Consider the following 56023-nt stretch of genomic DNA (forward strand, 5'->3'; position numbering starts at 1 on the left):
GCCGACTTGCTGAACGTCAGCGCCACACAGCAGAGGCCGAAGCAGCTGCCGCAGTCCGCGCGAAGATCAGATCTGCTCAGCAACCGTCAGTTCTGCTCTGCGACTGTCTGGCCGGTGCGGCGCCAGCGGATGCCGGCCTCGATGAAGTCATCGATCTCACCGTCGAACACACCGGACGTGTTACCGGACTCGTACTGCGTGCGCAGGTCCTTCACCATCTGGTACGGGTGCAGCACGTAGGACCGCATCTGGTCACCCCACGACCCCTGCACGTCACCGCGCAGCGCGTCCAGCTGGGCCCGCTCCTCGGCCTTCTTCAGCGCGAGCAGCTTCGCCTTCAGGATGACCATCGCGCTGGCCTTGTTCTGCAGCTGGGACTTCTCGTTCTGGCAGGAGACCACGGTGCCGGTCGGGATGTGCGTGATCCGGACCGCGGAGTCGGTCGTGTTGACGCTCTGGCCACCCGGCCCGGACGACCGGTACACGTCGATCCGCAACTCCTCCTCGGGCACGTCGATCTCGTCGGTCTGCTCGAGCACCGGGACCACCTCGACCGCGGCGAACGAGGTCTGCCGGCGGCCCTGGTTGTCGAACGGCGAGATCCGGACCAGCCGGTGCGTCCCCGACTCCACACTCAGCGTGCCATAGGCGTACGGCGCCTTGACCGCGAACGTGGTCGACTTGAGCCCGGCCTCCTCGGCGTACGACGTGTCGTACACCTCGGTGCCGTAACCGTGCCGCTCGGCCCAGCGCAGGTACATCCGCTGCAGCATCTCGGCGAAGTCCGCGGCGTCGACACCGCCCGCGCCGGACCGGATCGTGACCAGGGCCTCGCGCTCGTCGTACTCACCGGACAGCAGGGTGCGGACCTCGAGGGACTGGATCGCCTTGGCGAGCGAGCCGATCTCCTTCTCCGACTCCGCGATGCTGTCCGCGTCGTTCTCCTCCCGGCCGAGCTCGATCATGACGGCGAGATCGTCGAGGCGGCCGCGCAAGGCAGTGACCCGCTCCACGTCGGCCTGCAGGCTGGACAGCCGCGACGTGACCTTCTGCGCGTTCGCCTGGTCGTCCCACAGGTCGGGCGCGGCGACCTTCTCGCCGAGGTCGGCGATCTCTTTGCGCAGGGCGTCGAGATCGAGCACCTTCTCGATCGAGGTCAACGTCGCGTCGAGCTGCTTGAGCTCCGCGTCAAAATCCAGTCCAGCCACAACCAAACAGACTACCCGCTAGACACGGTCTGCCGTTAAAAGGCCGTGACGTAGCAGGCCGAACACCTCCGCGACCGCCTGCTCCCACTCGGCCGGCCGGATCTCCGCCGCTGCGCCGTGCAGGAGCCGCATCAGTTCTTCCTCCAGCACCTTCTGGGCGGCCGCGAACTGCGCGGCGATCATCCGGCTCCTCAGTCGGGCATGCCCCCGCTCCTCGAGCGCCTCGGTCAGCAGCGCCTCCATCTCGGCCGCATTCTGCCGCCGACGCGCCAGCAACGCCGGGCTGTCCTCGATCGTCCGGACGAACTGCTGCCAGGTGGCCAGGTGCCCGGCCTGCTGCCGCGTGCGGAGCTCGGCCAGGCAGTACGCCTCGAGCACGTCCAGCGGATGCGTCCCGGCGTCCGCTTCCCGGACCGCCCGCGCCGGACCCCGCCACCAACCGTCCTGGTCGAAGAACAGGTCCTCCTTGGCCGGAAAGTGGTTGAACACCGTCTGTACGGCGACATCCGCCGCCCGCGCGACCTCCGCGACCGTCACCGCGTCGAATCCGCGCTCCAGGAACAGCGCGGTCGCCACGTCCGAGATCGCCTGCCGCGTCTGCTGCTTCTTCCGCTCCCGCCGGCCTTCCATTCGACAGAGCATAGACCAGATGCTTTACTTCATCCAATCTTGTAGTCACTACATCTTTGGAGTTTAGTCCAGTGCCAGTTCTCGTCACCGGCGCTCGCGGCAAGATCGCCCGCGCCGTCGTCGCCGCCCTCACCACCGCCGGCCACCCGGTGCGCGTCGCCACCCGGGTTGCCGCTGCCGACGTACCGGACGCGGTCACCTACGACCCGAGCGACCCCGGCCCGGTCCTGCGCGACATCAGCCAGGTCTTCCTGTACGCCGACCCGGCATCAGCGCCGGCCTTCGTCGCGGCGGCCGAGGCAGCCGGCGTCAAGCAGGTCGTGCTGCTCTCGTCGATGGCGGCGCAGGGCGACGATCCCGGCGACCCGCACCGCGAAGCCGAACGCATCATCGGCACCGGTGCGTACGCCACGACCTTCCTGCAGCCGGGCGCTTTCATGAGCAACGTGGCCTTCTGGGCACACCAGATCCGCGCTACCGGTGAGGTCCGGCTGCCCTACCTCGACGCCGAAGAAGCGCCGATCCACGAACAGGACATCGCCGACGTCGCCGTCCGCGTCCTCCTCGACGGGCCCGGCAACGGCCACGACGGCCGCGCCTACGCCCTCACCGGCCCCGAGTCGATGACCCGCACCCGTCAGATCCAACTCATCACCGAAGTCACCGGGGTCCCCATCACCCCGGTCGACCTAACCCCCGCCGAGGCCCGCACCGAACTGGCTCCCACCATGCGCAACCCTGCCCAGCTGGAGCACCTCATGTCCTACTGGTCCTCCCGCGTAGGCCAGCCGCAACCCATCGAACCCGCCGTCGAGTTGCTGACCGCCCACACCCCTCGCACCTTCACCACCTGGCTGAAAGACAATCCCACCGTCTTCGCCTGACCCGTCGCGCGGATTCCGCCATACAGCAGGGTGCCCGACCGACCAGACACCAATCGGAGGGCCGCCGGGCTCAGCGGATCGGGACGATGGCGGCGGCTTCGGAGGCGATGTCGGCGGAGCCTTGCCAGCCGGGCGGCTCGAAGGGGAGGTCGACGGACGACGTCAGCCGTACGGTCACCGTCGTACCGGTGACGTCCGCCGACCAGTCCAGCCCGTCGAATCTGTTGCTAGCGGCAACCTGGTCGAGATACTCGGCGGTCAGCCGGCGGGCCTGCTCCGGATCGATCTCGGCGTTCCCGTCGGCCGCGGGCTGCGCGTAGATCGCGGCCAGCCCGTTCGCCGCGGCAAGCACCGCGCCATCCGCGGTCGCGTCCAGATCCCGCCGCACCAGGAACACCTTCGAGATGTCCGTCACCACGACGATCATCAACAACACGATCGCCATGAACCCGATGATCAGCACGGTCAGCTGCCCTTGCTCGCCGGCACGCCTCCGCGGTGCGTTCATCGGGTGCCCTTGGCTTCGCGGTAGTCGCCGTACGGCTCGGTGTGGGCGGCGCTGACATGGATGGCCGGGGGCTCGCCGCCGAGTGCGTCGGGGATGAGCGGCAGCGGTACGTCGGTGTCGAGGGTGACGGTGACGGTGGATCCCGGCTCCAGGCAGACGGGAGTGCAACTGATGGTCAGTTGGCCGGGGTTGAGCTCCAGGCCTTGGTCCTTCATCGCCAGCCGCGCCGCCTCGAACGCCCGCGTCCGCGCCTCATCCTCCGACAGTCCGTCCGGCACGATGATGAACGCCCGCCCGGCCGCACGAGTCGCCGCGGTCGCGCCGTACGACGCCCGCTGTACGTCGAACACGCCCAACATCACGTAGACCAACGGCACCATCAACAACAACGCCAGCCAGGAGAACTCCACCACCGCGCTCCCCCGCTCACCCCGCGACCGGCGGGTGACGAACCTCATTCGCCGGTCTCCTTCACCGCATGGCCTTCGACCCTGAACTCGACACCAGGACCCCACAGACCCAGCGGAGGCATGTGCGCCGTGACAACGACCCGCACGCCCGGCTGCCCGGCGACGTCGGTCTCCTCAGCCATCACCGAGTCGATCAACTGGTCGTTCACCACGCCGTCCACCAGCTCCCGGGTGCGTGCTTCGCCGTCCGCGGGTTCCCGGTTGAGCACCGCGGCGTAGTGCGCTCCTTCCGAGGCCGCGGCCGCCACGGTGTTCCGCACGTACAGGTACAGCCCGAGCTGCAGGATTCCCAGGAACAACGGCACCACGAGCATCGAGACCAGCACGAACTCCACCACCGCCGACCCGTGCTCCCCGCGGCCGCTACGCCGGTGGGTCACTTGTTGGAGACTGAGCTCAGCGCGTCTTGGAGCATCTTGGACAGTTGCGGACCGGCGATGCCCCAGATGAGTACGACGAGGCCGGCGGTCATCACGGTGATGAGGACCCAGCCGGGGACGTCGCCGCGTTCCTTACGGGCCGGGCGTGGCGTCAGGACCAGCGCCACGAACAGTTTCGTCAGCAGTAACGGCATGAACTCTCCTCAGTTCATCCGGCGATCAGCCGGATTCCGACAGCGCCCGGATAGAAGGCGAAGGCAATGGTCACCGGCAACACGAGAAACACCACCGGGATCATCATGGCGACTTCCCGGCGCGCGCCGGACTCGATCAACTCGCGCCGCCCGGCCTCACGAATGTCACCCGCTTGAGCCCGCAGTACGTCGGCCAGCGGGGTACCGCGTTCGAGGGCGACCGCGAGCCCGTCCGCGAACCGCGACAGCGCCAGCAGGCCGGTCCGGTCCGCCAGCCCGTCGAGCGCGCGGACGAGCGTCTCACCCGCGCGGGTCTCACCCAGCACCCGCTTCAGTTCCTCGGCGAGCTCACCCCGGCAGGACCGCGCCACCCGGTCGAGCGCCGCCGCCGGACCCTCACCGGCCGCCACCGACAACGCCAGCAACTCCGCCACGGTCGGCAGCTCGGCGAGCAGCCGCCGCTCGCGACGTCGTACCTGGGTGGTCAGATAGGTGTCTCGGGCAAGCACTCCGAGGACGCCGAGCAGGCCGCAGAACAGCAGCATGCCGATCGGGTTCCCGGCGCCGAACGACAACGCGACGACCGAGACGACCAGCCCGAACCCGAAGGCCGCCGTACCCCACAGCAACTGCTCGATCCGGAACTCCTCGACCGTGCGCTCGACGCCGGCCCGCGCCAGCCGCCGGCGGATCGACCCGGCCCCGCCGAGCAGCCGCTCCAGCCGGGTCGCACCGGACCGCAACGTCGGCCCGAACAGCCGCAAGATCGCGGCGAACGGCGAGCCCGAGTCGACCACCCCGAGGAACACCTCCCCGCCCTCGAGATCCCGCAGGTACGGCGCCACCCGCTCATCCACCGACGGCTTCCGCCAGAACGGCAACCGCCGCCCCACCACCAGCAGCCCCGCCCCGAACACCCCACCCAGCACAGCCCCCACCACCACCGGACTCATCGCAGGACCCTTTCGGGTTCGGGGAGGCGGGCTATCCGGAGCATGAGGCGGTAGGCGATGAGGCAGGTGAGGGCGCCGGCGGCGATGACGAGGGCGCCCATCGGGGAGTTGTAACGCTGGATGACGTCGTCCTGGAACGAGAGCAAGGCGAGGACGAGCCAGGGGGCGGCGACGGCTACCCGGGCGCCGTTGACGGACCAGGATTGACGGGACTCGAGCTCGGACCTGGTCCGGGCGTCGTCGCGGAGGAACGTCGACAGGGAACGCAGCAACCGGCCGAGGTCCCCACCGCCGACCTCGCGGGCGATGCGCAACGCCTCGACCACCCGGTCGCCGACGGGATCCGCGAGCCGGGCCTTCAACCGGTCGAGCGATTCCGCGAACCGCCCGGTCGACGCGTAGTCCGCCCCGAACCGCCGGAACGGTTCACGCAACGGCAACGGCCCCCGCTCACCTACCTGCGCCAATGCCTCGGACAACGACAACCCGGCGCGAACCGCCGACGCGATGTTGTCCACCACGTCCGGCCACAACTCCCGGAACTCCGCGAGCCTCCGCCGCGCCCGGCTGCGCAACAGCGCGACCGGCAACCCACCGGCCATCAGCCCGAACACCGCACCGACCGGCCAAGCCCCCGACACCACGAACATCAGCGCGAACCCGACCACCCCCGTGATCACACACGCACCGACGAATGCACCCGGCGTCACACCTTCGACTCCAGCGCTGGCCAGCAACTCACGGCTGCGCGACAGCAGCCGTCCCTCACCGGCCGACGACTCGTCAACAGGTGCCACGAACGTCCAGATGATCAACAACATGCCGATCCCGAAGAACAACCCCAGGAGGAGTCCCATCAGCCCACCCCTCGCGGCAACTCGGTGAGCAGACCGGCCACGTTGTACCCGGCGTGCTGGAACCGCTCCGGATGCGGCAAATGCCCCTCGGCCCGTCGCAGTTGCCCGTCGTACGTGCCGAACACGGTCTCGGTCTCGATCGCCTGCTCCTCGATCCGCCCGCTGACCGCCACGATCTCCCGCACCCGCCGCTGCCCATCGGCCCCGATGCCCAGATGTACGACGAGATCCACGCACCCGGCCACCGTCGGCAGCACGAAGCGGGAGCCGATGTTCTCCCCCGCCAGCAACGGCAACGTGCACATCTTCGTCAGCGCCTCGCGGGCCGAGTTCGCATGGATCGTGCACATGCCGGGAAGCCCACTGTTCAACGCCAGCAGGAGGTCCAGGCACTCTTCGCCGCGCACCTCGCCGACGATCACCCGGGACGGCCGCATCCGCAGCGACTCCTTGACCAGGTCGCGCAGCCGGATCTCGCCGGTGCCCTCCAAGCCGGCTTGCCGCGTCTGCATCGACACCCAGTCGGGGATCGGCAGCTTGATCTCGAAGACCTCCTCACAACTGATCACGCGCTCGCTGCCGGGGATCGAGCCGGCCAAGGCGTTCAGCATCGTGGTCTTGCCGGCCTGCGTCCCGCCGGAAACCAGGATGTTCAGGCCGACCGCGACCGCGGCGTCGAGGACGGCAGCCGCGTGCGGGGTCAGCGATCCCAGCGCGACAAGGTCGGCCAACCTGGTCGCGCGCACGGTGAACTTCCGGATGTTGATCGCCGCATGGCGTTGGGTGATCCCGCCCAGCACGATGTGCACCCGGCTCCCGTCCGGGAGCCGGGCGTCCGTGAACGGCTGTGACACGTCGATCCGCCGGCCGGTCGACTTCAGCATCCGCTCGACCAGGTCGCTGACCTCCTCCTCGGTCAGCACGGTCGTGGTCAGCTCGTGCCGGCCGTCGCGAGCGATGAACACGCGGCTCGGCTCGTTGATCCAGATCTCCTCGACCGCCGGATCGTCGAGGTAGCGCTGCAGCGGCCCGAAGCCGGCGACCCTGTCGTGCACCTCCCGGCTGACCGCCTCGAGATCGCCGATCGGTGGCACCACGCCGGTCAGGCTGCGTTCGTCGTACTCCCGGACGACGGTGGCGACGATCGCGTTGACCGCGGCCGGGTCACGGAGCGGATCGATCCCCTCGCGGCGGACGACGTCGCGAACCTGGGCGTCGATCACTTCGACGGCACCGTCCCAGGCCGGCCGACGCGCGGCAAGTCTGTCGGCTGTCATCGGTCTCCCCCGTGTCTGTCCCGTCTGGCGACCACTCGGTCACCATGCGCGACCATCCTTCCAACCGCGGAGCCGGCCGCGCCACCCGCCTCGCCCGCAGCTGTGGATAACCGTGACATGCCAAAGGATCACTGAGGGTACTCGCGCCCTCACCAGCGGATGAACGAGCTCGGGGGTCAGCGGTGGACGAGCGTGTGCTCGAACGCGTAGCGGCTCGCGCGGAACAGGTGAGAGCCGTACTCGACCGGCTGCCCGTGGTCGTCGTACGTGATCCGGGTGGTCGCCAGCAGCGGGACACCTGGCTCCTCGGAGAGCAGCTGAGCCTGCTCGGGTGTGGCGGGCAGTGCGGAGATGGTCTGGTGTGCGACCTTCAACCGCACGCCCTCCGCACGCAGCAGTGAGTACAGCCCACGCTCGGCCAGGGTGGTCGGGTCTGTCTCCAGGAGTTCCGGGGGCAGCCAGTTGCGCATCAGCGCGAGCGGCTCGCCGTCCGCACGCCGCAGCCGCTCCAGCCTGAGGACTCGGTCCCCCTGCTCGATCTGCAGGGCAGTAGCGACCTCCGCGCTCGCTGGAGTGATTCCGAACCGCAGTACGTCGGTCTGCGGCTTGCGATGCGCCGCGGCCAGGTCGTCGTACAGGCTGGTCAGTTCGAGTGAGCGCCGTACCTGGCCCGAGTTCCCCACCACCTGCGTGCCGACGCCGCGCTTGCGCACGAGCAGTCCCTGGTCGACCAGTCGCGCGATCGCCTGCCGCACCGTCGGCCGGCTCAACCCGTACGCCTCCGCCAGGTCCACCTCATTGCTCAGCCGCGACCCGACCGGCAGTTCCCCGCCCTGAATCGCCGCCTCCAGTTGCTGCGCCAACTGCACGTGCAACGGCGTACGGCTGTTCCGATCAACCCGGACCTGCACGGTACTCATGCGCACATCCTGAAGCCTCCGCCTTGATCCGTCGACCCGCCGCAGTGATTTGATCAGATCTCTGCCTTTGTGAAGGCTCCCGGGAAACGCCGCTCGTTTTTCCTGAGTTCGCGCGGCGGTCTGTTCCGCGATTTCCAGCAGCCGGTCCTGATCAGGTGAATCCGGCCGCAGGAATGCGTTTCACCCGGACGCACCGACCGGTAGCAGATCGGTGAACCTTCGGTGAACGAGGTCCGGATCACGGGCAGGTGGTGTCGCCGGCAGCTCATCGTCAGGCAGGATGGCGCGTTCGCCGGTCACGCCGAGGACTACGCTGCCCGGAACGCGCCCCTCGGACGACCTGCGGTACGCCGCCGTACGACCGCCCATCGAAGGAGAAGGCATGGAACCGCTGCGCATCGGGATTCTCGGGGCCGCCCGGATCGCCGGCAACGCGATCGTCGAGCCGGCCCGGCTGACCGGCGCCCGGCTGGTCGCGGTGGCGGCCCGGGACACCGAACGGGCCGAGGCCTTCGCGGCGGAACACCAGGTCGAACGGGTGCACGCGTCGTACCAGGACGTGCTGGACGACCCCGAGATCGAGGCGATCTACAACCCGCTCGCCAACGGGCTGCACGGTCCGTGGAATCTGCGGGCGATTGCCGCTGGCAAGCATGTGCTGACCGAGAAGCCCTCGGCCAGCAACGCGGTGGAAGCGATCCAGGTCCGCGACGCTGCCCTCGAGCGGGGCGTGGTCTTCATGGAGGGATTCCACTACGCGTACCACCCGGTGATGCGCCGGCTGCAAGAGTTGCTCGCCAAGGGTGAGCTCGGCGACCTGCAGCACGTCGAGGCGACCATGGTGATGCCACCGCCGCCGGACACCGACCCGCGATGGTCGTTGCCGCTGGCCGGTGGCGCCGTGATGGACGTCGGCTGCTACGCGATCCACGCACAGCGGATGCTGGCGCCGTACGCCGGTGGTGTGCCGAAGCTGATCAGCGCACGGGCCGGCGAGCGCAAGCGGCTGCCCGGGGTGGACGAGTGGCTGAACGCCGACCTCGAGTTCCCGAGCGGTGCCACCGGTGCGATCCGGACCAGCATGGCCGCTGAGAACGTCGATTTCAGCCTCAAGGTGGTCGGCACGCGCGGCGAGGCGTTCGCGCCGTTCTTCGTGCTGCCGCACAACGACGACCGGGTGATCGTGACGACCAAGGAGGACACCTGGGTCGAGCACCTCGGCACGCGTACGTCGTACACGTATCAGCTGGAGGCCTTCGCCGGAGCGATCCGCAACGGTGCGCCGGTGCTCACCGACGCCGAGGACGCGCTGGCGACGATGGAGCTGATCGACGCGTGCTACGTCGAGGCCGGGATGACTCCGCGCCCGGTCTCCACCATCTGAGCTCGCCCAGCGGCGGCGTGCGCGAACGCCTGGATGAACGGGTGTGGCCGCGTGCCGTCCCCGGACAACTCCGGCTGGAACAGCGTCACCAGGAAGAACGGGTGCTCGGGTAGCTCGGCGACCCGTGGCGCGCCGTCGGCGTCGTACGCGCTGAACACCAGACCGTGGTCCTCGAGCAAACTCTGCCGCGCGGGATCGAGCCCGTACGAGCAGTGATAGCGCTCGGTGGACCGCTCCGCGCCGAGCAGCCGGCCGGCCAGCGTGCCGGGCCGCACCTCGACCGTGGCCTCGTGACCGTCGAGTGAGCAGGCCAGCGGCACGATCAGCAGGTCGTCGGCGTCGGGAGCGTTCTCGGCGTGCTGTACGCCGGTGGCACCGCAGACGTTGCGCGCATACTCGAGCATCGCGTGCTGGAAACCGCCACACGTCCCGAGGAACGGGATCCCCCGCTCTCGCGCCGTGCGGATCGCACTGAGCGCGCCTGCCTCGCTTCGGTACGGGCTCCCGGGCAGGACCCAGATCCCGTCGAAGGCCTCCATCGCGTCCACCTCGTCGGTGCGGACCCAGTACACGTCCAGGTCGAGCCCTTCCCGCTCGCGCAAGCGGTCGAGCACCCGCGGCACCTGGTGGTGTGAACGGACGTGCGGCGAGCGATCGCCGACCAGGGCGATCCGGGCAGAGTATGCGTGCGTCATGTCCTCATCCTGCGCCGGAAAGCTCGATCAACACCAACGATGATCTCTGCATTGACGATAAGCGATACTGATCGGCGTGGATCCGCATCTGCTCCGCACATTCATCGCGGTGGCGACGACTGGCTCCTTCTCGGCCGCGGCAGCCGAGCTCGGCTATACCCAGTCGGCGGTCTCGCAGCACATCGCCGCACTCGAGAACTCCCTCGGCACCGCGCTCCTGACCCGCCGCCCGGTGGCCCCGACCCCGGCCGGTGACCGGCTGCTCGAACACGCCGGGGCGATCCTGTTGCGCATCGAGGCCGCCCAGGCCGACGTACGACGGGTGCTCGGCGAGCCAGCCGGTTCGATCGTGTTCGCCTCGACTCCCCTGGCCGGTGCGGCTCGGGTCGCGCGGGCACTGACCCGGCTCAGGCAGGAGCGGGCCGGACTTGCCGTCACCTTCGAGGTGGCGCGCCGCGACGAGGTGGTTCGGGGTGTTGCGTCCGGCACCTACCACCTCGGCCTGATCGACGGCATCGCCGCGCCGAGCGATCCCCTGAGGCTGCCGGACGTCGGCACGGTCCGCACCTCGGGGGTCGCCCAGGAGCAACTCGCCGTCGTACTACCGGACGATCACCCGCTCGCTGGCCGCAAGCGTCTCGGCCTGCCGGCTCTGGTCGACGCACGATGGATCGACGCACCCGCCGTGAGCGCGCCACTGGACGATCTGCGCGCCGCGGTCGAAACCGACAGCCTGCGCCCAGCCCTCGTCTACACCGGCGCCGACCTCCTCACCCTCCTGGAACTGGTCGCCGCAGGCCATGGCCTGGCCGTCCTCCCCAGCTCGGTGCCGACGCCGGCCGGCGTACGGAAGATCCCCGTCAACGCACCCCGGCTCGTGCACCGGGTCGAACTCCTGCACGGCCACCTCGACTCGACCACCGCCACAGCCCTCGCCGAGTTGCTCGGCGAGGACTGAGCCCGGCTACTTCCGCGCCTGTTTGGTGGGCGGAATGATGGCGCTGTCGCTGGGGACGGCCTTCGGCTTCTTGGGTTGCTTGGGCTTGCGGACCTCACGTCCGCCCTTGTTCTTGGCCATGACGTACTCCTGGGCTGATGGCTGGCTCGCTGACCAGCTCAATGACTGCGGACAGGCCAACGGCCTTCGTACGCCGCGGTACTCCTCATGCCCCGGGGGTTGTCTTCGACGCTACACCCAAGCGGTTCCGATGACCCGTGCTAGTCGTGGGTGGGAAAGCCCAGGTTGAGGCCGCCGTGGGAGGGGTCCAGCCAGCGGGAGGTGACGACTTTGCCCCGGGTGAAGAAGTGCACGCCTTCGGTGCCGTGGGCGTGGGTGTCACCGAAGAGCGAGTTCTTCCAGCCGCCGAAGGAGTAGTACGCCATCGGCACCGGGATCGGGACGTTGACGCCGACCATGCCGACCTCGACCTCGGTCTGGTACCGGCGGGCCGCGCCACCGTCGTTGGTGAAGATCGCGGTGCCGTTGCCGTACGGGTTCGAGTTCACCAGCTCGAGGGCGGCGTCGTACGTCGGGACGCGGACGACCGACAGCACCGGGCCGAAGATCTCGTCGGTGTAGATCGACATGTCCGGCGTGACCTTGTCGAACAGCGTCGGACCGAGCCAGAAGCCGTCGTCAGCGCCGTCGAACGGGCCCTCGCGGCCGTCGACCGCCAGCTCCGCACCCGCCTTCACGCCGGCCTCGACGTACCCGACGACCTTGTCGCGGTGCTCGCCGGTCACGAGCGGGCCCATGTCGCAGCCGCGGGTGCCGTCACCCGTGCGCAACCCGCCCATCCGCTCCTTGATCTTGCCGATCAGGTCGTCGGCGACCGGCTCGACCGCGATCAGCGCCGAGATCGCCATACACCGCTCACCCGCCGAGCCGAAGCCGGCGTTGACCGCGGCGTCGGCGGCCAGGTCGAGGTCGGCGTCGGGCAGCACGACCATGTGGTTCTTCGCGCCGCCGAGCGCCTGCACCCGCTTGCCGTTCGCGGTGCCGTGCTGGTAGACGTACCGGGCGATCGGGGTCGACCCGACGAACGAGACCGCCTTGATGTCCGGGTGCTCGAGCAGCCGGTCGACCGCCTCCTTGTCGCCGTGGACGACGTTCATCACGCCGTCGGGCAGGCCGGCCTCCTTCCACAGCGCGGCGACCGCGTTGACCGCGGACGGGTCCTTCTCGGACGGCTTGATCACCACACTGTTGCCACAGGCAACCGCGATCGGGACGAACCAGAGCGGCACCATGGCCGGGAAGTTGAACGGCGAGATCACCGCGACCGCGCCGAGCGGCTGGCGGATCGAGTACACGTCGACGTTCGTCGACACGTTCTCGCTGAAGCCACCCTTCAGCAGGTGCGGGATGCCGCAGGCGAACTCGACCACCTCCTGACCGCGGGTCACCTCGCCGAGCGCGTCCGACAGCACCTTGCCGTGCTCGGCGGTGATCAGCGCGGCGATCTTCTCCTTGTTCGCGTTCAGCAGCTCACGGAACGCGAACAGCACCTGGGCCCGCCTGGTCAGCGAGGTCCGGCCCCAGACCTTGGACGCGTCGTGGGCGACCTTGACCACCTCGTCGACCGTCGCCGCCGAGGCCAGGTCCAGCTCACCGGTGACCTCACCCGTCGCCGGGTTGTAGACCTTGCTGGTGCGCTCCGAGACCCCGGTCCACGGGGCCCCGCCGATCAGATGAGTGATTCGCTTGATGTCAGTACTCACGATTTCCTCGCTGCATTGGTTGGCAGGTGGTCAGGGTTCATCCGAGGACCTTCCGGCGGTCGGCGAGGTCGACGTCGACCGGGCGGCCGGAGCCGAGGGACGCGATGCCGGCCTCGCAGACGGCGGCTGCCGCGTAGCCGTCCCAGGCACTCGGACCGTCGATCTCCCCACGTCGGGTGGCGTCGACCCAGCGCTGCACCTCGATGTCGTACGCGGCCTCGAAGCGGACGCGGTAGTCGGCCGGCATCGCGCCACCCCACTGACTGCCCGCCCGGGTAAAGACGCCCGAGCCGAGCCCGATGGTAGCGCTGCCGCGCTCGGCGACGGCCTCACACCGCACCTCGTACCCCACCTGGAAGTTGACGAACACCTCGACATCCGCGATCGCCCCGTTCGCCAGCTCGAACACGGCCAGTTGCGGGTCCAGCACCCCTTCGCCGCCCAGGCTGGTCGGCTTCGGCGCGTGCACGGTGATCCGGGTGATCTCGGCGTCGAACAGCCAGCGGGCGACGTCGACCTCGTGCACCAGCGAGTCCCGCACGATCATCTCGCTACGGAACGTCGCCGGGACCGACTTGTTCCGGTGGACGTTGTGCAGCAGCAGGGTCCGGCCCAGTTCCCCGGAGTCCAGCAGCTGCTTCAGAGCGGCGTACTCCGGGTCGAACCGGCGCATGAAACCGACCTGGATGAGCGACCGGCCGACTTTGTGCTCGGCCTCGACCACTCGGAGCGAGGACGCCGCGTCCATGGTCAACGGCTTCTCGCACAGCACCGGCTTCCCGTGCTCGAGGCAGGCGAACAGCTGCTCCGCATGCGCGAATCCCGGTGACGCGAGGATGACCGCGTCCACCTCGACATCGCCGATCAGCTCCAGCGGATCGCCGATCGGCCGCACGCCGCCGAGGGCGTCCGCCAGGGCCTTCGCCCGCTCGGCGTCCGGATCGCACACCGCGACCAGGCGCGCCCCGGCGGTGCGGCGGGCGACTCGCTCGGCATGGTCGGCGCCCATCATCCCGACGCCGACGATCCCGATCCGCAGATCGGTCATCCGTCCTCCTTCACCTGCTCATTGTCCTCGGCCGGCCCGGCCTTGCCGTCCCGTACGGCGGCATCCGCCGCCTGAGCGGGGTCGACGACGACACCTACGTCGATACCCCGAAGCTCGTGGCTGAGCGCCTCGAGCTCCGAACCGCCGGCCATCTCGGTGGTCAGTTGCTCCAGCGTGATGTCGGCCCGGTGGACGTCCAGCGCGACCCGGCCGAGCTTCAGGACGACGAAGTGGTTGCCGACCAGGTAGGCGTGGTGCGGGTTGTGGGTGATGAAGATGACGCCGATCCCCGCATCCCGCGCCTTGACGATGTACTTGAGCACCACGCCGGACTGGTTCACGCCCAGGGCCGCCGTGGGCTCGTCCAGGATCAGCACTTTCGCGCCGAAGTGAATCGCCCGCGCGATCGCGACGCACTGCCGTTGACCGCCCGACAGCTTGCCGACAGGCTGCTCCAGGTTGGGGATCGAGATCCCCATCTTGGTCAGTTCCTCCTCGGCGATCCGCTTCATCTTCGCCGAGTCCAGCAGCCCGAATGGGCCTCTGGTGATCTCGTTGCCGAGGAAGAAGTTGCGCCAGACCGACATCAGTGGCGCCAGGGCGAGATCCTGGTAGACGGTGGCGATACCGCTGTCCAGCGACTCGCGCGGCGAGGAGAAGTGCCGCTCCTGGCCGTTCACCGACATGGTGCCGGACGTGTAGTCGTGCAGGCCGGCGATGATCTTGATCAGCGTGGACTTCCCCGCGCCGTTGTCGCCCAGCACGCAGGTGATCTCACCCTGCCGCACCGACAGCGACACACCCCGCAGCGCGTGGATGTTGCCGTAGCTCTTGCCGACGTCCTCCAGGTGCACGATCGGCGTGGTCGGGCTGGTGCTCGCCTCGTCGGCGAAGCTCTTCGTGGTGGTCATCGTGCTTCCGCCTTGTTCTTCACGACCAGGTTGACGATCGTTGCCAGTAGCAACATCGCGCCGAGGAACGCCTTGAACCAGTCCGGGTTCCAGCCGGCGTACACGACGCCGAGCTGGACCATGCCGAAGATCAGCGCGCCGATCGCCCCGCCGACGACCGAGCCGTAGCCGCCGGTGAGCAGGCAGCCACCGACGACCGCCGCGATGATGTAGAGGAACTCCTTGCCGACACCCTCACCGGACTGCACCACGCCGTTCTGCACGAACAGCAGCTGCATGCCGGTGAACCAGGCGAAGAAGCCCACGGTCATGAACAGGCCGATCTTGACCTTCTTCACCGGTACGCCGACCGCCCGGGCCGCAGCGGCGTCACCCCCGACGGCGAAGATCCAGTTCCCGACCTTCGTCCGCAGCAGCACCCAGGCGGCGATCGCGACGAACAGGATCCACCAGACGATGATGATCTTGACGGTGATCCCGCCCAGTTTGAACTCCGACGCGAACAACGCCTTGGCAGAGCTGAACCCGTCCATGTCGCTGATCGAGTTCGAGGCGACCGCGCCGGAGGTCAACCGGGTCACCGCGATGTTCAGGCCCTGCAGGATGAAGAAGGTGCCCAGCGTCACCAGGAAGCTCGGCAGACCTGTGCGCATCAGCAGCCAGCCGTTGAAGAGACCGACCAGCAGCGAGAGCGCGAGCGCGACCACCACGCCGACCCAGACGTTGACGCTGAGCTGGTAGGCGAACAGGCCGGCGGTCAGACCTGAGGTCGTCACCGCGACCCCCGCCGACAGGTCGAACTCGCCGCCGATCATGAGCAGCGACACCGGCACCGCCATCACGCCGATCAGCGCGGCCTGGTACAGGATCGTGCCCGTGTTGTTGATGTCCCGGAACGGCGCCGCGGTGACGAGGAAGAACACCAGGATCACGGCCGCTCCGACGAGCGATCCGATCTCGGGACGGCTCAGCAGGCGGGCACCGATGGATCGCGCGGAGACGCGATCGTCGGCGGCCACGGGTGACGTGATGGTCGACGCCATGGCGCTACCTCAGCGCGTTCCGGCGGCGGCGAACTTCTCGACCGCCTCGATGTTCGACTTGTCGATGAAGGCCGGCCCGGTCAGCGTCGCCTCACCGCCGCCGATCGTGTCGCCGTTGGTCTTGTAGAGCCAGATCGCGTCGATCGCGAGGTAGCCTTGGAGGTACGGCTGCTGGTCGACCGCGAACTGGACGGTGCCGTCCTTGACCGCCTTGGCCATCTCCTTGCTCATGTCGAAGCTGCCGATCTTGGCCGCGGATCCCGCGTCCTTGGCCGCCTGAACCGCGGTCAGGGCGATACCGGCGTTCAGCGCGACGACGTAGTCGGCGGTCTTGTCCTGCTGCAGCTTGGACGTGAGCGTCGCCTGGGTGCCCGGCTGGTCGGTGCCGTTGACATTCACGTTCTCCACCGCGCCGAACTTGTCCTTGATGCCCTGGCAGCGCGCCTCGAGGCTGACGTTGCCCTGTTCGTGGATGACGCAGATGACCTTCTTCGCGCCGAGCTGCTTCAGCTTGTCACCGGTCGCCTGGCCCGCGATCCGCTCGTCCTGACCGAAGTACCCGAGCGCGCCGGTGGTCTTCCAGACGTCGAGACCGCCGTTCAGGATAGTCACCGGAATACCCGCCGCGATCGCCTTCTTCACGTTCGGGATCACCGCGTCCGGCTTGTTCAGGGTGACCGCGATGCCGTCGACCTTGGAGTCGATCGCCGTCTGCACCAGGTTCGCCTGAGCGGCTCCGTCCGGATCGGAGGAGTACTGCAGCTCGATGTTGTCCTTCTTCGCGGCCACCTCCGCGCCGCGCCGGACGATGTCCCAGAAGGTGTCGCCGGGCCCCGAATGGGTGATCAGGGCGACCTTCATCCGCGGGGTGTCCGCGACGTTCCCGGAACCGGAACCGGCGTTCTGCTCCTCCTGCTTGCCGCCGGACGAACTGCACGCGGCGAGCGCCACCACCACGGCGAGTGCCGCCCCCGCAGCCGCCGCCTTCTTCTGCCACCGAACCATGACTACAACCAGCCTTTCAGACGATCCGCGGGTCGCCCCGCGGTGTTGCGAGGGACCAGAGAGTGCACACTCTGCTGGCCGTCAGATCGATACGCCACCCCCGTGGGATCTCAGATAGGCCAACGTCCGCTCCGCGATCGGCAGCGGTACGTCGGGCGGGCAGGGATACAGATCCTGCTCGACGATCGCGAACAGGTCCACGTCGAGCGCTGTCAGCGCCTCGAGCACCGGCGGCAGGTCAGGTACGCCGTTGGGTGGCTCACACATCACGCCGCGCTTGACAGCCTCGTCGAACCCTGCACCGTCGGACTCGACGGCGGCCAGGATCTCGGGGTCGACCTGCTTGAGGTGGACGTACCCGATCCGGTCCGGATACTTCCGGATCAGTTCGAGGTTGTCACCGCCGCAGTAACTGATGTGCCCCGTGTCGAGGCAGAGGTTCACGTACTCGCCGTCGGTCTCCGCCAGGAAGCGCTCGACGGTGTCCTGGGTGTCGACGTGGCCGTCCGCGTGCGGGTGGTACTGCGTCTTCAGCCCGTACTCCTCGGCGATCCGCCGTCCGAGCTCGGTCACCTGCCGGCCGTGCCGAGCCTGCCCCTCGTGGTCGAGCCGGGCCTCGGTGGGCTGGCCGGTGACCGAATCGCGCCACATCGACGGCATCACGACAAGGTGCCTCGCGCCCATTGCCGCGGTCAGCTCGGCCACCTTCGACACGTCCCGCCAGGTCGACGCCCAGGCATCCGGCCGATGCAGCTGTTCGAACGTCGTGCCTGCCGTCATGGACAGGCCGCGCTTGTCCAGCTCCTCCTTCAGCCGGGACGGATCGGTCGGCAGGTAGCCGTACGGCCCGAGCTCGATCCGGGTGTAACCGGCCGCGGCGACCTCGTCGAGGAACCTCTCCCACGGTGTCTGCTGCGGATCGTCCGCGAACCACACACCCCACGAGTCCGGCGCGCTGCCGATCTTCACCTCGGCCATGTCAACGATCTCCCTCGGCCGGCGCCAGGAGCGGACGCTGGCCCTTCTTGGACTCCTCGTACGACGCCGCCGCGGCCTGGGTCGAGTCGAGCTCGGACACCTGGCTGACCGGGACGTCCCACCACGACTCGCTGTCGGGTGCACCGATCAGCGGATCCGTCTGGACGTGGATCGCGATGGGTCCGTCCGCGGCCTTCGCCGTACCGATCGCCTTCTCCAGCTCGGCGCGGTCGTGCACCTCGATCACGTCGACGCCGAGGCTGCGGATGTTCGCGGCCAGATCGACCGGCAGGTAGTCGCCGTCGAGGCGTCCGTCACTGCCGCGGCGTCGGTACGCCGTACCGAAGCGTTGGGAGCCCAGCGACTCCGACAGCGCGCCGATCGAGGCGAAGCCGTGGTTCTGGACCAGGACGACGATGATCTTCACGTTCTCCTGGACCGCGGTGACGAGCTCGGTGGACATCATCAGGTACGACCCGTCACCGACCAGGACGAACACGTCGCGATCGGGCGCGCCGAGGCGGACGCCGATACCGCCGGCGATCTCGTAGCCCATGCAGGAGTAGCCATATTCGACGTGGTATCCCTTCGGGTCGCGCGTGCGCCACAGTTTGTGCAGCTCACCCGGCATCGAACCGGCTGCGCAGACCACCACATCAGACGGCGCCGACAATTCGTTCACGGCACCGAGCACTTCGCCTTGTGTCAGCAGGCCTTCGGCCAGGTTCGCGGTCACCTCGGCGGGCGGGTTGTAGGTGTTTTCCACAATCGCGTCCCACTGGGTTGCGAGCATGGCGGTCGAGGATCTGTACTGGTCGCTCACAGACCAGTCACCAACCGCGGATCGCAACGAAACAAGGGCTTCCCTGGCATCCGCGACGAGAGGAAGGCCGGCATGTTTGCCACCGTCGAAACGCGCCACGTTGATGTTGACGAACCGCACGTCCGGGTTCTGGAAGGCGGTCCGGGAGGCCGTCGTGAAGTCGCTGTACCGGGTGCCGATCCCGATCACCAGGTCGGCGTCGCGGGCCAGGGTGTTGGCTGCCGTGGTCCCGGTCGAGCCGACCGCGCCGACCGACTGCGGGTGGTCGTAGCGCAGCGATCCCTTGCCTGCTTGGGATTCCGCCACGGGTATGCCGGTCGCCTCGGCGAACTCGCGGAGCGCGTCCTCGGCGCCGGAGTAGTGCACGCCGCCACCCGCGACGATCAGCGGCCGCTGCGCGGACCGTAGGAGATCTACCGCCTTGTCGACAATTGATGCTTCCAGCAACGGCCTTGCGACGTACCAGGTGCGCTCGGTGAAGAGCTCCTCGGGCCAGTCGTGGGCCTCAGCCTGGACGTCCTGCGGCAGGGCCAGCGTCACCGCCCCGGTCTCGACCGGGTCGGTCAGTACGCGCATGGCGTTGAGCAGGGCCGAGGGCAGCTGCTCGGGGCGCCAGATGCGGTCGAAGTACTTGGACACGGGCCGGAACGCGTCGTTCACGGAGACGTCGCCGGCGCCGGAGCTCTCCAGCTCCTGCAGCACGGGTGTCGCCACCCGAGTCGCGAACACATCCGAAGGGAGGATCAGAACAGGCAGCCGGTTGATGGTCGCCAGGGCCGCGCCGGTCACCATGTTGGTCGACCCCGGGCCGATGCTTGCCGTGCAAGCGTAGGTCTGGAGCCGGTCACGGGTGCGGGCGAAGGCGGATGCGGTGTGCACCATGGCCTGCTCGTTGCGGGCCAGGACGTACGGCAGCGCCTCCGGGTCCTGGAGCTCGGCCTGGAGCAGGGCCTGGCCGACACCGGCCACATTGCCGTGGCCGAAGATTCCCAGGCACCCGGCGAACAGCCGCTGCCGCTGTCCGTCGCGCTCCGAGTACTGGACGCTCAGGAATCGCACCAACGCCTGCGCGACCGTGAGACGTACCGTCATCGCTGTCCTCCGGAGAAGTGTGCGCCGAGGCGCGGGTCGGATGAGTTACTCATGGCTCGCCCCGAACGGGAGACGGGGGTCGATCGACTGGGTGGCCCAGAGCTCGCGGACCCAGCCGTGCCGCGGGTCGTCGGTGATCAACCACTCGCGTTCGGTACCGGGGCCGGCCATCACGTTCAGGTAGTACATGTCATAGCCAGGAGGCGCCATAGCAGGACCATGCCAACCATGTGGGACCAGCACCAGATCACCGCTGCGGACTTCCGCGAGCACGTCGATCGGGCGGTCCTCGGTGCCGTACACGCGCTGATAGCCGATCGGGTCGTTGCCCTTGACATCTTCCGGGGCGGCCTCGGAGAGCTGCAGCTCGAAGTAGTAGATCTCCTCGAGCTCACTCTCCTTGCCCGGCCTGTGCTCGTCATGCTTGTGCGGTGGGTACGACGACCAGTTGCCGGCCGGAGTCAGCACCTCGCAGGCGATGATCGAGTCGGCCTCGAGGACAGCCGGCGTACCGAAGTTGCGGACCTGGCGGGACGCGACACCCGCGCCGCGCAACTCGGTCTCGACCTGCTCGACCCCGATGCGCCGGAACGGGTGGTCACTCGCGGCCTTCGCGTGCGGGAACGCGATGCGGGCGCCACCCGGGCTGACGACCGCCACCGTCGTACCGCGAGGAACGTAGGCCAGGTCGGTGGGGCCGGCGAAGACGTCGGCACGACCGGCGAGCGGGACGGTCTCCCCCTCGACGATCACCTCGGCCGAGCCGCTCAACGGGAGAACGAGGTACTCGCAGTCCTCGGTGTCGATCTGGACGGACTGGCCGGGCAGCAGCGTGCGGATCGACAGGCCGGTGTGATGCCAGTCCTGCTCGTCCGGACGCACCATGACCTCGAAGCCGTCGCGTGCCGTCGTACCGGCGGGCCTGAACCACCTACTCATGGACGTCCTCGCTTCGCTCCGGGCGCCCATGAGGCACAAGCCGGGCTGTGTCTTTGATTCCCTCGCGATGCTCGGTCATGCGGCACCTCCGTGGACGAGGGTGGCGGCTTGGTCGACGGCTGCGGCAACGTCGCCGTCGGGTGGGAAGAGCAGCGCGCGGCCGACGACAAGGCCACGGACCGAAGGAAGGCTGAGCGCCTTGCCCCACGACGCGTACGTCTCCTCGGGTGAGACCGTCGGGTCACCGCCGAGCAGCAGCGTCGGCAACGTCGTTGCTTCCATCACCCGCTCGAGGTCGTCGACCACCGGGAGCTTGAGCCAGGTGTACGCGCTGGTGGCGCCCAGACCGGAGGCGATGTGGATCGACTTGATCACCGAGTCCGGGTCGAGCTGGTTCGTCACCCGGCCGTCCGTACGCGTCGACCAGAACGGCTCGACCATCGCCATCAGCTTGTGCTCGGCCAGCCCGGTAACCGCGACCGCGCTGCTCTCCAGCGTCGCCACGGTGCCCGGGTCGGCCAGGTCGATCCTGGTCAGCATCTTGCCGCCGTCGAGCCGGCGAGCGGCGATCTCGTCGGCCGACCGGTACGCGGTGAAGCGATCGTCCAGTTCGAAGGCGGAGCCCTGCAGGCCACCGCGATTCATCGAGCCGATGACGACCTTGCCCTCGAGCGCGCCCAGCAGCAGCAGATCTTCGAGTACGTCGGGGGTCGCCAGGACGCCGTCGACACCGGGCCGCTCCAACGCGGTCGTCAGCCGGTCGATCAGCGCGGGGCGGCTGGCCATCGCCATCCGGTCACCGCGCACCCCCAGGGCGCCGCGGGCCGGGTGGTCGGCCGCGACGATCAGCAGCCGGCCGTCGGCGCCGACGAGCTCGCGGCGACGCCGCTGCTGCCATGCCTCGCCGATCCGCTCCGGATGCCGCACCCGCAGCTCGGTCAGGTGGTCGAGGGACTGTCCCGCTCTGATGTCGCTCATGCTTGCTCACCCAGCAGGCTCAGGACCTCCGCCTCGGTGGGCATCGCGGTCGAGCACTCGAGCCGGGACGCGACGATCGCGCCGGCCGTGTTGGCGAACCGGATCACCTTCTCCAGCGGCCAGCCCGCGAGCAATCCGTGGCAGAGCGCACCGCCGAAGCCGTCACCGGCGCCGAGACCGTTGACCACGTCGACCGGGAACGGCGGCACCTCGACCCGCTCGTCGCGGGTCCGGGCCAGGGTTCCCTTCGGGCCCTGTTTGACGATGGCCAGGTCGAGGCCACGGTCGAGCAGCGCCTGCGCGGCCTTGTCGGGGTCGGTCTCGCCGACCGCCACCTCACACTCCTCACGGTTGCCGACGGCAACCGTGCAGTAGTCCAGCGCGCGGCTGACCTGCTCATGCGCCTCACTCGGGTCGGCCCAGAACATCGGCCGGTAGTCGAGATCGAGCACGGTCAGCGGGCGGCGCTCGCGCGCTTCCCACGCGACGAAGTGGGCCGAGCGGCTCGGCTCCGCGGACAGCCCGGTGACGGTGGACCAGTAGATGCTCGCGTCCCGGATCGCGGTCAGGTCGAGCTCGGACGGGAAGATCTCCAGGTCCGGAGCCTTCGGGAACCGGTAGAAGTACAGCGGGAAGTTGTCCGGTGGAAAGATCTCGCAGAAGGTGATCGGCGTCGGCAGACCCTCGACGGGGGCCACGTACCGGTCGTCGACACCGAGCTCGCGCAAGGTGCGGTGGATGAAGGTGCCGAACGGGTCGTTGCCGGTCCGGCTGATCACCGCCGACCGCCGACCGTGCCGAGCCGCCGCGACCGCCACGTTCGTGGCGCTCCCACCCAGGAACTTGCCGAAGCTCTCCACGTCCTCCAGGTGGGTTCCCACCTGCAGCGGATACAGATCCACCCCGATCCGCCCGATGGTGAGAACCTCGTCCGGTCCGGACTGGCCTGCTGTCTGGGTCTCAGCAGTCATGACAGGGGCTCCGCGATGGTGTGGAGGTGGGCGATGCTGGCGCGCACGTCGGTGAGGGGGCCTTCGTCGGTGGGGCGAGACTGCAGGATGGTGTCCTGTTCGAGGACGTACCAGCCGCGGTAGCCGGAGTTCTCCAGCGTGGCGACGATCGTGGTCAGGTCGATGTCGCCCGCACCGAGCGGGCGGTACATGCCTTGGCGTACGGCGTCTGTGTAGGAGACCTCACCGGACTGGACCTTCGCGGCCCACTGAGCGTCGACGTCCTTGAGGTGCGTGTGCTTGATCCGGCCGGTGTGCTCGAGGGTCAGCGCGACCGGGTCGACACCCCCGATGAGCAGGTGGCCGGTGTCCAGAGTGAGTCCGATCGACGACCCCCGCAGTACCCGGTCGACGTCGTCGGCGTTCTCTACCATGGTCCCGACATGCGGGTGGATGGTCGCCACAACGCCGCTCGCGGCCGCGAGAGTGGACAGCTTGTCGAGATTGCCGAGCAACGTGCTCCAGCCGGTCTCGTCGAGCACCGGGCGCTCGTCGTACCCGTCCTGGCCGGTCGCCGCGGCGAGGACCAGTGTGGTCGCTCCCGCGGCCACGAACCCCTGCAAAGCCGTGGCGACCTCGGGAGCCGGGTCATGTGACGGGTCGTGCAGTACGACGGGGACGAATCCACCCACCGCACGGAGGCCGACATCCGCGAGCGTCTTCGCCTTCTCGGCCGGATCCGCGGGGAGGAAGCCGTCCGGACCGAACTCGGTGGCCGCGATACCGACGCCGCGCATCTCGGCGAGCACCGTCTCCGGGTCGTACTGCCAGCCCCACCCTGGGACCTCGCAGACACCCCACGAGATCGGGGCTCCGGCGATCCGGAGTACAAGGTCAGTCATCGGGCCGATCTCCTCTGCGGTCGAAGGCTTCACGAGTGGACGAGTCTGCGGTCGAAGGCATCACAGGTGGACGAGGCGGTTCTCGCGGCGGGACAGTTCGCAGGCGTCGGCGATCCGGAATGCCTGGTAGGCGTCCCGGACCGTGCAGGGGACCTCGCGGGTCCCGGCGACGACCTCGGTGAACGCGGTCAGCTCGGCGACGTACGCCGCCCGGAAGCGGTCCATGAAGGTGGCGTGCGGCTGGCCGCCGGGGAACGTGACACCGGCTTCGGCCGACCGCAGCGCGGTGTGCTCGTCCAGGCCGACCGCGAGCGAGCCGAGGCTGCCGAGGACCTCCATCCGGACATCGTGCCCGGCGGCGTTGTACCGGGTGCCGCTGACCGAGACGAACGTGTTGTCGTCGAGCGTGAGCAACGCGGCCGCCGCGTCGACGTCGCCGTACGCGCCGAAGAAGGTCTCGCCGCGGTTCGCGCCGGTGGCGAACACGCTGACGACCTCGCGGCCGGTGACGAACCGGATGATGTCGAAGTCGTGCACGGTGCAGTCCCGGAAGAACCCACCGCTGGTCGGGATGTACTCCGCGGGCGGCGGGAACGCGTCGTTCGTGTTCGCCCGGATGTGGTGGACGAAACCGAGCTCACCGGAGCGCACCGACGCCGCGGCCGCCTGGTACCCGGCGTCGAACCGGCGCTGGAAACCGATGTGCACCGGTACGTCGGAACCCTCGACCAACTCGACGACGCGCAGTGTGTCGTCCAGGTCGATCGCCACCGGCTTCTCGCAGAACGTCGGGATCCGGGCGGCGACACCGGCCGCGATCAGGTCCGCGTGCGCCGACGTCGCGGCGGCGATGACGAAGCCGTCCAGCCCACTCGCCAGCAACGCGTCCACATCCGGCGCGTCCTCCAGCCCGAGATCCTTGGCGACCAGTTCGGCCCGGCTCGGGTCGGCATCCGCGACCACCACCTGCTCCACCGCCGGCAATCCCTTCAAGGTGGCGGCGTGGAACGCCCCGATCCGACCCACCCCGACCAACCCGATCCGCATCCGCGCAGCCCTCTCCTCGGCATCCGACAGGCGCGCCGGGTCCCCACGGGACGGCGCGCTGGCTGCTCGCCAGCTTTCCCGGCCGCGAAGTTGGTGTCAATGCTTTGTTAACACATTTTCACGTAGAGACATACATACCTTGCTGTTGTAACATCCCGCCATGACCGTACTGATGCCACGCCTCCGGCGCGGCGGGTCATGGGGCTCTGACCCCCGCCCTTCCCTCGTCACTGTGCCTTTGGCCGGGCCTCCGGCACCGGCGGGTCGTGGGGCCGTAGGCTCCCGCCCTCCCCTCGTCAGTCCAGGCCGGGAGGCCCCATGACCGGCGCCTTGCCGATCCAGCTCGATCGGTCGAGCCCGGTGCCGCTGTACCACCAGCTCGCCGAGCAGCTGACCGCTGCCATCACCGAGGGCAAGCTCCGTCCCGGCGACGCGTTCGAGAACGAGATCGGCATGTCGGACCGGCTCAACCTGTCCCGGCCGACCGTCCGCCGGGCCATCTCGGAGCTGGTCAACCAGGGCCTGCTGGTCCGCCGCCGCGGTATCGGCACCACGGTCGCGAACCAGATGGTGCACCGCAAGGCCGAGCTGACCAGCCTGTACGACGACCTCGAACGCGAGGGCCGGACACCGCGGACCGAGGTGCTCTCCCTCGACTGCGAAGCCCAGGACGACCGCGCCGCCGCGGTCCTCGAGCTACCCCCGGGGACTCCCCTGGTGGCGATCGTCCGGCTCCGGTACGCCGACGACTTGCCACTCGCGATCATGCGCAACTGGTTGCCTCCGGCATTCAACGACCTGACCCTGGAACAGCTCACCAGCACCGGCCTGTACGCCGTACTCCGGGCGCGCGGGATCCGGCCGACGGTCGCCCGTCAGCGCATCGGCGCCCGCAACGCCACCGCCGAGGAGCGCCGTACCCTGCACATGTCCAAGGCCGAGCCACTCGTCACCATGACCCGCTCGGCGTACGCCGCCGACGGCAGGCCGGTCGAGTTCGGGGACCACTGCTACCGCGCCGACCAGTACTCCGTCGACGTGATCGTGTCAGAACGCTAGGATCGCCGGCTCGAAGGTCGGCGCGTTCAGCGGCACCACGAGGAGCGCCACCCGCAACGACGGCTCGAGCACGTCCCAGACACCCGCGACCGACTGCCAGGAACCCTGGCAGGAAACGACTTCCGGGACACCGTCCGCGACCACGTCGGCAACGTCCCCCACGTACGTCTTCACTGTGACGGCCGTTGCCGGTGGCAACTGCGCGAGGTACAGCGACGGATGCTGGACCAGGTCCTCCGCGCCGGGAACTGCCCGGGCCGAACCGACGACCACCCCGGTCCCGTCGGTCGACGCGGTCGCGAAGATCCGCGGCGTGCGGATCGGCAGATCCGGTTCATACGCGTGATCGCGCAGCGCCAGCTGAAGATCGGTCCCCGATCGTCGCGCCGAGGCCAACTCGCTGACCTGTGTCCCGTTGCCGACGACAACCCAGTCGGCCGCCCGGACGGCGGCGGTGTAGTGCCGCAGGTCGTCCCTCGCACCGCCCGAGACATCCTCGACCACGATCTCCCACTCACCCACCGCCAACCGCCGCTGCTGCGACGCCGCGCTCCGCCCGGTCAGCCAGTAGGCGATGAACGCCACGCCGTCCTCGTCGCGACCCACGGCAAGCCCACGCCCCGGATACTCCGTCGATCCGGCAGCCTCCAGCAGTGACCTCATCCCGGGAGCCGATCGGCAGCGCCGGGGACGATCCCCCAGAACTTCTGGGTGTCCTCGAGGGACATGGACTTGCCGCCCCTGGGGACCTTGACCTTCGTTTCGATCAACAGGCCCTGCCCCGCGTAGAAGTTCTCGTCGAAGGCGTGGATGCCGAGGGCGGCGGTGTAGGCGGCGAGCATCTCGGAGGTGAACTTGTCCCGGACCTTGCGAGCCTGATACCGGTCGGTCTCCTCGAAGGCCTGGACGGTACCGCTCTCGTCGAACCTCCACCTGCTGCCGTCATGGGATGCCGAGATCGTCCGGACGTAGTTGAGGAAATCGGTCTGCAGCGGTCCGAAAAGCTCGAACTGCACCGCGCCGTAGCGGCCCGGCGTCTCCAGCGACGTGCCGAGGGTGTGCGGCGTAGAGTCGAGCGCCACGCCCTGGCACTTCAGGTTCTCGCTCAGGTATCCGACCGTGCTCACCGCGTCGGTGCCCTGGAACCCACAGTCGAAGTACGCCGTCCAGCGGTCACCGACCGTGCCGACGAGAAGCTCGCGCGGCCGCACACCGCCGGTCAGCGGTGGCAGCCGGTCGAGCAGCTCGGGCAGGCTCCCGCCCACCGGTGTCGCCTTCGCTCGCCCGTGGAGCTGCCGGCGCCACGCCAGCAGCCCCTCCCCTGCCACTTCCAACGGCACCTCGAGAAACCCGAACCTCGAGGTGGTCGGCGCGTACTGGTCGGAGAGAAGTGTGATCACTCCACCATTCTCCTCAATCACTGTCATGGAACGGTGTATAGGTGCACCTTGGCCGTCGGGTCATTGGCGATGATCCTCGCCTTGTGAGGCCCACCGCGGTTCGACGCCGGTGTGTCGTACTCCGCGTAGTGTCGCCTGCCGTTCAAGGTGTACTGCAGGTCCGGCCGGTTGACGCCGACCCGTTCCCCATTGATGTTGACCTGCTGCTGATTGACCCGGAAGTCGGTCGCGCCCCGGGCCCGGAGCGCCTGGATGTCGTTCTGGAGCTGGGCGTTCTGGGTCGGGCTGGTGCCGATCGGGCGCCGGAGAGGCAAGGCAGCTGGCGGCTTCGGGTTGACGCTGACGTCCCGTGCGACCCTGGGCTGGATCCGTCCGGTTGCCTGTCGTGCGACCGCCGCGACCTTGCCCGCGGTCCTGCCCGCGGTGACCTTTACCGCACCGGTCACGGCCTTCGCTGCGCCTTGCACCGCCATCCCAGCCGCGGAGTTGGCGACCGCCGTCCCGGCCTTGCTGGCCGCCGCGGTCACCGCCTTGCCCGCGGTCGTGTTGGCCAGGGCCCGTGCGCCCGCACCCAGTCCGGCACCGATGCCCGCGGTCAGACCGCCGACTGCGGCACCGACCCCGACCTCGGTCGCCAGGCCGCCCCAGGAGAAGTCCTTCTTCCCTTCGGCGACGTCGACCCCGTAACCCGCGGCGGCGCCGGCCGCACCGGCGGCGACACCTGCCGCGATGAGGCAACCGACACCGGTGGCGCACACTGCGCCGATCGCGATGCCGACACCGATGCCGACGGCGATATTGGTGATCAGGCCCTTGTTCTCATCGACCCAGTCGACCGCCTTGCTGACACCGCTCTTGACCGCGTTCCAGGCGCCGGACAGGCTCCACAGCCCGGTCGGGTCCACATAGGTGATCGGGTTGTTCTCGCCGTACGAGTACGGGTTCGCGGCCTGGGCCGATGACCCGTCACTGGCCGGATCGGTCGACAGGAACCGCGCGAGCGAAGCGTCGTAGTACCGCGCGCCCAGCGCGTTCAGTCCGGTCGATGGATCCTTGATCTTGTCCAGCCAGCCGTGCTCGGTGGGCAACGCGGGCAGCAGATTGCGGATCTCGCCGTACGGCGAGTAATAGGTCCGGGCCGCGATACCGGTGCCGTCGGCAACCGAGATCTGTGCCGAGCCCTGCGTGTCGTTCAGTTGCCAGACCACGTTGCCGAGGGTCTGGCGGACGGCGATCGACACACCGGCCTGCTCGTAGAACCGGTTGGCCGCCTTGATCACACCGGCGACGACTGTGATCTCCTCGCCGTCGATGTACAGCACGGCCGTGACGCCGAGCGGGTCGACCCGCGCCATCCGGGTGCCGTCGGGCGCGTAGACGAACTGCGTCTTGCTCACCAGCGTGCTGGTCTCGGACTCCAACTGCTGCTGGGCGTTCCAGGCCAGTTGGGTCGGCACCAGTCCGCCGAGCAGCCCCGGCCGCTCGATCATCGCGCCGTTCGCGTCGTACTTGAACGACTCCGCACCGGCCCGCGTCACCGCGTGCGGATGCGCGGGGTCGCCGTACGTGTACTGCTTCGTGTGGCCGAGCGACGTGGCCGAGGTGACATTCCCGTCCGGGGAGTAGGTCCAGGCCTGGTTGAAGCCCGCGGGACCGTCGTGCACGGTCTTCGAGGAGCCGTCCGAGCAGTCGGTCTGGTACGTCGTCCAGCCATGGCTGAGCCGGTTCAGGCCGTCGTAGTCGAAACAGGTCGCGACCGGCTTGGGCCCGGTGACATCGGTGATGCGCTGGATGTTGCCGGCCGGGTCCCAGCTGTAGCCGTCGTCCTGCTCGGTCTTGTCCTCGCCGGTGAGCGGGTTGCCCACGATGGTCTGGATCCGCGCCAGCCGCTGCGTCTGCTGCTCGTACGAGTACGCGCGCCGCAGCGAGTGATGGGCATTCGCGTACTCACGCCCGGCGAGCTTTCCGTCCGACGCGTATGAGGTCGAGCCGACGTAGGGATCGGTGTGGGTGTTCCCGGTCAGCGAATCGGTCAGCTCACCGGACAGCGTCGTCGGATTGCCGAGGTTGTCGTACCCGGTGGTGATCGTCTCCTTGGGCGCACCGAGCACCGGATCGAGATAGGTCTTCGAGACCAGGTGGTCGGCCTCGTCGTACCCGTACGTCATCGTGTACGACGACCCGTGCAGCAGGCCGCCCACGCCCTGCGGGAACGTCCACTGGCGACCGGTGATCCGGCCCCGGGCGTCGTACCCGGTCGCGGCGCGGGTGAACGCCTTGCCGTCGGACAATGTCGTCTGGGCCAGGCCCCGGCCGATGCCGTTGGCGATCTCGGTCGAGTCGTACGTCCACTCGGCCACCTTCTGACCGGTGCCGGCCGGTCCGGCCCATCGAGCGATCGGCCGGTCGAGAGCGTCGTACTGCGTAGAGATCGTCGGACCAGGGCGGCCGGAGGCCAGGGTCTTGGCGTCCCAGGTCGCGATCGCGTTGCCCTCGTCGTCGTACTGCGTCCGGCTGCGGCCGGAGTCCGGGTCGACGGATTCGATCCGGCGGTCCAGCAGATCGTAGGTGAAGGTCGACTTGTGCCCACCCGGGTCCGTCGTCGTCGCGAGCTGTCCGGACGGGTAGTACGTGTACGTCGTCGCGGCGACCGACGAACCGGTGCCGTCCTCGGACTTCACCTGGCGTCCGCGGATATCGGTCCACGAGGTCTTCACCACGCCACCGGGTGGTGGGGTAGTGCGCTGGTGATCGCCGAAGTACTCGGTCGTCGACGCCCACAGTTCCTTGCCCTGGGCAAAGTGTGCGGCCTTCGTGTTGCGGCCGATCGCGTCGTAGCTGTGCCGGGTCTCGACCACCTTGTCCGCGGGGATCGCCTGCAGGGCGCTCCCGGCGACCGCGTCGACGACGACTGGCAGCGACTCCGCCGCGACATGGCCGGCATCGTCGTACCGGGTGTCGGTGACGATCGTCTTCGGCTGGTCCGCCGTTGACGCGGGCGAGACCTCGTGTTCCTGACGCTCGCGTCCCTGGGAATCGAGGAACGACCACTTCGTGACGTACGTCGTACCGGACTGCAACTCCTTGGTCGTCACCAAGGGCGGCTGGTTGTGGTCCGGATCGAGCCGATAGCTGAACACCTTCGCGTCCGGCGCGGCGGCTGCCTGGCCTGGGAGGCGTACGTTGGCGAGTCGGCCCAGCGGGTCATACGTCGTCGTGCTGACCTGGTTGTTGGCGTCCTTGACCGTGGCAGGTTGCTGGCGGTCGGGCTCCAGCGTGGTGACCTCGACGTGGCCCAGCGCGTTGGTCTCAGTGACCGTCGACGGACGGCCGATGGCCGGGGCGTAGGCCGTCTTCGAGGTGTGGCCGTTGGCATCGGTCTCGGTGAGGGTGCGGCCGTAGGCGTCGAAAGTGGCCGACGTCGTGATGGTCTTGGTGATGTCGTTCGGCCCGCTCGCGGTGACCGCGGCCACGGTCTTGGTGACGTCACCCTTGCTGACCGGACCGCCCACGGTGTCCGAGCCGTCGTAGTACTGGTCCTTCGCGGAGAGCAGGCTCTTCGGTGCGGAGCAACTGCCCTCGTAGCTGCGGACCCGGTACGGGAAGGCCAGCATCCACGCCGCGACCGTCGCGGCGTCGCGTGAGTAGCTTGTCCGGGTGCACCGGACGTCGTCACCGGCCGCGTCGACGACCTCGGTTGCCTGACCGTACTCGTCGTACGTCGTCGTCATCTTCGTGGTCCGGGTGGAGCGACTGCCACCGGACTCCGGTAGGACGGTCTCCCGCTTGACCGACTCGCTCTCGACCACCAGGTGCGCGTCGTCGTCGGGATCGGTCTTGCCCTGCTCGAATGGCGTGGTCCTGGCCGAGACGTAGCTGTGCAACGACCCGCCCAGCTCGTACGTCGGGTTGCCGGAGGCATCGAGCTGGAACTGCTGGGTCTCACGTTCCTTGCCGCGCAGCCACGGCGAGTCCTTCACCGAGGCGCCGGTGGAGTCGACCACGTCGACCGACTTTGTGCCGCCACCGGCCAGCCGGTCGCCGTCCATGCCCTGGAAGAACAGGTTGCGGGTGAGCTCCAAGGGCCGCGCTGCCTGTTCGCCGCGGAAGCCCGGGTCGGACATCTTCACCACATCGACCGAGCCGTACCCGCGCCAGTCGCTCCAGGTCTTGCGCTCCGTCGGAGTGACATCGTCATCGTCGTAGTGCCAGGACGGCTTGCCGCGGTAGCGGTACTCGTTCACCTGCGGAGGCGCGCCGCCGGCCTGGTCGACCACGGTGACCTTGCTGACCAGGTACCGGTGCCACCAGCCGAACCCGGAGCTGTTGTCGTTCGACCGCCAACCGGGGAAACAGGTCTGGGCGTTGGTGTCGGCCTTGCCCTCGGGGAAGTTGTCGATCGTGCAGCCGTCGGGCTGGCCGTAGCCGACCTCGACCCGTCGGCCCAGCTCGTCGGTGACGGTGGTGACGCGCAGTTTCTCCAGCTTCGGTACGCCGCTGCCAGGCGCCGCGTCGACCCGGTTGGGCGACTCGCGACCGGCGATCACGACGGCCGGCAACGCCTGCTCGCCTGATCCGCCGAGACCGACCTGCTGGAACTTCTCCAGCCACAACGACGCGCTGGTCCCGTCGGACGGCTTCGGGAAGGAGTACGTGAAGTCCACCCGGTCGACATCGACGAACGTGTCGCCCTCACTGCGTTGCGCGGCGACCGAACGAAGCAGCGTGCCGGTGAAGAAGCTCGGTGACTTCTGCTCGTCCCCGGTGCAGTCGCCGGTGCACACCTGGTCCATCGGCACGTCGGGGTACGACGACGCGTGGTCCTGGTCGAACGCCGGACAGGTGCCGGACCCGTCCGCGGCCTCCAGGCAGCGCAGTTCGGTGGTGAAGTGCAGCCGTGCGGGCGCCGTCGTCCCTTCCTCGCCCGAGCGCTGCGAGTAGACGATGTCACGGACATGACCGCCACGGATGTACTCTGTCGACTTGTCCGACTCGCCGTTGCGGGCGTACCGGTTCTTCTCGGTCTCGTAGAAGTACGTCGTACTGTTGCCGTGGGCATCGACCACGCCGTCCAGGTTCCAGCGCCAGGCCTGGGTGCACCAGGAGTCCTCGACACTGCCCTGGTGACACGGCTCGTTGTCGTCGTCGCCGAACACCGGCACGGTGAAGACCGAGTTGGTCGCCGTACCGGTGGTCGCCTGCTTGCCGCGGCCGAAGGTGAAGGTCATGCCCTGCGGGGTCGACACGACCCAGTACTCGCCGTCGTTGTCGCCGTTGTCCGCGTCCTTCTTGCGCTCGACCCGCCAGCCCGGGTCCTGCTTGGCGCGCCAGATGTCGCCGCCGGCCGCCTTGTCCTTGACCAGCTCGGACGAGGTGCCTTCGAGCGACAACATCAGCTGGTCACCGGCCCAGCACAGGTCACCGGTGTCGCCGCCGTCGTCCGAGCAGCCGTTGTAGCGGCGTTCCAGGTACGGGGTTTCGAGGTTCCAGCCGAGTCCGGTCCACGACGGCTGGGCGTTCTCCGACGCGGTCATCCCGTCCACCGACTGCGACGAGTACGACAGGTCGAGGTCCGGCGCCTTGCCGGAGATCGCGGCCACCTTCGGGATCGGGTAGCTCCAGTTGAAGTCACCAGACTGCAGGCCGACCGACCACTTGCTTGACGACGACAGCTTCGTCGCCGTGTAGGAACCGGCGTCGCCGTTCGGAGCGGCGGCCACCACGTAGACCTGATCGGCCGACGCGGGCACGGTGGCGATCAGCGCGTGCCGGGTCAGGTCGATCCGGCTCGGCACCGGCTTGCCGTCGGCACAGGCCGCGACGGCCGGTGTGGTGAGAGCGCAAGCAGGCTTGGCGATCAGCCGCAGCCGCGACTCGAAGTTGCCGCCGTAGGCCTGCGCGAAACCGGAGACATCGAGTTGTACGCCGACCGGCGCGGCGGCCTTCATGCCATCCGCTCGGGTCAGCCGGACCGCGAGGCCGTGCCCGCCCAGTCGTTCGGCGACCTTGCGGTCATACGCGACGACCGAGACCTGCGAAGGACTTCCGGCCACCGCGTTCACGGTCACCGCGGACACCGACGGCCGGGTGCGGCCGAGCAGGCTGACCGTCGCCGTACCGGCCGTCGGCCAGCTGACCTCGGCGCGGGTGGCCTGCGGCCGACCGGTGCCGGCGGTGGACGGATCGAGTTGGCGTTCGACCGCTGTGGCCGGGACGCTGATCACCGAGTCCTCCGCTGAGACCGGATCCGGTTTCCGCGGATCGGCGGCCGCGGCCGGTGGCGCTTCGAGGCCCCCGATCAGAACGGCGAGTGCTATGACACCTGCGGTGATGGCTTTCGGGCGGGACGAAACCATGCCTCACTCCCCCAGAGCGTTGGCCTCATACCGTGTCTGGGCGTGGACACGGTGTGACCTAACCTCCCTGAGGTGGACTAGACCTGTCAACCGTTATCTTGCGCAGCGAGCCAAAGTTCACGCTTGGTTCGCCAGCAGGGTGCGCACCAGGCGCAGGCCGACCGACAGGTGCGCGAGCTCCGGTCCTTCGGTCTCGACGATCTCCTCGAGCATGGTGGCGGCCCGGGACAGCGCCGCCTCGTTCTGGTCCTGCCAGGCGATGACACGCTCCTCGGGCTCCGCCGACGCGTCCGTGGTCCTCAGCACCTGCGCGGTGAGGCTGGCGTGGACGGCGTGCAGGTCGTCGCGCAGCGCCGCACGGGCCATCGTCTGCCAGCGGTCGGTGCGTGGCAGGCCGATGATGCGCTCCAGGAAGCGGCCCAGTTGCAGACGCTCACCGAGGGAGAAGTGCACCTTCGCGACCTCGAGGATGTCCAGGTCGTCCTGGGACGCGGTCTCGACGATGCCAAGACCGGCGTACGCCGGTGGCAGCACCGCGATCCTGGTCGCGAAGTCCGCCGAAACCCCCTTCTGCACCAGGGCTTCCCGGCGCTGCTCGAACAACGCCAGCTCGCGGCCGCGCAGTACGTCGGGCAGTACGGTGGTGAGCTTGGTGATACCCGGGGTGAAGAACTCGATCAGGTCCTCGATGTCGAACGGTGGACGCCGATTGCTGACCAGCCACCGGGTCGCGCGCTCGACCAGGGTGCGGGTCTCCAGCCGCATGTGGGTCTGGGTCGCGGCGTCGACGACGTTGTCCAGCTCGGCGTTGCGGGTCAGCAACTCCGGCTGGGCGAAGATCCGGCTGGCGGCCAGGTTCGCCCGGACGACGTCCTCGACCGTCCCGCCGGTCTCCAGCGACAGCCGGTGGAACGCCGTGATGCCCGACGTGTTCACGAACTCGTTCACCACCTGGGTGGTGATGATCTCGCGGCGCAGCTGGTGACTCTGGATCTGCTCGGCGAACCGTTGCTGGATCGGCTTCGGGAAGTAGCTGGCCAGCTTGTGCGCCAGGAACGGGTCGTCCGGCAGCGACGTCTTCAGCAGCTCCGCCGCGAGCACGATCTTGGTGTAGGCGATCAGCACCGACAGCTCCGGTGTCGACAGCCCGCGTCCCTCGGCCTTGCGCCGCTTGAACTCGGCCACGCTCGGCAGGAACTCCAGCTCGCGATCCAGCAGTCGCTGCTTCTCCAGCCGCCGTACCCAGTCCTGGTGGACGTGCATCAGGGCCGACGCCTGCGCGGTCGCGTTGGCGAGCGCGATGTTCTGCCGGTAGTTGCTCTTCAGCACCAGGCCGGCGACCTCGTCGGTCATCGACGCGATGATGTCGTTGCGCTGCTTCTCGGTCAGGTCGCCGTCGGCGACCACCTTGTCCAGCAGGATCTTGATGTTCACCTCGTGGTCGGAGGTGTCCACCCCGGCCACGTTGTCGATGAAGTCGGTGTTGATCCGGCCGCCGCCCATCGCGTACTCGATCCGGCCGAGCTGGGTGAAACCGAGGTTGCCGCCCTCACCCACCGCACGCGCCCGCAGATCCGAGCCGTTGATCCGGATCGCGTCGTTCGCCTTGTCGCCGACGTCGGCGTTCGTCTCGGCCGACGACTTCACGTAGGTGCCGATACCGCCGTTCCAGAACAGGTCGACCGGCGCCTTCAGGATCGCGTTCATCAGCTCCGCCGGGGTCAGCGTCGCCGGCGCGCCCTCGATGCCGAGCACCTCGCGTACCTCGGCCGAGATCGGGATGGCCTTGTCCGTGCGCGGGAACACGCCCCCGCCGGCCGAGATCAGCGAGGCGTCGTAGTCCGCCCACGACGACCGCGGCAGCTCGAACAACCGGCGCCGCTCGGCGAAACTCTTGGCCGCGTCCGGTGCGGGATCCAGGAAGATGTGCCGGTGGTCGAACGCCGCGACCAGCCGGATGTGCTCCGACAGCAGCATCCCGTTGCCGAACACGTCACCCGACATGTCACCGACACCGACGACGGTGAAGTCCTGGTTCTGGCAGTCGTGCCCGAGCTCGCGGAAGTGCCGCTTGACCGACTCCCACGCACCGCGCGCGGTGATCCCCATCGCCTTGTGGTCGTACCCGGCCGAGCCGCCCGAGGCGAACGCGTCACCCAGCCAGAAGCCGTACTCCTTGGCCACCCCGTTCGCGATGTCCGAGAACGTCGCCGTGCCCTTGTCCGCGGCAACCACCAGGTAGGCGTCGTCACCGTCGTACCGGACCACGTCCCGGGGCGACACGATGCTGCCGGCAACGATGTTGTCGGTGATGTCGAGCAGCCCGGAGATGAACGTCCTGTACGACGCGATGCCCTCGGCCAGCCAGGCGTCGCGATCGACGGCCGGGTCGGGCAGCTGCTTGGCGTAGAACCCGCCCTTCGCGCCCACCGGCACGATCACGGAGTTCTTCACCATCTGCGCCTTCACCAGGCCGAGCACCTCGGTCCGGAAGTCCTCCCGCCGGTCCGACCAGCGCAGGCCGCCGCGGGCGACCGCGCCGAAGCGCAGGTGCACACCCTCGACCTGCGGCGAGTACACGAAGATCTCGTACGCCGGCCGCGGCTGGGGCAGGTCCGGGATGGCCTTGGGCTCCAGCTTCAGCGAGATGTACGGCCGGGGCGAGCCGTCGGCGACGGCCGGCTGGAAGTAGTTCGTCCGCAGGGTCGCCTTGATCACGGTCAGGTAGGAGCGCAGGATCCGGTCCTCGTCCAGGCTCTTCACCGTGTCCAGCGCGGCCAGGATCTCCTTCTCCAGCTGGGCGGCGTGGCTGACCCGGTCGGGGTCGTCGGCGGGACCGCGCGCCGGGTCGAAGGCGGTCTCGAACAACTGGACCAGCAGGTTGGCCACGTCCACGTGGTTCAGGAACGTGTTCTCGATGTAGTCCTGGCTGAACGGCGTACCGCCCTGCCGGATGTACTTCTGGTAGGCGCGCAGGATCGACACCTGCCGCCAGCTGAGGTTCCCGCGCAGGACCAGCGCGTTCAGCTTGTCGGACTCGGCCCGGCCTTCCCAGACCGCCTGGAACGTGTCGTTGAACAGCTTGCGCAGCTCGGGGCGTTCGTCGGTGTCGGTCGGCACTTTGAGCCCGAAGTCGTAGATGTACGCCGTCGCGCCGCCGACGGGCCGAATCTCGTACGGGCGCTCGTCGATCACCTCGACACCCATGTGGGTCAGGTGCGGCAGCACCTGCGACAGCGACAGCGAAGGGCCGGTCCGGTAGACCTTGAAGCGCCGTTCGCCCTCCCACTCCTCGTCGATCGGGGTGTAGAGCGACATGGCCAGGCCGTTCTCGGGCGGCAGGCTCTCCAGCACGTTGACGTCGTTGACAGCGACGCGGGCGTCGAAGTCCTCCTTGTACGCCTCCGGGAAGGCATCGGCGTACTTGCGAGCCAGCTGGGCGACCGCACCGTCGCCGCCCTTGGCGTGCAGCGCGGCGGTGAACTCGTCCGCCCAAGCCCGGGTGGCCTCGACCACCTTCTGCTCGAGCAGCTCGGCGTCGTACTCGCCGACTGTCTCGCCCTGCTTCATCCGGACGACGAAGTGGACGCGGGCCAGCACGGACTCGGTCACGTAGGCGGCATACGTGACGGTCTCGGCGCCGATGGCGTCCTTGAGGATCTGCTGCATCTTCAGCCGGACCGCCGTGGTGTAGCGGTCGCGCGGCAGGTAGACCAGGCAGGACAGGTAGCGGTTGTAGACGTCACGTCGTACGAAGAGCTTGACGGCGCGGCGCTCCTGCATGTGCAGCACCGACTGCACGATCGGCAGCAGGTCCTCCACCGGCGCCTGCAGCAACTCGTCGCGCGGGTAGGTCTCCAGTACGTCGAGCAGACCCTTGCCGCTGTGGCTGTTCGGGTCGAAGCCGGTCAGCCGGAACAGCTCGAGCGCCTTGCGCCGCAGCACCGGCACCTGCATGACGCTCTCTGTGTACGCCGTCGACGACAGCAGACCGATGAACCGGCATTCCGCGACCGGGTCACCGGTCTCGTCGAAGCTCTTGATGCCGACGTAGTCCAGGTACGCCGACCGGTGCACGGTGGAACGCGAGTTCGCCTTGGTCAGGATGAGCAGCTTGCGCTCCTGCGCCTTCGCGCTCACCTCGGGCGGCAGCTTGCCCGAGTTCGGCTTCGGATCGGCCCGGAGGATGCCCAGGCCGGAGCCCGGCCGGCCGCGGAGGATGCCCTGCTCGCCCTCCATGGTGAAGTCGTACTCGCGGTAGCCGAGGAAGGTGAAGTGCTCGTCGGCGAGCCACTCGAGCAGCTCCCGCGCCTCCTCCACCTCGTTCTCACCGACCGGCAGGTTCGACGCGTCCAGGCCCTCGGCGATGGCGACGGCCTTCTCGTGCATCTTCGGCCAGTCCTCGACCGCGACCCGGACGTCATGGAGCACCCGCTGCAGCGTCTGCTCCAGCGCCCGCTGCTCGGCGACGTCCGGCATCCGCTCGATCTCCAGGTGCATCCAGCTCTCTCGGACCAGGTCGTGCTCGTCCGAGACGGTGGTGTCGTCCAGCACCTCCTGCAGCGTGCCGGCAATGTCCCGGCGGACGACGAACTGCGGGTGCACCAGCAGCTGCAGCTCCAGGTTGTGCTCGTTGATCACCATCGACGCGCTGTCCACCAGGAACGGCATGTCGTCGACGACGATCTCCACCACGGTCCGCCCCTCCGCGGACCAGCCGTGGTCCTCCGGGGTTGGGGTGAAGACGGTCACCTTCGCGGTGCCCTGCGGCCGCGACATCGCGGACTTGTAGTGGTGCTTCGCGGCGCCCAGGCAGTCGGTCGGTTCGCGCTCGGTGACGTCCTCGGCGGCGACATGGCGGTAGTACCGCTCGAGGAACGTTTTCAGCCTGGCCGGATCGATCGACTTGTCGTGCCCGTGTGTTCCCGCGGCCACCGCCTTGGCGAGCACCTCCGCCTTCTGGACGTCCAGCTTGCTCTGCATTCCCCACCGTCTCCAACGCGTGACATCGGCGCTGTTCGCACCGGGCCGCACGACATTGTGCGGTCACTCAGAGACTAGTCCACCTTTGTCACTGGTGTGATGTTGGGACGAGCCTGTCCGACGCCTGATCAGTCACGTTTCACAGGTGCCTCGAGGCGCAGCGCGAGGGCCGGGCAGGCCAGCACTGCGCGGCGCGCATGCGGTAGCTCACCGGCGGTGATCTCACGGCCTCTGAGGACCGGGAACCCCCACTCGTCGAGGGCCACGTCGTCCGGCAGCAGGGTGGCGCAGAGGCCGTGGCCGTCGCAGCGAGTCCAGTCGATCTCTACCTTGTTCACCACGAGCCTCCTGGTACCGGCAGGACACCCCGGACCTGCCGTCCGCACCCGCCATCGGCAAGGTGGAGCCGTACGTCCTCACCGAAAGCCTCCAGTGCCGACGCGAGGAAGCGCACGGAGCCGTCGGGGTGAGCGCAGGCTCCACGCCCTGGGACCAGACCGATGTGCCGCTCGGCGTCGTGCCAGCCGGCCGGGTCGCCTTTGACGAGCCGGTCGAAGTCATCAACCAGGGCGGCGAGCCCGAACACGCACGGCCCGCACTGCCCGGCCGATTGGCTTGCCAGCCATTGCGCGACCCGGTGTACCTCACCGAGCGGACAGGTGTCCGTGCCGAGCGCCAGGATGATCCCGGCCGACACATCGGGTCGTTTCAGGACCACGCCGCCGCTGTGCGGCAGCCACCGCCCGTGGTATCCACCGAGCAGAACCGGCCCGGCGGCAGCGCCGGCAAACTGCATCACCGCCTCCAGCGGTACGCCGGTCGGCGTCTCGATCACTCCAGGGCGCCGTACCGCACCGTCGATCGTCAGCAACTGCGTCCCGGGCTCACTGATCAGCCCGGTGCTGCTGAACCGCTTCGCCCCCAGCCGAGCCAGTACGGCGAGCTGCGCGAACGTCTCCACGTTCGACAGGAACGTCGGACGTCGGCGGTGCCCCTGACGCGTCGGCAACACCCTTCGACCCGGCGGTACGGCGGGACCACCTTCGAGCGCACTCAGCACCGCACGGGCCTCGCCGGCGACGAATCGGCCGGGTGTGTCAGCCACCTCGATCGCCAAGCCGTCGTTCCGCTCCATCAGCGCCTCGCGGATGGACATGGCGGCTTCCGCGTCATGAACGGCGATCAACACGTGCGGGGCACCGAGTGCCCGGGCCAGTCCCGTGGCACCGTCCAGGACGAGGTGTGGCGCCAGAGTGAGAAGCAGGCGGTCCTTACGGCTCACCGGCTCGCTCTCGGAGCCGTTGACGACAACAGCCTCGATGCCCCTCGCCGGCAGGTCGGCCAGCTTGAGTGCGACAGGGAAGGCGGCACCACCGCGTCCTCGAAGGCCTACAGCATCGGTCAGCTTGAGGTAGTCCTCGCGGGTGAGGTCTGGCTGAGCACCGTGGGTCCAGAGGTGGCGCTGATGGTCCAGTCGACCCTGGTCGACGCCCGACAGCAGCCGAGGATCACCGATGACCCTGACTGTGGTGTCCTGCAACAACATCATCGGGTTCTCCCGGCTCGTGCGAGGTTGAGCGGCGTACTGGCTCGGGCTGCCTGACTGCGGACGCGGTAGGCACCCGCTGCGGCGACTGCGGCCAGACAGCCGATGGTGATGGCGAGCATCCACGGCGTACTGCGATCCGTACCGGCCAGCAGGGCGTGCCCCATGGACAGCAGCCAGCCCGCCGAGGCGGCGATGTGGATCGTGCGCCAGTGCTTGGTGAAAGCCTGGGACGTGGCCAGCCGACCCCGGGCCGCGCCGACGACTGCGGCGAGGACCAGTCCATAGAGGGCGAACGTGCCAACCGCCATGGCGAAGGGCCGGTAGCCCGAGCCGAACGGCCAGACCAGGACCGTCGGGCTGATGGCGACATAGCTGTCGGCGATCACTGCGGCAACGTGAGCGGTCAGCAGGAGCAGACCGGTGGCGGCAGCCGAGCGGTGCACGTACTGCAGCCAGAACCGCCGTTCCGGGTTGCGACTGCCCGAGGTGACGATGCCGAGCGACGCCGACAGCGTGAACATGAGCATGGCAACGACCCCGGCCGCGCGGGCCAGGTACCACAGCGTCATCAGGCCGCCCTGCTCGCCGCGGGCCAGCCCGCCAGCTCAGTGACCTCACCGTCGTCCGCGACCAGCCGAGCCGGGTGGCCGGCCAGCGTCAGTCGTCCCACTGCCGCCTCGCCTGTCGCGACGAGCGCCGTACTGAAGGTGTTCGCACGTATGGCGGTCGGCGCCCAGACCGATGCGGTCCGCCAAGGCCCTTCAGCGGACTTGCCGGTTCGCGGGTCGATCACGTGGTGCGCGGAGCCTTCGGATGTCTCCCAGCGTCGTACTGTCCTCGTCGACGTGGTCAGGCCGCCATGAGCGAGGGTGACCAGGACTCCGGGGTCACCGGCACGTTCGGCGACCGTGATGACCCACGGCTCAGCCGGCTCACCGGCGGCCCGCAGGTCCCCACCGATCTCGACCAGGACCGCACAGCCGTACCGCTTGCTGAGTACGAGCGCGGCGCGATCCGCGGTCCACGCCTTGGCGATGGCCCCGAGGTCAAGAGCAGAGTCCTGAGGTACGCCGAGGAGCGCGAGCTTGCGGTTGAGGCGTACCTGCTGCCAGCCCGGGATCGGCTTCGGCTGCTCGGCCGGCTGTGGGAAGCGGCGTCGTACCCGCTCGATGTCGTCGTTGTAGCCCGCCGCGATCACCGCGGCGCCGACGGTCGGATCGACCGCGCCGCCGCTCATGGACGCGGCGACCAGGCTGACGTCGACCAGGTCGACCAGCAGCCGCGACACCGGCAGCAACGCGCCGGCCCGGGAGTTGACGATCGACAGCTCCGAGTCCGGCCGGAACCGGCTGGCGGCCTTGTCGACCCGGTCCATCAGCGCCTTGAGCTCACCGCAGGCGGCGCCGAGCACGGCCGGGTCGTCGACCGTCAGCCGGACCGTGCAGCTCCACGCGGTCCAGGTCCGGGAGGCGGTCATGATCCGTTGCTCCCACCCTGCGAGGTGGAACCCGACGACGCGGAACCGAGGCCGCTGCCCGAGTCGTCGCTGCTCGAGCTGCTCGAGCCGGAGCTGCTCGAGCTCGAACTGGAGCCGGAGGTGCTGGAGCCTGAGTCGCCGGAGCTGGGGGAGCTCGCCGTCGTACCGGAACTGCCGGAGTCGGACTGCCGTGCGGACACGACGGCGACGGACAGCCCGGTACCGCCGATCCCGAGGACCGCCGTCGCGATCGCCGCTGCCGAAGCCCGGCGCAACCAGCGCCGACGGGAGGAGTGAGACTCTTTGAACGCATCTGTGGTGACCATGGCCGTAAGCCTCGCGGGAGGCTCCTCAGCCGCACTCCAAGAGAACATCAAGCGACAATCAAGTTCTCCTGAAAGCTCTCTGAGAGGTTCTCTCAGGGTCAGCCCTGGCCGCGGACCTCCGGCGGGCAGTCGGCGTCACAGTGCTTGCCGATGGTCTCGACGATCTCGTCCGAGGCCTCACCGAGGGCGATCATCCGGTCGGTGCCGAGGACGTCGACGAAGAACTGGCGGACGCGGGCGGCGTGCGCGGGGGCGCAGGCCTTGATCGCGGCCAGGCCCTCCTCGGTGATGACGATCTCGGGGTAGCGGGAGTCGCAGGCCTCCTTGCGGATCAGGCCGCGCTTCTCCATCCGGCTCAGGTGGTGCGATATCCGGCTCTTCTCCCACTGCGTCGCCCGGCCCAGCTCGAAGGCGCGCATCCGGCCGGACTCCGACTCGGACAGGTTGACCAGGATCTCGAAGTCCGACTTGGACATGCCGAACTCACGCTGCAGATGGCGCTCCAGGTGCGTCTCCAGCGTCCGGTGCATCAGCAGATAGCTCCGCCATGCCTTCTGCTCGTCCTCGTCGAGCCACGGTCCTTTACCCACGACCACCATCCTACTCGACTGGGTTGACACATCAACCAGATGAGCTAATATCGATCCGCGAGTTGACACATCAACCTAGGGAGTTCGCGGATATGAGTGAGAAGAAGCTGATCGCGGTCGTCGGCGCCACCGGAGCACAGGGCGGCGGACTGGTCCGCGCAATCCTGGAGGATCCGTCCAGGGCGTTCGCCGTACGGGCGCTGACCAGGAACCCGGAATCGACCCAGGCCAAGGCACTCGAGGCAGCCGGCGCCGAGGTGGTCGCGGCCGACCTGGACGACGAGGCGAGTGTCCGGGCCGCCTTCGCGGACGCGTACGGCGCCTTCGTCGTGACGAACTACTGGGCTCCGCGCACTCCGGAGGACGAGGCCGCGCGCACAGCCGCCGAGGTGGAACTGGCTCAGGCCGAGACCGCCGCCCGGGCCGCGAAGGAGGCCGGCGTTCAGCACCTGATCTGGTCGACCCTCGACGACACCCGCCCCTTCTTCGACGGCCGGGACGACGTACCGCGACTCGACGGCGGCCGCTACACCGTTCCTCACTTCGACGCCAAGGCCGAGGCCGACGAGCTGTTCACGAAGTACGGCGTACCGACGACCTTCCTGCGGACGACGTTCTACTTCGACGCCTTCATCAGCGGGATGGAACCGTTCCGCGGCGAGGACGGCACGCTGACCATCTCGATGCCGATGGCCGACAAGCCGCTGTCCGGTATCGCCTCCGACGACATCGGCCGGGCCGCCCTGGCCGTCTTCCAGCGCTCGGACCTGATCGGCGCCACGGTCAGCATCGCCGGCGACCACCTGACCGGCGACCAGTACGCCGCCGCCCTGACCGACGCACTGGGCGAGAAGGTTGCCTACCGCCCCCTCCCGTGGGACCAGTACCGCGAACTCCCCTTCCCCTACGCCGCCGAGTTCGGCAACATGTTCGAGTACTACGCCGGGAATCACGAACAGTTCACCGGCGATCGCGACCTCGACAAGGTGCGGGAGTTGAACCCGGCACTGCAGTCCTTCGCCGACTGGCTGGCCAAGCACAAGGACGAGCTCAAACCGTCACAGAACTGACCGTTGCACGGTCGCACACGGAGCAGCACAGCCGCCGCCGGCCGGGCGCCAGTCGAGCTCAGGCCCGTCAGAATCGACGCATCCGGTCGGCGCGGGATCCCGCCTACTGCGGGAGGGCGTTCTCGAGGATTTTGGTTTGTGGTGCTCCGATCAGTGCGGGTGCGTTCTCGGCGGACGACCAGATCTTGTTCCGGAGGAACTCCAGGTATTGTCTGGCTTGGTCGGTGGTGTCGAAGTCCAGGTCGATGACGACATAGTTGGACTCGTCGACCGGGCGCTGGATGCGATGGTCGCGGACCCCGGCCCGTTCGCGTGCCTCGGCGAACCGCCCGAATGCGGCGTACCAAAGGTCGAAGTCCACAATCGAGTGCTCAATGTGAAGAGTCGGCATGATCTGCTCCCTGCTGCTGGAGTGTGGGCCTGTGCTCCTCACGCTAGGGAGCGTGGACGACCCCGCACATCCCAGGATTCTGGGGTATCGGGACAGTGGCCGCGAGTAGTGTCGACCTATGCCAGGTCAAGCTGCGTTCGCGCATGCTCGGCGGCGTGTCGAGCGGATCTGTGCTTCGGCTCCCGACGCCCGGGGGCTCAGGCTCGGTGTCCTCGATGCCATCCGCCAAGCGGTGCCTTTCGACGCCTATGCTTGGCTACTCGCCGATCCAGAGACCTCTGTCGGTACTGCCCCCTTGGCCGATGTGCCCTGCCTGGCGGAGCTCCCGCGTCTGATCCGGCTCAAGTACGTCACCGACGTCAATCGATGGACAGCGCTCGAGGCCGTGGGAACGGCTCATTTGCCAGACCTAGCGGGCAGCGCGCGGGGTGAGACGTGGGCCGATTTCCTGGCCGGCTACGGGATCAGCGACGTGGCATCGGCCGTCTTCAGGGATCGCTACGGTTGCTGGGGATGGCTGGACCTATGGAGGTCTTCTGGGTCCGGGACGTTCGACAGTGCCGAGGTCGCATTCCTCACTGACATCGTGGAACGTGTGACGTCGGCAATCCGCCAGTGCCAGGCGAACACGTTCGTCGTCCGTGAGTCTGGAACTCCGCGACCACCGGGTCCCGCAGTGCTTGTGTTGTCGCCCGATCTCGATGTGACGAGGGTGACGCCGCAGAGTCAGGAGTACTTGAGGGTCCTGGTGCCCCCGGCACAAGGCCAGTCACCAGTGCCGGCGAACGCGTACAACGTGGCGGCCCAGTTGCTGGCCGTGGAGACAGGGGCGGACCAGAATCGGGCTGTCGCCCGGGTGCACCTCGCGGATGGCCTGTGGGTCACTCTGCGGGCAGCGAGACTGGCCGCGGCAGAGCTCGTGGGACAGCCCGAGATTGCCGTGACCATCGAGGAGTCTTCGCCGGCTGACCGGGTCAACCTGTTCGCGCGGTCGTTCGGCTTGAGCCTGCGGGAGACCGAACTGCTAGGTCATTTGGTCACCGGAGCCGATACCCGGGAACTAGCTCGCCGGATGTTCTTGGCAGAGAACACGATCCAGGACCACTTGAAGGGCATCTTCGCCAAGACGTCGGCGCACAGTCGACAGGTAGTGGTCGCACGAACTCTTGGGAGCTGACCCACCCGCCAAAGGTCTGCCAGGACTGGGACTTCGGCATGAGCGGGCGCTCGAACGACGCGCCGCCACTGCGCTGACCGGGGGCTTGAGCGCACCCCTGCTACGGCGTGGCCAACTCCAGGATGACCTCGTTGCGGCCGATGCTCAGCCGGCCGCCGGCTGCTTCGGCGCAGCGGCGGGCGATATCGAGGCCCAAGCCGGTGGAGCCGCGGTCGCTCCGGCCGCGTTCGCCGGCACCCAGCGGGATCCCGGGCCCCTTGTCGGCGACGACGATGCGTACGCCGCGCGCCTCGCGCGTCAGCGTGATCCGGGCCGGCGTGCCGTCGGGTGTGTGGGCCACGACGTTCTCGACCAGGGCGTCCAGCGCGGCACCGAGGTCTTCGGCGGATGAGCGGACCATGGCCGGCGGATTCGGTAGGTCGAGTGCCAGGTCCCGGCCCTGGTCCTCGAAGAGCGGTTCCCAGAAGGCGGCCCGGTTTCGCGTCACCTCGACCGCGTCGCAGTGCGGTACGCGACCTTCCCGCTGCGGTCGCCGGGCCGCGCTGATCACCGCGGTCAGGGTCCGCTCGAGGCTGTTCACCTGGGTGTTGAGCTCCTCGGCACGTTCGCGATCCGGCAACGCCTCGACCTGCAGCCGGAGCGCGGTCAGTGGCGTACGGAGCCGGTGGGACAGGTCGGCGACTGCCTCGCGTTCGACCGCGATGACCTCGTCGATCCGGTCGGCCAGACCGTTGAGCGCGGCACCGACCTTGGCAACCTCGGCCGGCCCGGTCGTCGGGGCGCGTGCGTCCATGTCGCCGAGCGCGAGGCGTTCCGCCGTACTGGCTGTTTCTTCCAGCGGGCGGGCGAGCCGGCGGGAGACGAGTTCGGCGCCGATGATGCTGAGCAGCAGGACGAGCAGGCTGCCGCCGACCAGGAACAGCACGCGCGGGACGAGGCCGTCGTACAACTGGTCTGCGGTCAGGTACAGGCAGACGGATGCCGGCCCGGACGCGGTGCCGACGCCGACCTCGACCGCCATCCCGCCGCCGATCTCGCGGTAGTCGGCGTCACCGATCTTCGGCGGGCCTTTCTTGCCGTCGCCCCCATCGCCCCCGTCGTCGTAGCCGCTCGGCAACGGCGTCGGCTTCGAGACTCCACCCGGCGGCGGGTCGCCCAGCGTCGTACCGTCGGCCAGCCGCACCGAGATGGTCCCCGGCCCGTCGTTCTGCAGACCGTCGATGTACGCCGTGATGTCCGCGGCCGTGTGGTCCTTGTCGCCGACGTAGTACGCCACCGCCTCGGCCCGGTAGCGTGCCTGCTCCTTCGACTCGGACGCGGTCGTGCTCCGCAGCAGGATGATGAGCGGTACGGCGAACGCCAGCACGACCAGCGTGGTCATGCCGACCGACAACAGCAGGATCCTCCGGCGCATCGTCAGCCGCCCGACAGCTTCACGCCGACGCCGCGAACGGAGTGCAGGAAGCGTGGCTGGGCCGCTGTCTCACCCAGCTTGCGACGCAACCAGGACAGGTGGACGTCGACCGTACGGTCACCGCCACCCCACGGCAGGCCCCACACCTCGGCGAGGAGTTCCCGCTTGCTGACCACCGCCCCGGGCCGACGCGACAGCGCGAGCAACAGGTCGAACTCCTTGCGGGTCAGGTCGACCGACGCACCGTCCACGGTTACCTCGCGGCTGCGCGGGTCGATCCGCAACGCACCCAGGTCGACGATCGACTCGCCCTGCTGGTCCTGGCCGAGCCGGCGCAGGACGGCGCGGATCCGCGCATCGATCTGAGCCGAGCTGAAGGGCTTGATCACATAGTCGTCCGCACCCGCGTCGAGCAGTTTGACCACGCTGGCGTCGTCGTCCCGGGCCGTTGCCACGATCACCGGAACGTCGCTGACCACACGAACCATCGCGAGCACGTCCCGGCCGTCGAGGTCGGGCAGACCGAGATCGAGCAGCAGAACGTCGGGACGGTCCCGCGCGACCGCGGCCACACCGTCGGCGCCGGCGGCCACGGCCGAGACGACATGGCCGGCCGCGGTCAGGGACTTGGCCAGCGACGTCCGGATCGCGTCGTCGTCCTCGACCAGCAGCACCCGCGCCATGCGACGAGGGTAGCTGTGGGTGTCAGGAGGGGGCCTTCAGGCCGGTGCTGCGCAGTTCGAGGTCGGCGAGTTCGGTGATGACCGCGGTGTCGCCGTTCCGCCAGGCCGCGACCGGGTCGTCGGAGATCTTGGCCAGCCGGTGCATCGGCTGATTCGCCATCGCCCGCAGCGCGAACAGGTCCAGATCCGCCGCGCTGTCGATGAACTTCCGCGCCGCGGTCGCCCGCCGGGAGAACCGGATCCGTCGCGGCAGCCAGATCAGCAACGCGAACAGCACCGGCAACCCGATCGTCACCCCGGCCAGCACGTATGCCAACTGCTCCACCGCATGTGCCTGGTCCCGGCCCGCCTCCGCCAGCTTCCCCGCAGCCCCCGCTGCCCCATCAACGGGTGACCGCAACTGATCTCCCACCACCGGCACCTTCCCGATCGGCTCGGACAACCGGCGCAGATCCCCCGCCAGCCCGTCCCCCGCCTCAGCCGCCTTCCGCCCCGGCGCCCCCAGCGCATTGGTGATCCGGAACACCAACAGCCCGAGTGCCACGCACAGCCAGATCCACCCCACCAGCATCAGGTCACCCACGACCTGCCAGAACCGCTGCGACCGCACGTCGGAGTAGAGCTTCACCGCGACACCCCTTCCTCGGGACCGTGGCCGGTGACACTAGCGCCCGGCTTCGCCGACCGCGATCTTTCCGGAAGATTTCCGCCACCTGGTGGCAGCAATCCTCCGGAAAGCGGCCGGTTCGATATCAAAGGGACGAGCGGAGGTCCCAGAGGAGGGGGTAGTAGCGGAGGTCCAGGCGGCTGCGGAGGTAGCCGGCGCCGGAGGAGCCGCCGGTGCCGGGCTTGGTGCCGATCATGCGCTCGACCATCACGACGTGCCGGGCCCGCCAGGAGGCGGCGAGCTCGTCGTGCTGGAGCAGGGCCTCGGCCAGCTCCCAGACGGCGGCGTAGTGGGCGCGGTCGCCCGCGATCTTGCGGAGCGCGTCGCGGATCGCGTCCTCGGAGTCGGTGGCGAACCCTGCCTTCTCGAGGACGGCGAGGAACGCGTCCCACAGCGTGGGGTCGTCCAGGCGCCCCTGGAGGCGGGCCTTCTCGGCGTCGGTCAGGCCGCGGAACCGCTTCACGAACGACGGGTCCTTCGCACCGGACAGGAACTCGATCTCGCGGAACTGCACCGACTGGAAGCCGCTTGCCGGTGCCAACCGATTCCGGAACTCGCCGAAGTCCTGCGGCGTCATCGTCTCCAGGATGTCGATCTGCTGGGTCAGCGTCCGCTCGATCGTGTGCACCCGGCGGAGCAGGTGCTCGGCCAGCCAGAGCTCACCGGACAGCATCGCGTCGCGGGACGCGGTCAGCTCGTGCAGCACCTGTTTGAACCACAGCTCGTACACCTGGTGCATGGTGATGAACAGCAGCTCGTCGTGGGCCGGCGGATCCGACTCCAGCCGTTGCTGGTCGAGCAGGTCGGCCAGCCGCAGATAGCTGCCGTAGGTGAGCCGTCCACCCTCCTCACCGAAGTGGATGTCGACTCCGTCCCACTGCCCAGCCACCCCGTCACCAGTGCTCATGGTGCCGAGGGTAGCCGACACCTTCGTGACCGGTCAGTGATTCGCTCGTTGGGACTGAAGTACGCCGATCCGAGGAGTTGAATGTCCGCGACGGTCCAGACCCCACTCGTACCGGGTCCGATTCCGGGATCTACGCGTGAGGAATCCCAGATCGAGGCGTTGCTGCCTGACGACTACGCCTCCCTGGTCCACCTGGCCTATCTGATCCTGCCGCCGTCGATCAGCCGGTCCCGGCGGGTGGCCGCGGCCCACAGCGTCGTACAACGTGCACTGCCGCCGGGCAGGTCGTACCCGCGCGAGGTCATGCGGCGGCGCGTCGTCCACGAGGCGGCCCGCCAGGCCTCCCGGCGTACGGCGTTGGGCCGGTTGGGCAGCGTGTTCGCGCCGTCCGACGCGCTGGACTTCGATCCGTGCGCCAGGCAGCTCGACTCGACGACCATCGCCCACCGCGTCCGGCGCGGCCGCCGGGTCGCGATTGCCATCACCATCTTCACCACGGTCTGCATCCTGGCCGCCTTACTGACGTAACTTGCTGCCATGACGCGACGCGAGACGCTGCTGCGTGTGCATCGGGACAACGGCTGCATCTTCACGCTCACTCTGATCCTCGACCCCGAGGGCGGTGAGCGCGGGATCACGTTCACCGAGTTCTACGACTACCGCCCGGCGGGCGACGATCCCGGCCGCGAGTACGGCTACAGCGTGCATGCGCCGTACGACGCTCTGGACACCCTCGCGGACTACTACGCGCGGGACGCGCCCGGGTCCGCGGCGGATCGGCTGACCGAGGCGCTCAGGACGCTACTGCAGGACGGCGACCGGCTCGGTCTGAAAGGAAGTCAGCGCCGGGTCCTGGAGGGCTTCCAGGTGGCCGGGGTGGCGGCCACCACGAGTGTGTGGAGCTGGATCCACGACTGATTCGAACCTGCTCGAATCTGCTTCGCGTTCGGACCGCCGTGGGCATACTGCAGTGGTGACGCTTCGCATCACGATGACCGCGGACCAACTCGGTCGATCACGGTTCGCCATCTCTCCCGCCCAGGAAGCGGTGAGCGTCCTTCGCCTTCGTGCCGGGCATTGAAGGGTGTCCGAGCCAACCGGCACCCGGCGGCGAGCGGCCCCGGATTGGCGTCGCTTCGTGCCCTGGCAGGGACGGCCTACCCGGGTCGACCTGGCGCTGCTGGGCGCGATCCTCGGCGTCGTCGCCTTGATGTTCACCACCAGCGAGCGCGTACTGCGCTTCGCCGGCCGGGCCACCGAGCTCAACCCCTGGATCATCCGGGCCACCGTCCTTCTGGCCGTACTGCCAGGCTTTCCCACCGCGGTGGTGTACGCGATGGCCGGCTGGGCCGGGATGCGACTGGCCATCTTTCTCCTGCTGGACCTTTGTGGAGCCCTGATCATCACCGGCCTGGTGACAGGACTCGGCTACTGGAGCGGTCAACGGGCTGTGGACATCGTCCTGCTGATCGACAAGTACGCCTCCGTCGTGAGCCTGACGATGATCGGCCTTGCCCTGGTCTTTCCGCTGATCAGGCGGTGGCTTCGGCCACGCCGGCCAACTGGATCCTGATGTTGACGAGGACGACCCACAACGCGCAGCCCGGCACGGTGGCCAGGCCGGCGAGCGGCACCTGGTTGACGATGACCGCCGCAGCGGCCAGTACGACGAGACTCAGCAGGGTCAGCTGTGGTCTGCGGATGGTGGCGTAAAGCGCCGTACGCAGCGGCACCGAGGGATACACCTGGCGGACGAGACCGGTGCTGAGGGCAAGGACCGCAAGGACGGCCAGCAGCGGGACGAGTGCGGCGCCCGGCGTGGTGTCGTGCAGGACGACGACGTCGGTCACCAGGATGCCCAGCACGGCCAGGGTGAGTGCCCAGGGCAACAAAGCGCGGCGGGCGAGCCGGCGGTAGGAGTGGAAGAAGCTCCGCACCGACGGGTCCTCCGCCTGCAGGTAGGCGAAGGCTGCTGCCAGCGCAGGGCCGACGCTCAAGCCCAGGAGGCCGAAAAAGAGCGGATAGCTCAACGGGTCGGCGACGACGGCCAACGCCAGCAGCAGCGGCGAGCAGGCCACCGCCAGTCCGAGGTTGACCGTCAACGCCCGGTGGACGAAGGACCAGATCAGGTCCCAGGCGTCGGCGCGGACGTTGACGCGGGCGAGCGGCGAGCCCATCACTTCAGTCCGCTCGTGGCGATGCCGCGGACGAAGTACTTCTGGCCGAGCAGGAAGATCACCAGGATCGGCAGCACGGACAACACCGAGCCGGTCATGATCATCGCGAACTCCGCGTCGTACAGGCCGATGAACGAGCGTAAACCGAGCTGGATCGTCCACAGCTTGTTGTCGGTCAGGTAGATGAACGGGCCCATGTAGTCGTTCCAGGTGTTCACGAACGTCAGCAACGCGAGGCTGGCCAGGGCAGGCTTCGACAACGGCAGGATGATCCGGGCCCAGATGCCGTACTCGCTCAACCCGTCCAGCCGGGCCGCCTCGCTCAGCTCGTCCGGAATGGTCAGGTAGTACTGCCGCATCAGGAAGACGCCGAACGCGCTGAACGCCTGCAGCATGATCAGCGACAAATGGGTGTTCACCAGGCCGGCCTTCTGCATGATGATGTACTGCGGCACCATGTACGCCTGCCACGGCACCGCGATCGTCGCGATGTAGGCCAGGAACAACGCGTCCCGGCCGGGGAACCGCACCTTCGCGAACCCGTACGCGGCGAAGCTCCCGGTCAGCACCTGCAGGGCGGTGATGGTGAGGCTGAGGAACACCGAGTTGCGCAGGTACGTGAACAGCGGGATGCGCGCCCAGATGTTGGTGAAGTTCTCCCAGTGGAACTCGGCCGGGATCCACCGGATCGGCACGCTGAACACCTCGTTGTCCAGCTTCAGCGACGACGACACCATCCAGGCGAACGGCACCAGCACCGCGATCGACAGTACGACGAGCAGCAGGTAGGCGACCGCCCGTCGTACCGTTGTCACCTTGCGCCGTCGCCGCGTCACCGGGGCCGCGGGTACGACGTCTGCCTCCGCCGGCCGGGTGGTCGTCATCGTCATCGTTCACTCCTTCGCTGCAGCCGGAACTGCACCAGCGTGATCGTCAGCACGATGACGAACAGCACCATCGACACCGCCGACGAGTAGCCGAACCGGCCCTGGGTGATGCCCTCGCGGAAGATGACCTGGGACAGCACCAGCGTCGACCGGCCCGGGCCGCCCTCGGTCATCACCTGAACCAGGTCGAACACCTTGAAACTGGAGATGGTCAGCATGATCAGCACGAAGAACGTCGTCGGCCGCAACGACGGGATCGTGATGTTCCAGAACCGCTGCCACGCGCTCGCGCCGTCCACGTGGGCCGCCTCGTACAGCTCGCCCGGGATGGTCTGCAACCCGGCCAGGTACAGGATCATGTAGTACCCGAGGTCTCGCCAGACGCTGGCCAGGATCACCGCCGGCATCGCCCAGGTGGTCGACGTGGTCCAGCCCGGCGGGTTGTCGATGCCGATGGCCCGCAGGAGCTGGTTCACCGGCCCGACCTCCGGGCTGAGCAGCATGTTCCACACCACCGCCACCGCGACCAGCGAGGTGATGTAGGGAAAGAACAGCGCGGTCCGGAAGAACCGGACCCCGCGCAGTTTCTGGTTCAGCAGTACGGCGAAGCCGAGTGCCGCGCACAACGTCAACGGCACGTGGCCGACCGCGTAGTACGCCGTGTTGCGCAGAGCTGTCCAGAACGTCTCGTTGTGGATCATCCGCTCGAAGTTGGCCAGGCCGACCCACTTCGGGGTGCTGTAGGAGTCCCAGTCCAGGAAGGACAGTGCCAGCGAGGCGATCACCGGGACCAGGGTCAGGGTGGCGAAGCCGAGGAAGTTCGGCAGGATGAAGCTCCAGCCGAGCCGGATGCTCCGCCACCGCCGGCTCGCCTGGCTGGGCGGACCGCCCGGCCCCCGGCCGGAGATCCGGCCGGGCACCTGGGCGGGGGTGGCTGTTGTTCCGGCCACGGGTCAGCCGACCTCGTTCTTGACCCGCTTCGACATCTCGGCCAGGCCGGCGTCGAGCGACTTTTCACCGGTCATGATCAGCTCGTGCTCCTCGGTCAGGATCGTGTCGACGTCGGCGGTCTTGTCGGTGACCGGCATCTCCAGCACCACCTGGTCGGGCTTGAACGCCTTCTTCGCCACCGCGTCCTGCGGTACGCCGGGCAGCGCGAAGTACGTGTCGAGAATCGCCTGGCTCTGCAGCGACGGGGTGACACCGACCTTGGCGATCGCGGTGGCGCCCTCCTCACTCGCGGCCCAGGTGACGAACTTCTTCGCCGCGTCAGCGTGCTTGGAGTTCTTGTTCACCGCGAACGCGGTCGGCGATCCGAACGTGGTCACCTTGCCGGCCTCGCGCTGCGGCAGCGGGGCCACGCCCCAGTCGATCTTGGTCTTGCCGGACTTGGTGTCGGCCAGCAACTGGGCGGCGTACCAGGTGCCCATCGGCATCAGGACGGCCTTGCCGGTGGAGAACATCGAGTTGTAGGTGACCTTCTGGCTGGATGCGGTTGCCCAGGGCAACAGTGCGCCGGCCTGCTGCAGGTCCAGCGTCATCGCGTACTGGTCCTTCAAGAAGCCGTAGTCGCCGCCGAGCAGGTCCCCGCCGCTCTGAGCCGCGGCGGTGGCCTGGACGACGGAACGCCAGGTGTGCTGGTAGGCGCCGTACACCTTGGTCCCGCCGGAACCCTTGCTGAGGCTCTTCGCCAGTGCGGCGTAGTCGGCCCAGGTCAGGTTCTCGAGCTTCGTCTCCGGTACGCCGGCCTGCTGCAGCAGGGCCTTGTTGTAGTAGAGCACCCAGAAGTCCTGGCGGTACGGCAGCGCGAAGTACTTGTCCTCGATCTTGTAGGCGTCGAGGCCGGACTGCTTGGCCGGGTCGAGCTTGCCCGCCTCGTCGGTGAGCGGGAGCAGCTGGCCGCGGTTGGCGTACTGCGCATAGCCGATGACGTTCTTCATGGTCAGGATGTCGGTGTTGTCACCGCCGGCGAGCATGGTGGTGAGCTTCTCGTTGTAGTCGTCGGACAGGATGTCGACCGGCTCGACGTCGACGTCCGGGTTGGCCTTCTCGAAGCCCTCGATCAGCGCTTTGAACTCCGGCGTGGTCGCGTAGTTCCACAGGGCCAGCTTGACGGTGGTCTTACCGCCGGCGGCCGGCTGGTCGGACGAGCCCCCACCGCACGCGGTCAGGGCCAGCGCCGCGGCGGTGGCGGCGATTGTTGCTACAAGGCGTCGCTTCACGACGGGTCTCCTCAGGCGGTGAGTGGAAAGGATTCTGCGGTGATGCGTCCGAGGAGGGGCTCACCCGACAGCCAGCGGGTCAGCTCGTCCAAGGCGTGGTCGGTGAGCCGGTGGATCTCGGATCCGAGCGAACCGGCGATATGCGGGGTGATCATCACGTTCGGCACCGAGCGCAGAGCCGAGTCGGCCGGCAGCGGCTCCGGGTCGGTGACGTCGAGGATCGCGAACAGCCGGCCGGACCGGCATTCCTCGGCCAGCGCGGCCGAGTCGATCAGGCTCCCCCGGGCGGTGTTGATCACGGTCGCGTGGTCAGGCAGCCGGGCGAGCTCCGGAGCGCCGATCATCCGGTCAGTGCTGGGCAGCGCCGGCGCGTGCAGTGACAGTACGTCGACCTGCGGCAGCAACTCGTCGAGGCCGACCAGCTTGGCACCGGCCGCGGCGACGGCGGCCGGGTCGGCGTAGGGGTCGGCGACCAGGACGGTCGGGCCGTCGAGGGTCCGCAGCATCTCGACCACTCGCCGGCCGGTCCGGGAGAAGCCGACGATGCCGATCGACCGGCGGAAGTTCGACAGGTCGCCGAACCCGCTCAGATGACCCCAGCCGCGGTACGCCGTCCTCGTGTCGGCGGCCAGGAACGGCGCCTTCTTCCCGGCGAAGATGATCGCGGCCAGTGTGTACTCGGCGACCGGGACCGCATTGGCGTCGGCCGCACTGGTGACGACGAGGTCGCGCTCCCACACCTCGTCGGCGGCGAACCCGCGGACGCTGCCGGCCGCGTGGAAGACCGCCCGCAGCCGGGGCGCGGCGGCCAGCCGCTCGCCGGACAGTCGCGGCACACCCCACGAGGTGATCAGCACCTCGGCCTCCGCCAGCCGCTCGCGGGCTGCCGGGGAGTCGAGCTCGTCGACCCAGACGGGGTCCGGCAGGCTGACGAGGGCGGCCAGCCGATCCAGGCGCTCCTGGTCGAAGTGCACCCGGAAAGACTCGTCGCTCATGACGACAAGTCCTCGGCAAGCGGTTACCGTTGCGCTCATGTGAACATGAGATGTCCTGACCGATCACTTCATCTACTGCTCGTTCAAATACACGCTCAAATGTTCAGATTCGTACAACCCCCGGAGGTGAGGCGGTGACCGAGGAACGACTGTTCGGGCCGCAGCGGCAGGAGCGGCTGATGGATGAGCTGCGGCGGCACGGGTCGATCCGGGTGCGCGAGTTCGCCGGGCTGCTCGGAGTCAGTGAGTTGACCGTGCGCCGGGACATCGCGGCGCTGGCGGCGCAGAACCTGCTCACCAAGGTTCACGGGGGCGCGACGCTGCCCACCGACCTCGGGCCGACGACGCAGATCCGGCGCCGCGGTACCGGGCCGCCGCGGTTCACCATCGGCATGGTGGTGCCCTCGCTGGACTACTACTGGCCGGCGATCGTGACCGGTGCTCGCTCGGCGGCGGCCGCTCAGGACGTCCAGATCCAGCTGCGTGGGTCGACGTACGACTGGGCCGAGGACCAGCGGCAGATCACCCGGCTGATCGAGTCCCAGCAGGTGCAGGGCCTGTTGCTCGCGCCGAACCTGGACGGTGACGACGTCGGCGAGATGATCCAGTGGATCGGCGACTTGCCGGTCCCGGTGGTCCTGGTCGAGCGGCAACCACCGCGCTGGACACCGACGAAGAGCCAGCTGGAGTGGGTTCGCAGTGATCACGCCCTCGGCCTGGAGATCGCCGTCCGGCACCTGCACGAGCACGGGCATCGCAGTATCGGCCTGGTGCTGTCCAAGGGCAGCCCGACGTCGGCGCATCTCGAGCGCGGCTGGGAGCTGGTCTGCGCGGACCTCGGCATCTCCCCCCATCTGATCGTGCGCGAGTCGGTCCGGATGGTCGAACCCGGCTAC

General features: G+C 68.5%; 55 protein-coding genes (2 of these 55 only partly in view). 11 read left to right on the forward strand and 44 right to left on the reverse strand.

Annotation, left to right across the window (positions count from 1 at the left end):
- The 3 genes in view from AB0F43_RS08200 to AB0F43_RS08210 are tightly spaced (at most 60 nt apart) and all read right to left on the reverse strand, a layout consistent with a single transcriptional unit that may run on beyond the window.
- Positions 1 to 26: the start of a pentapeptide repeat-containing protein gene (locus AB0F43_RS08200; protein WP_360472340.1), read on the reverse strand. 712 nt of this gene lie to the left of the window's left edge; only the first 26 of its 738 coding nucleotides appear in the window; its start codon is at positions 24 to 26; its stop codon lies beyond the left edge, outside the window.
- Between the two features lie 60 nt (positions 27 to 86).
- Positions 87 to 1208: a peptide chain release factor 2 gene (gene prfB / locus AB0F43_RS08205; protein WP_360472343.1), complete on the reverse strand. Its 1122-nt coding sequence runs from the start codon at positions 1206 to 1208 to the stop codon at positions 87 to 89.
- Positions 1209 to 1226: 18 nt separating this feature from the next.
- Positions 1227 to 1838, reverse strand: coding sequence for a helix-turn-helix domain-containing protein (locus tag AB0F43_RS08210; protein WP_360472346.1), 612 nt, complete (start codon positions 1836 to 1838; stop codon positions 1227 to 1229).
- A gap of 71 nt (positions 1839 to 1909) precedes the next feature.
- Here AB0F43_RS08210 and AB0F43_RS08215 point away from each other — a divergent pair, with 71 nt between their 5' ends.
- Positions 1910 to 2722: an NAD(P)H-binding protein gene (locus tag AB0F43_RS08215; protein ID WP_360472349.1), complete on the forward strand. Its 813-nt coding sequence runs from the start codon at positions 1910 to 1912 to the stop codon at positions 2720 to 2722.
- Positions 2723 to 2792: 70 nt separating this feature from the next.
- On the opposite strand, the gene AB0F43_RS08220 is transcribed toward AB0F43_RS08215, so the two are convergent.
- The 9 genes from AB0F43_RS08220 to AB0F43_RS08260 all read right to left on the reverse strand — a co-directional run bounded on the left by AB0F43_RS08220 (position 2793) and on the right by AB0F43_RS08260 (position 8665).
- The gene (locus AB0F43_RS08220; RefSeq protein ID WP_360472352.1) at positions 2793 to 3230 is read right to left on the reverse strand and encodes a Tad domain-containing protein; all 438 of its coding nucleotides are present in this window, start codon (positions 3228 to 3230) and stop codon (positions 2793 to 2795) included.
- Positions 3227 to 3688: a hypothetical protein gene (locus AB0F43_RS08225; RefSeq protein WP_360472355.1), complete on the reverse strand. Its 462-nt coding sequence runs from the start codon at positions 3686 to 3688 to the stop codon at positions 3227 to 3229. Before AB0F43_RS08225 ends, AB0F43_RS08220 begins: the two co-directional genes overlap by 4 nt.
- Positions 3685 to 4080, reverse strand: a complete 396-nt coding sequence (locus AB0F43_RS08230; RefSeq protein ID WP_360472358.1) for a TadE/TadG family type IV pilus assembly protein — start codon at positions 4078 to 4080, stop codon at positions 3685 to 3687. Before AB0F43_RS08230 ends, AB0F43_RS08225 begins: the two co-directional genes overlap by 4 nt.
- The gene (locus AB0F43_RS08235) at positions 4077 to 4274 is read right to left on the reverse strand and encodes a hypothetical protein (protein WP_360472361.1); all 198 of its coding nucleotides are present in this window, start codon (positions 4272 to 4274) and stop codon (positions 4077 to 4079) included. The genes AB0F43_RS08230 and AB0F43_RS08235 overlap by 4 nt, the downstream gene beginning before the upstream one ends.
- A gap of 14 nt (positions 4275 to 4288) precedes the next feature.
- Complete coding sequence (locus AB0F43_RS08240) at positions 4289 to 5227, reverse strand: type II secretion system F family protein (protein WP_360472364.1); 939 nt, start codon at positions 5225 to 5227, stop codon at positions 4289 to 4291.
- Positions 5224 to 6084 (reverse strand): type II secretion system F family protein, encoded by an 861-nt coding sequence (locus AB0F43_RS08245; protein WP_360472367.1) that lies wholly within the window; start codon positions 6082 to 6084, stop codon positions 5224 to 5226. The genes AB0F43_RS08240 and AB0F43_RS08245 overlap by 4 nt, the downstream gene beginning before the upstream one ends.
- Positions 6084 to 7361 (reverse strand): ATPase, T2SS/T4P/T4SS family, encoded by a 1278-nt coding sequence (locus AB0F43_RS08250; RefSeq protein ID WP_360472370.1) that lies wholly within the window; start codon positions 7359 to 7361, stop codon positions 6084 to 6086. Before AB0F43_RS08250 ends, AB0F43_RS08245 begins: the two co-directional genes overlap by 1 nt.
- Positions 7362 to 7537: 176 nt before the next feature.
- Positions 7538 to 8281, reverse strand: a complete 744-nt coding sequence (locus AB0F43_RS08255) for a GntR family transcriptional regulator (RefSeq protein ID WP_360472373.1) — start codon at positions 8279 to 8281, stop codon at positions 7538 to 7540.
- A 180-nt stretch (positions 8282 to 8461) separates the two neighbouring features.
- The gene (locus tag AB0F43_RS08260; RefSeq protein ID WP_360472376.1) at positions 8462 to 8665 is read right to left on the reverse strand and encodes a hypothetical protein; all 204 of its coding nucleotides are present in this window, start codon (positions 8663 to 8665) and stop codon (positions 8462 to 8464) included.
- On the opposite strand from AB0F43_RS08260, the gene AB0F43_RS08265 reads away from it, so the two are divergent.
- Entirely contained in the window at positions 8664 to 9665 is a 1002-nt protein-coding gene (locus AB0F43_RS08265; RefSeq protein WP_360472379.1) for a Gfo/Idh/MocA family oxidoreductase, read from the forward strand. The genes AB0F43_RS08260 and AB0F43_RS08265 overlap by 2 nt on opposite strands.
- On the opposite strand, the gene AB0F43_RS08270 is transcribed toward AB0F43_RS08265, so the two are convergent.
- Positions 9620 to 10360 (reverse strand): hypothetical protein, encoded by a 741-nt coding sequence (locus tag AB0F43_RS08270; RefSeq protein WP_360472383.1) that lies wholly within the window; start codon positions 10358 to 10360, stop codon positions 9620 to 9622. The genes AB0F43_RS08265 and AB0F43_RS08270 overlap by 46 nt on opposite strands.
- Before the next feature lie 76 nt (positions 10361 to 10436).
- On the opposite strand from AB0F43_RS08270, the gene AB0F43_RS08275 reads away from it, so the two are divergent.
- Positions 10437 to 11318 (forward strand): LysR family transcriptional regulator, encoded by an 882-nt coding sequence (locus tag AB0F43_RS08275; RefSeq protein ID WP_360472386.1) that lies wholly within the window; start codon positions 10437 to 10439, stop codon positions 11316 to 11318.
- A 260-nt stretch (positions 11319 to 11578) separates the two neighbouring features.
- On the opposite strand, the gene AB0F43_RS08280 is transcribed toward AB0F43_RS08275, so the two are convergent.
- The 12 genes from AB0F43_RS08280 to AB0F43_RS08335 all read right to left on the reverse strand — a co-directional run bounded on the left by AB0F43_RS08280 (position 11579) and on the right by AB0F43_RS08335 (position 24797).
- The gene (locus tag AB0F43_RS08280; protein WP_360472389.1) at positions 11579 to 13081 is read right to left on the reverse strand and encodes a CoA-acylating methylmalonate-semialdehyde dehydrogenase; all 1503 of its coding nucleotides are present in this window, start codon (positions 13079 to 13081) and stop codon (positions 11579 to 11581) included.
- A gap of 37 nt (positions 13082 to 13118) precedes the next feature.
- On the reverse strand, positions 13119 to 14129 hold the full coding sequence (locus AB0F43_RS08285; RefSeq protein ID WP_360472392.1) for a Gfo/Idh/MocA family oxidoreductase: 1011 nt from the start codon (positions 14127 to 14129) through the stop codon (positions 13119 to 13121).
- Positions 14126 to 15040 carry an ATP-binding cassette domain-containing protein gene (locus AB0F43_RS08290; RefSeq protein WP_360472396.1) on the reverse strand — a complete coding sequence of 305 codons (915 nt, stop codon included), beginning with the start codon at positions 15038 to 15040 and terminating at the stop codon, positions 14126 to 14128. Before AB0F43_RS08290 ends, AB0F43_RS08285 begins: the two co-directional genes overlap by 4 nt.
- The gene (locus tag AB0F43_RS08295) at positions 15037 to 16083 is read right to left on the reverse strand and encodes an ABC transporter permease (protein ID WP_360472399.1); all 1047 of its coding nucleotides are present in this window, start codon (positions 16081 to 16083) and stop codon (positions 15037 to 15039) included. Before AB0F43_RS08295 ends, AB0F43_RS08290 begins: the two co-directional genes overlap by 4 nt.
- 9 nt (positions 16084 to 16092) lie before the next feature.
- Entirely contained in the window at positions 16093 to 17088 is a 996-nt protein-coding gene (locus AB0F43_RS08300; protein WP_360472402.1) for a sugar ABC transporter substrate-binding protein, read from the reverse strand.
- An 81-nt stretch (positions 17089 to 17169) separates the two neighbouring features.
- On the reverse strand, positions 17170 to 18066 hold the full coding sequence (locus AB0F43_RS08305) for a TIM barrel protein (protein WP_360472405.1): 897 nt from the start codon (positions 18064 to 18066) through the stop codon (positions 17170 to 17172).
- Position 18067: 1 nt separating this feature from the next.
- The gene (gene iolD, locus AB0F43_RS08310) at positions 18068 to 19981 is read right to left on the reverse strand and encodes a 3D-(3,5/4)-trihydroxycyclohexane-1,2-dione acylhydrolase (decyclizing) (protein ID WP_360472408.1); all 1914 of its coding nucleotides are present in this window, start codon (positions 19979 to 19981) and stop codon (positions 18068 to 18070) included.
- A 45-nt stretch (positions 19982 to 20026) separates the two neighbouring features.
- Positions 20027 to 20920, reverse strand: coding sequence for a 5-deoxy-glucuronate isomerase (gene iolB, locus AB0F43_RS08315; protein ID WP_360472411.1), 894 nt, complete (start codon positions 20918 to 20920; stop codon positions 20027 to 20029).
- Positions 20921 to 20995: 75 nt separating this feature from the next.
- Positions 20996 to 21898 (reverse strand): deoxyribose-phosphate aldolase, encoded by a 903-nt coding sequence (locus tag AB0F43_RS08320; protein WP_360472414.1) that lies wholly within the window; start codon positions 21896 to 21898, stop codon positions 20996 to 20998.
- A complete protein-coding gene (gene iolC / locus AB0F43_RS08325) occupies positions 21895 to 22869 on the reverse strand; it encodes a 5-dehydro-2-deoxygluconokinase (RefSeq protein WP_360472417.1) in 975 nt (324 codons plus the stop codon). The genes AB0F43_RS08320 and iolC overlap by 4 nt, the downstream gene beginning before the upstream one ends.
- Positions 22866 to 23750 carry a sugar phosphate isomerase/epimerase gene (locus AB0F43_RS08330; RefSeq protein WP_360472420.1) on the reverse strand — a complete coding sequence of 295 codons (885 nt, stop codon included), beginning with the start codon at positions 23748 to 23750 and terminating at the stop codon, positions 22866 to 22868. Before AB0F43_RS08330 ends, iolC begins: the two co-directional genes overlap by 4 nt.
- Before the next feature lie 60 nt (positions 23751 to 23810).
- Positions 23811 to 24797 carry a Gfo/Idh/MocA family oxidoreductase gene (locus AB0F43_RS08335; RefSeq protein WP_360472423.1) on the reverse strand — a complete coding sequence of 329 codons (987 nt, stop codon included), beginning with the start codon at positions 24795 to 24797 and terminating at the stop codon, positions 23811 to 23813.
- Between the two features lie 318 nt (positions 24798 to 25115).
- Here AB0F43_RS08335 and AB0F43_RS08340 point away from each other — a divergent pair, with 318 nt between their 5' ends.
- Entirely contained in the window at positions 25116 to 25856 is a 741-nt protein-coding gene (locus AB0F43_RS08340; protein ID WP_360472426.1) for a GntR family transcriptional regulator, read from the forward strand.
- On the opposite strand, the gene AB0F43_RS08345 is transcribed toward AB0F43_RS08340, so the two are convergent.
- The 8 genes from AB0F43_RS08345 to AB0F43_RS08380 form a co-directional block, all read right to left on the reverse strand.
- A complete protein-coding gene (locus AB0F43_RS08345) occupies positions 25845 to 26519 on the reverse strand; it encodes an IMP cyclohydrolase (RefSeq protein ID WP_360472429.1) in 675 nt (224 codons plus the stop codon). The two genes, AB0F43_RS08340 and AB0F43_RS08345, sit on opposite strands and share 12 nt — an antisense overlap.
- Positions 26516 to 27256, reverse strand: coding sequence for a hypothetical protein (locus AB0F43_RS08350; RefSeq protein WP_360472432.1), 741 nt, complete (start codon positions 27254 to 27256; stop codon positions 26516 to 26518). The genes AB0F43_RS08345 and AB0F43_RS08350 overlap by 4 nt, the downstream gene beginning before the upstream one ends.
- Before the next feature lie 23 nt (positions 27257 to 27279).
- A complete protein-coding gene (locus AB0F43_RS08355) occupies positions 27280 to 33612 on the reverse strand; it encodes an RHS repeat-associated core domain-containing protein (RefSeq protein WP_360472435.1) in 6333 nt (2110 codons plus the stop codon).
- A 117-nt stretch (positions 33613 to 33729) separates the two neighbouring features.
- A complete protein-coding gene (locus tag AB0F43_RS08360) occupies positions 33730 to 38595 on the reverse strand; it encodes an NAD-glutamate dehydrogenase (protein ID WP_360472437.1) in 4866 nt (1621 codons plus the stop codon).
- Positions 38596 to 38723: 128 nt separating this feature from the next.
- The gene (locus AB0F43_RS08365; RefSeq protein WP_360472440.1) at positions 38724 to 38933 is read right to left on the reverse strand and encodes a ferredoxin; all 210 of its coding nucleotides are present in this window, start codon (positions 38931 to 38933) and stop codon (positions 38724 to 38726) included.
- Entirely contained in the window at positions 38930 to 40144 is a 1215-nt protein-coding gene (locus tag AB0F43_RS08370) for an NADH-ubiquinone oxidoreductase-F iron-sulfur binding region domain-containing protein (RefSeq protein ID WP_360472443.1), read from the reverse strand. Before AB0F43_RS08370 ends, AB0F43_RS08365 begins: the two co-directional genes overlap by 4 nt.
- Entirely contained in the window at positions 40141 to 40713 is a 573-nt protein-coding gene (locus AB0F43_RS08375; protein WP_360472446.1) for a hypothetical protein, read from the reverse strand. The genes AB0F43_RS08370 and AB0F43_RS08375 overlap by 4 nt, the downstream gene beginning before the upstream one ends.
- Entirely contained in the window at positions 40713 to 41621 is a 909-nt protein-coding gene (locus AB0F43_RS08380) for an FAD:protein FMN transferase (protein WP_360472449.1), read from the reverse strand. The genes AB0F43_RS08375 and AB0F43_RS08380 overlap by 1 nt, the downstream gene beginning before the upstream one ends.
- A gap of 24 nt (positions 41622 to 41645) precedes the next feature.
- Between AB0F43_RS08380 and AB0F43_RS08385 the strand changes: the two genes are divergently transcribed.
- On the forward strand, positions 41646 to 41918 hold the full coding sequence (locus AB0F43_RS08385; protein WP_360472452.1) for a hypothetical protein: 273 nt from the start codon (positions 41646 to 41648) through the stop codon (positions 41916 to 41918).
- A 127-nt stretch (positions 41919 to 42045) separates the two neighbouring features.
- On the opposite strand, the gene AB0F43_RS08390 is transcribed toward AB0F43_RS08385, so the two are convergent.
- Positions 42046 to 42537, reverse strand: coding sequence for a MarR family winged helix-turn-helix transcriptional regulator (locus AB0F43_RS08390; protein WP_360472455.1), 492 nt, complete (start codon positions 42535 to 42537; stop codon positions 42046 to 42048).
- 92 nt (positions 42538 to 42629) lie between these two features.
- On the opposite strand from AB0F43_RS08390, the gene AB0F43_RS08395 reads away from it, so the two are divergent.
- Positions 42630 to 43607, forward strand: coding sequence for an NmrA/HSCARG family protein (locus AB0F43_RS08395; protein WP_360472458.1), 978 nt, complete (start codon positions 42630 to 42632; stop codon positions 43605 to 43607).
- A gap of 103 nt (positions 43608 to 43710) precedes the next feature.
- Here the strand turns inward: AB0F43_RS08395 and AB0F43_RS08400 are convergent, their stop codons facing one another.
- A complete protein-coding gene (locus tag AB0F43_RS08400) occupies positions 43711 to 43998 on the reverse strand; it encodes a hypothetical protein (protein ID WP_360472460.1) in 288 nt (95 codons plus the stop codon).
- A 232-nt stretch (positions 43999 to 44230) separates the two neighbouring features.
- On the opposite strand from AB0F43_RS08400, the gene AB0F43_RS08405 reads away from it, so the two are divergent.
- Positions 44231 to 45175, forward strand: coding sequence for a helix-turn-helix transcriptional regulator (locus AB0F43_RS08405; RefSeq protein ID WP_360472463.1), 945 nt, complete (start codon positions 44231 to 44233; stop codon positions 45173 to 45175).
- A 100-nt stretch (positions 45176 to 45275) separates the two neighbouring features.
- Here the strand turns inward: AB0F43_RS08405 and AB0F43_RS08410 are convergent, their stop codons facing one another.
- From AB0F43_RS08410 to AB0F43_RS08425, 4 genes are all read right to left on the reverse strand, one after another.
- Complete coding sequence (locus AB0F43_RS08410) at positions 45276 to 46589, reverse strand: HAMP domain-containing sensor histidine kinase (RefSeq protein ID WP_360472466.1); 1314 nt, start codon at positions 46587 to 46589, stop codon at positions 45276 to 45278.
- A gap of 2 nt (positions 46590 to 46591) precedes the next feature.
- Positions 46592 to 47272: a response regulator transcription factor gene (locus AB0F43_RS08415; protein WP_360472469.1), complete on the reverse strand. Its 681-nt coding sequence runs from the start codon at positions 47270 to 47272 to the stop codon at positions 46592 to 46594.
- Positions 47273 to 47294: 22 nt separating this feature from the next.
- A complete protein-coding gene (locus AB0F43_RS08420) occupies positions 47295 to 47900 on the reverse strand; it encodes a hypothetical protein (RefSeq protein ID WP_360472471.1) in 606 nt (201 codons plus the stop codon).
- Between the two features lie 124 nt (positions 47901 to 48024).
- Positions 48025 to 48846, reverse strand: a complete 822-nt coding sequence (locus tag AB0F43_RS08425) for a tryptophan 2,3-dioxygenase family protein (RefSeq protein ID WP_360472474.1) — start codon at positions 48844 to 48846, stop codon at positions 48025 to 48027.
- Positions 48847 to 48927: 81 nt separating this feature from the next.
- Here AB0F43_RS08425 and AB0F43_RS08430 point away from each other — a divergent pair, with 81 nt between their 5' ends.
- The 3 genes from AB0F43_RS08430 (at position 48928) to AB0F43_RS08440 (ending at position 50419) form a co-directional block, all read left to right on the forward strand.
- Positions 48928 to 49374: a hypothetical protein gene (locus AB0F43_RS08430; RefSeq protein ID WP_360472477.1), complete on the forward strand. Its 447-nt coding sequence runs from the start codon at positions 48928 to 48930 to the stop codon at positions 49372 to 49374.
- Positions 49375 to 49383: 9 nt separating this feature from the next.
- A complete protein-coding gene (locus AB0F43_RS08435) occupies positions 49384 to 49764 on the forward strand; it encodes a hypothetical protein (RefSeq protein WP_360472480.1) in 381 nt (126 codons plus the stop codon).
- A gap of 220 nt (positions 49765 to 49984) precedes the next feature.
- Complete coding sequence (locus tag AB0F43_RS08440; protein WP_360472483.1) at positions 49985 to 50419, forward strand: hypothetical protein; 435 nt, start codon at positions 49985 to 49987, stop codon at positions 50417 to 50419.
- Here the strand turns inward: AB0F43_RS08440 and AB0F43_RS08445 are convergent.
- Genes AB0F43_RS08445 through AB0F43_RS08465 form a run of 5 tightly spaced genes read right to left on the reverse strand, consistent with a single transcriptional unit; the run spans position 50379 to position 55127 of the window.
- Complete coding sequence (locus AB0F43_RS08445) at positions 50379 to 51023, reverse strand: YesL family protein (RefSeq protein ID WP_360472486.1); 645 nt, start codon at positions 51021 to 51023, stop codon at positions 50379 to 50381. The genes AB0F43_RS08440 and AB0F43_RS08445 overlap by 41 nt on opposite strands.
- Positions 51023 to 51913, reverse strand: coding sequence for a carbohydrate ABC transporter permease (locus tag AB0F43_RS08450; protein WP_360472489.1), 891 nt, complete (start codon positions 51911 to 51913; stop codon positions 51023 to 51025). The genes AB0F43_RS08445 and AB0F43_RS08450 overlap by 1 nt, the downstream gene beginning before the upstream one ends.
- Positions 51910 to 52860, reverse strand: a complete 951-nt coding sequence (locus AB0F43_RS08455; RefSeq protein WP_360472492.1) for a sugar ABC transporter permease — start codon at positions 52858 to 52860, stop codon at positions 51910 to 51912. The genes AB0F43_RS08450 and AB0F43_RS08455 overlap by 4 nt, the downstream gene beginning before the upstream one ends.
- 3 nt (positions 52861 to 52863) lie before the next feature.
- Complete coding sequence (locus AB0F43_RS08460; protein WP_360472495.1) at positions 52864 to 54132, reverse strand: sugar ABC transporter substrate-binding protein; 1269 nt, start codon at positions 54130 to 54132, stop codon at positions 52864 to 52866.
- Between the two features lie 11 nt (positions 54133 to 54143).
- Complete coding sequence (locus AB0F43_RS08465; protein ID WP_360472498.1) at positions 54144 to 55127, reverse strand: hydroxyacid dehydrogenase; 984 nt, start codon at positions 55125 to 55127, stop codon at positions 54144 to 54146.
- A gap of 134 nt (positions 55128 to 55261) precedes the next feature.
- On the opposite strand from AB0F43_RS08465, the gene AB0F43_RS08470 reads away from it, so the two are divergent.
- On the forward strand, positions 55262 to 56023 hold the 5' portion of the coding sequence (locus tag AB0F43_RS08470; protein ID WP_360472501.1) for a substrate-binding domain-containing protein. The gene runs 354 nt beyond the window's last position; 762 of the gene's 1116 nt are visible here — the first part of the coding sequence; the start codon lies at positions 55262 to 55264; the stop codon falls past the right edge of the window.

It is taken from the genome of Kribbella sp. NPDC023972 (assembly GCF_040639075.1).
In the GTDB taxonomy this organism is placed as follows: domain Bacteria; phylum Actinomycetota; class Actinomycetes; order Propionibacteriales; family Kribbellaceae; genus Kribbella.

Excerpts from the sequence above, each read along its gene's own strand:
- AB0F43_RS08450 (WP_360472489.1), bottom strand. The coding sequence starts at position 51,913 with ATGACGATGACGACCACCCGGCCGGCGGAGGCAGACGTCGTACCCGCG.
- AB0F43_RS08465 (WP_360472498.1), bottom strand. The coding sequence starts at position 55,127 with ATGAGCGACGAGTCTTTCCGGGTGCACTTCGACCAGGAGCGCCTGGAT.
- AB0F43_RS08375 (WP_360472446.1), bottom strand. The coding sequence starts at position 40,713 with ATGACGCTGTGGTACCTGGCCCGCGCGGCCGGGGTCGTTGCCATGCTC.
- AB0F43_RS08410 (WP_360472466.1), bottom strand. The coding sequence starts at position 46,589 with ATGCGCCGGAGGATCCTGCTGTTGTCGGTCGGCATGACCACGCTGGTC.
- AB0F43_RS08355 (WP_360472435.1), bottom strand. The coding sequence starts at position 33,612 with ATGGTTTCGTCCCGCCCGAAAGCCATCACCGCAGGTGTCATAGCACTC.
- AB0F43_RS08330 (WP_360472420.1), bottom strand. The coding sequence starts at position 23,750 with ATGACTGACCTTGTACTCCGGATCGCCGGAGCCCCGATCTCGTGGGGT.
- AB0F43_RS08360 (WP_360472437.1), bottom strand. The coding sequence starts at position 38,595 with ATGCAGAGCAAGCTGGACGTCCAGAAGGCGGAGGTGCTCGCCAAGGCG.
- AB0F43_RS08255 (WP_360472373.1), bottom strand. The coding sequence starts at position 8,281 with ATGAGTACCGTGCAGGTCCGGGTTGATCGGAACAGCCGTACGCCGTTG.
- AB0F43_RS08295 (WP_360472399.1), bottom strand. The coding sequence starts at position 16,083 with ATGGCGTCGACCATCACGTCACCCGTGGCCGCCGACGATCGCGTCTCC.
- AB0F43_RS08260 (WP_360472376.1), bottom strand. The coding sequence starts at position 8,665 with ATGCCTTCTCCTTCGATGGGCGGTCGTACGGCGGCGTACCGCAGGTCG.
- AB0F43_RS08320 (WP_360472414.1), bottom strand. The coding sequence starts at position 21,898 with ATGAGCGACATCAGAGCGGGACAGTCCCTCGACCACCTGACCGAGCTG.
- AB0F43_RS08250 (WP_360472370.1), bottom strand. The coding sequence starts at position 7,361 with ATGACAGCCGACAGACTTGCCGCGCGTCGGCCGGCCTGGGACGGTGCC.
- AB0F43_RS08400 (WP_360472460.1), bottom strand. The coding sequence starts at position 43,998 with ATGCCGACTCTTCACATTGAGCACTCGATTGTGGACTTCGACCTTTGG.
- AB0F43_RS08245 (WP_360472367.1), bottom strand. The coding sequence starts at position 6,084 with ATGGGACTCCTCCTGGGGTTGTTCTTCGGGATCGGCATGTTGTTGATC.
- AB0F43_RS08305 (WP_360472405.1), bottom strand. The coding sequence starts at position 18,066 with ATGGCCGAGGTGAAGATCGGCAGCGCGCCGGACTCGTGGGGTGTGTGG.
- AB0F43_RS08265 (WP_360472379.1), top strand. The coding sequence starts at position 8,664 with ATGGAACCGCTGCGCATCGGGATTCTCGGGGCCGCCCGGATCGCCGGC.
- AB0F43_RS08430 (WP_360472477.1), top strand. The coding sequence starts at position 48,928 with ATGTCCGCGACGGTCCAGACCCCACTCGTACCGGGTCCGATTCCGGGA.
- iolC (WP_360472417.1), bottom strand. The coding sequence starts at position 22,869 with ATGACTGCTGAGACCCAGACAGCAGGCCAGTCCGGACCGGACGAGGTT.
- AB0F43_RS08220 (WP_360472352.1), bottom strand. The coding sequence starts at position 3,230 with ATGAACGCACCGCGGAGGCGTGCCGGCGAGCAAGGGCAGCTGACCGTG.
- AB0F43_RS08445 (WP_360472486.1), bottom strand. The coding sequence starts at position 51,023 with ATGGGCTCGCCGCTCGCCCGCGTCAACGTCCGCGCCGACGCCTGGGAC.
- AB0F43_RS08395 (WP_360472458.1), top strand. The coding sequence starts at position 42,630 with ATGAGTGAGAAGAAGCTGATCGCGGTCGTCGGCGCCACCGGAGCACAG.
- AB0F43_RS08300 (WP_360472402.1), bottom strand. The coding sequence starts at position 17,088 with ATGGTTCGGTGGCAGAAGAAGGCGGCGGCTGCGGGGGCGGCACTCGCC.
- AB0F43_RS08435 (WP_360472480.1), top strand. The coding sequence starts at position 49,384 with ATGACGCGACGCGAGACGCTGCTGCGTGTGCATCGGGACAACGGCTGC.
- AB0F43_RS08240 (WP_360472364.1), bottom strand. The coding sequence starts at position 5,227 with ATGAGTCCGGTGGTGGTGGGGGCTGTGCTGGGTGGGGTGTTCGGGGCG.
- AB0F43_RS08290 (WP_360472396.1), bottom strand. The coding sequence starts at position 15,040 with ATGACCACCACGAAGAGCTTCGCCGACGAGGCGAGCACCAGCCCGACC.
- AB0F43_RS08370 (WP_360472443.1), bottom strand. The coding sequence starts at position 40,144 with ATGATGTTGTTGCAGGACACCACAGTCAGGGTCATCGGTGATCCTCGG.
- iolB (WP_360472411.1), bottom strand. The coding sequence starts at position 20,920 with ATGAGTAGGTGGTTCAGGCCCGCCGGTACGACGGCACGCGACGGCTTC.
- AB0F43_RS08415 (WP_360472469.1), bottom strand. The coding sequence starts at position 47,272 with ATGGCGCGGGTGCTGCTGGTCGAGGACGACGACGCGATCCGGACGTCG.
- AB0F43_RS08340 (WP_360472426.1), top strand. The coding sequence starts at position 25,116 with ATGACCGGCGCCTTGCCGATCCAGCTCGATCGGTCGAGCCCGGTGCCG.
- iolD (WP_360472408.1), bottom strand. The coding sequence starts at position 19,981 with ATGACGGTACGTCTCACGGTCGCGCAGGCGTTGGTGCGATTCCTGAGC.
- AB0F43_RS08380 (WP_360472449.1), bottom strand. The coding sequence starts at position 41,621 with ATGACCGCCTCCCGGACCTGGACCGCGTGGAGCTGCACGGTCCGGCTG.
- AB0F43_RS08210 (WP_360472346.1), bottom strand. The coding sequence starts at position 1,838 with ATGGAAGGCCGGCGGGAGCGGAAGAAGCAGCAGACGCGGCAGGCGATC.
- AB0F43_RS08225 (WP_360472355.1), bottom strand. The coding sequence starts at position 3,688 with ATGAGGTTCGTCACCCGCCGGTCGCGGGGTGAGCGGGGGAGCGCGGTG.
- AB0F43_RS08425 (WP_360472474.1), bottom strand. The coding sequence starts at position 48,846 with ATGAGCACTGGTGACGGGGTGGCTGGGCAGTGGGACGGAGTCGACATC.
- AB0F43_RS08270 (WP_360472383.1), bottom strand. The coding sequence starts at position 10,360 with ATGACGCACGCATACTCTGCCCGGATCGCCCTGGTCGGCGATCGCTCG.
- AB0F43_RS08335 (WP_360472423.1), bottom strand. The coding sequence starts at position 24,797 with ATGCGGATCGGGTTGGTCGGGGTGGGTCGGATCGGGGCGTTCCACGCC.
- AB0F43_RS08285 (WP_360472392.1), bottom strand. The coding sequence starts at position 14,129 with ATGACCGATCTGCGGATCGGGATCGTCGGCGTCGGGATGATGGGCGCC.
- AB0F43_RS08235 (WP_360472361.1), bottom strand. The coding sequence starts at position 4,274 with ATGCCGTTACTGCTGACGAAACTGTTCGTGGCGCTGGTCCTGACGCCA.
- AB0F43_RS08345 (WP_360472429.1), bottom strand. The coding sequence starts at position 26,519 with ATGAGGTCACTGCTGGAGGCTGCCGGATCGACGGAGTATCCGGGGCGT.